The following is a 57,671-nucleotide window of genomic DNA, read 5'->3' as shown; positions in this document are numbered from 1 at the left end:
GACCCCAACCCAATAGGACTTACTCATCTAGGGCCCACCTTTCTGGGACGCGCTAGATGCCGCGAACAACCGTTGTGCACCCTGACGGCCCGTGTAGCGCCCGTGGACCTGCCTATAGGTTCTCGACTTCTTGAGTAGCTCTTCCCATTCGTCGAACTGAGCAGAAGCGACGTGCGTTGCCTTGGAACAGCTAGCCTCCGACTGGACGACCGCTATCTGGGCCGTTGGCGAGGTGGTGGCCTCCACGTTGGATCGATGGGCGCCGCTGTCGACGCGCTGGTGACTGCCCAGACGGTGCTTGAGCAGAATGTGCTGCCCATGACGGCTATGTACCCGATCATGCGAGCGGCGATGGAGAACGCCGCGCTGGCGATCTACCTGCTGGCGCCCTCCGAGCGCGATCAACGTCCGCGTCACACCTACCTTGTCGCGGACGACGACGCACAGCTGCGATGCACGTTCTCGAAGCCCATGGGGAACATCGACGCGAAGGTGGCTCGCACCCGCGCCAGGAAGGAACAGCTCGAGCGCCAGGCCTAGCCGCTGGGCGTCACGAAGCAAATGTGGACGACCGCGATACCGAAGAAAGTCGCGCCCAGTCCTGGCAGGGGGCCCTCGGCGACACTACGTCCAGCTCGCCAGGTCGATGATTTCGGAAGCAATCGACTGGATGCTGCGATTGTCGGTGCTAACCCGATGGACCCAGCCCGGCGACTCGCTTTCGAGCTTGCGGGCCATTGATCTGCTGCGTTCGATGTGAATGGCCAATTCGCTCCCCCTCTCTCGCTGGCCCAATCGAGCGCACGCAGTCTCATCAGTGGAGGTGAGAAGAACGCCGACGGCCCGACGTGTTCCGCCCATCGCCTCGCGTAATTCGCACGAGTAGAGAACGCTGACCGTCTGCGAATAGACAAGATGTGTGTAGCCGTGCTGCTCGTAGTTGGCCCAAATCAGCCCGAGATTCGACTCAGCAATTCCGAGCGCATCGGGGGCGGGGTACGCCATTCCGAGATAGTCGCCGTCGACGAGAGCATGTCGCACCCCGCCGCGCGCCAGTTGGGCGTGGATCTCGTGACCTACGCTGCTCTTGCCGACCCCAGATCGACCACCGAGGAGTATGACTTCCGTCTGTTCACCCATCCACTCACCTTAGGTCTCGGGCCGATGTCGACCGCAGGACGGACGGAGACCGGAACATGCTGGGCGGAGTCCGCGAGTTCTATCTACGTCTCGGCATCCTCTGTTCACGTTGCTGTCGTGACTACCCTGTCATTGCGATGCGCGCCGTAGTACTCGGATTGCAGACACATCAACTCACGCATCGAGACATCCCGGGAGACCCCGTATACCGTTCCGGGAAAGTCGAGGTCGCGTTGGATCGCCCAGATTTCGTCGTGCCGATCCGGCGAGAAAACCTGCGCCGGGTCACCAACGGCGATCCAGCCGATCGGAACCACCTGGCCTGCCGCGACACACGTGTTGACCTGAACGACACCATTGATGCGCACTTCGGCTCCCACGCCAATCGTGCTTCCCGGGAACAGAGCCGCGCCGGTCGCTATGAACGCCTCGTCGTCTACCTGCGACCCGTTCACATGCGCATGCGGCCCTACCATGACGCTGTTGCCGATCCTCACCTCGTGACCCGAGCGGCCGCGCACCAGTGCGTTCTCCATGACGATCGAGTTCTCGCCGATATGTACGCGCCCGTCCTCGGCCGTGATCACGGCGCCGTGCAGGATACGGGCGCCGCTGGCGATCTCGACGTCACCGATCACGACGGCCGTGACAGCGACGTACGCGTCCGGATGAATCGTGGGACGAATGCCACGGTGTTCGACAAGCATTTGGTTCCTTACTCGAAGATGACCTCCGAATCTACCGAAGTGGGGCCCTGGATGAGTGAGCCCTGCTGGCGGCTCTTCGTGCGAGAGCACCGCTCCCCCGCGCACGACGTGACGCGGCGACCGGCTCACACCTACCCGGTGCCGGTCCTCTGCCGCCGCGCCGCCGCGCGGTTGGTCTGCTCCAGTCGCAGCCTGTAGGCGAGGGGTGCCCACACGATCACCGCCACCGCCGCGCCGAGCACGAGCCCGCCGACGGTGTCGCTCAGCCAGTGTGCCCCGAGGTAGGTGCGCGAGATGAGCATCGCTAGGGTGTAGACGACGCCCGCGATCCACACCCATGCCCGCACGAGCATGATGCCGAGAACCACCGCCATGGTCGCCGCGTTGGCGACGTGGCCGGAGGGGAACGACCCGAGATCGGAGGTGACCAGGATGTCCGTGGGGCGGGGACGGCCATAGATGTTCTTCAGCAGCTGGACGATGCCGGCGCTCACGATGGTCGCCGACGCGAAATACAGCGCGGCCCACGGCCTCCTGAGCACGAGAAAGGTTGCGGTGATCAGCACCGGGATGACGAGGGCGCCGAGGAGCCCGCCGCCCACGTTGTTCATCACGAGGGCCGGCACAGTCCAGAACGGACTGCGGTGCTCGAGGATCTCGCCCATCCAGGCGAGGTCGAACGAGAACGGCAGGTTCTTGTCGCGGTAGGCGATGATCGCCCCGAGCCCGGCGACGAGCAGCACCGCGGCGGCACCGCTGTAGAGCGGCCAGCGCCGCGAGATGCGGGCCGCCCCCTGCTTGCGCGCGGCCTCGGTCGCGAGTTCCTCGCGTTCGGAGTCGGGTTCCTGGCTCATCCCCATACGCTACCCGCGCCGTGCGGTGCGCGACCTCAGCCGAGGCTAACCGCCGTCCAGGAGACGGGCGGGAGGGTGATCGAGATCGTTCCGTCGGCGAACACGAGTGTGTTGTTCGCGGAAAGCCCCACCCGGTTCTGGTCGGCGAGGGTGTTCGCCGCGTTGATGTCGTCGTCCGCGAGCGTCTGCGCTGTCGCAGTGGACACCGAACCGAGGGCCCGTACGTCGATCGTCACCGTCGCAGGCTCGGTCTGGCTCCTGTTGACCAGGAAGATGCTGCCGGCCGCGCCATCGGAGGTGGCTGCCGCATCCACCACGTTCACGGTCCCGTAGTCCTTCGTCTCGTAGGTGTCCGAGACGAGCTTCACCGACAGGGCAGTGCCGGATGCCAGCCGCGACGTGACGGAGAACGGGTAGAACGTGGTCTGCCTCCACGCGTCGCCGCCCGGCTCCGTCATGATCGGGGCGATCACGTTCACGAGCTGGGCGAGGGACGCGGAGGTCACCCGATCCGCGTGGTTGAGCAGGGAGATGAGCAGGTTGCCGAGCACGACCGCATCCGCCACGGAGTACACATCCTCGAGCAGGCGCGGCGCCTCCGGCCAGTTGTCCACCCCGTCGATCTTGTCGACATTCTGGTACCGGTCGAGGTACCAGACATTCCATTCGTCGAACGAGATGTTGATCGTCTTATCGGATCCCCGCACCGCTTTGACGTGGTCGGCCGTCGCGACGACCGATTCGATGAAGTGGTCCATGTCGACGGCGGAGGCGAGGAAGCTGCCCATGTCGCCGCCCTTCTCCTCGTAGTACGCGTGGCAGGAGATGTAGTCCACGTCGTCATAGGTGTGTTCGAGCACCGTGCGCTCCCACGACCCGAAGGTGGGCATGTGGGCGCTCGAGCTGCCGCAGACGACGAGTTCCAGGGACGGGTCGAGCTGCCGCATCGCCTTCGCGGTCTGCGAGGCGAGCTTGCCGTAGTCGTCGGCGCTGCGGTGGCCGAGCTGCCACGGCCCGTCCATTTCGTTGCCGAGGCACCACATCTTCACCCCGTACGGTTCGGTGCGGCCGTTGGCGATCCGCGCGTCCGAGAGCGCGGTGCCGGAGCGGATGTTGCAGTACTCGAGAACGTCGAGCGCCTCCTGCACGCCTCGAGTACCCAGATTGACGGCGTACATCAGGTCGCTGCCCGCTTTCTCGAGCCACACCGAGAACTCGTCGATACCGACCTGGTTGGTCTCCACCGAGTGCCACGCGAGATCCAGGCGACGGGGGCGCTCCGCCCGGGGCCCGACGGAATCCTCCCAGCGGAATCCCGAGACGAAGTTGCCGCCGGGATAGCGGATGGTGGACACCCCGAGTTCCCTCACGAGCTCGAGCACGTCTTCGCGGAACCCGTTCTCATCGGCGGACGCGTGGCCCGGCTCGTAGATCCCGTCGTAGACGCATCGGCCGAGGTGTTCGACGAAGGAGCCGAAGAGTCGGCGGTTGACGGAACCCACCGTGAAAGAGGGGTCGAGGGTCAGGTGTGCTCGGGGCATGGCGATCTTTCGAGAGGAGTCGAGAGGGTGGATTGTCGAGAGGATGGCTACTACTTGAGGCTGCCGATGGCCAGGCCGCCCTGCCAGTACTTCTGCAGCGAGAGGAACGCGATTACGAGCGGAACGATCGAGAGCAGCGAGCCGATGATGATGAGGCTCCAGAGAGACTGGCCGCCTCCGCCGTTGTTCGATGACGCGATGCCCTCCCAGAGGCCGATGCCGACCGTGATGGGGAAGAGGTTGGTGTTGGAGAGCATCGCGAGCGGCAGGAAGTAGTTGTTCCAGGTGCCGACGATCGAGAGCAGAAGCACAGTGACCACCGCCGGCCGCATGAGGGGCAGGGCCACCTGGAAAAAGGTGCGGAACTCACCGGCGCCATCCACCCTGGCCGCGTCGAGCAACTCGTCAGGCACGGCATCCGCCGCGTAGACCCGCATGAGATAGACGCCGAATGGGTTGAGTAGCGATGGCAGGATCACGGCCCAGATCGTGTCGGTGAGGCCGAGACCCGACAGAAGCACGAATGTCGGGATCACCAGTGCCGTGAGTGGAACCATCACCGAACCGAGCAGGATCGCGAACGACAGGTTCCTGCCGCGGAAACGGTACTTGGCGAACCCGTAGCCCGCAAGGATGGCGAGCACCGTGGCGCCGAGGCCGCCGCTCACCGCGTAGAGCAGGGAGTTGCCCATCCATCGAAGGTAGATGCCGTCGCTGTAGGTGAAGAGGCCTCCGAGGTTGCCGAAGAACGCGAAGGTCTTGTCGAACCAGAGCGCCCCGGCTGATCCGGCGAAGAGCCCGTGGGCGTCCTTGGTGCTCGCCACGATGAGGAACCAGAGCGGCACGAGGAAGTAGACAACGAGCAGTCCGAGGAAGAGGTGGGCGACGACGTTGCGCCGCTTGCGGGCCTGGGGGATTCGAACGGTCGTCATGAGAGGAAGCTCCCGCGCTTGCGTGTGAGGAAGAGGAAGAGGTAGACGCCGATGAAGACGACGATTCCGAGCGCGAACGAGATGGCCGACGCGTAGTTGAACTGCGCGTAGGAGAAGGCCAGGTTGAACGCGTAGATGTTCGGGGTGAAGTCGGGCGTGATGGTGCCGTTGGCGATCGGCGCGAGCACCTGCGGCTCGGTGAAGAACTGAAGGGTGCCGATGAGGGCGAAGACGAGGATGAGCACGAGAGCGGACGAGACCATGGGGATCTTGATGCGGAACGCCACCTGGCGCGCGTTGGCACCGTCGATCTTCGCGGCCTCGTAAAGGGTGGGGTCGATGCCCTGGAGTGCGGCGTAGATGATGATCATGTAGTAGCCGGCCCACTGCCAGGTGACGACATTCATGAGGCCGCCGAAGACGTTGTCCGGGCTCAGCAGGAAGGGTGCCTGCTGCCCGAAGAAGCCGAAGAGCTGCTGCAGCGGGCCGAAGCTCGGGCTGTAGAGGAAGCCCCACATGAGTGCGCCGATCACGGCCGGGATCGCATACGGCAGGAAGATCATGAGCCGGGAGAACCGGGCGAACCGGCTCGTGAGGCTGTCGAGCACGAGGGCCGCCCCGAGTGAGACCGCCATCTGCACCGGGATGAGCACGAGCGAGAACCGGATGACGAACCAGATGCCCTTGAGGAACGACGGATCGGTGAACGCCCGTAGATAGTTGCCGGCACCGCTGAACGTGGTTCCCGTCGCGAGGCCCTTCGTGAAGAGGCTCAGGTAGAACGCATAGGCCAGCGGCGCGACGAGGAAGATGAGGAAGATCAGGCCGAACGGGGCGATGAAGAGCCACCCGGCGATTGCGTGCTTGCGTTGGCGCGAGGAGCCGGGGCGACGGGTCGTCCGACCTTCTCGCGGTGAGATGCGGCGAGGCTTCTCTGCCAGCGTCGCTCCTGCGTTTGCCATGGGGATGGGTCCTCAATGTCGGGGAGTGTTGCTAAGGGTGCCCGGCCCCGTGTCGCCAGGGGGCCGGGCCGCGCCGACGAATCGACGCGTTCTGACCTACTTGACGTTGAAGCCCTGCTGCTTCGCGTACTTGACCATCGTGGCCTGCAGGTCGCTGGCCGCCTGCGACCCGGTGGTCGCGCCGGCGTTGATCTTCACGGTCTCCGCCTGCAGCTGCGCGTAGTAGTAGACCGAGAACGGGCTGTAGTTGAAGCCCTTGTACTCGTTCTCCGCGGGGATGTAGATGTCCTTGTTCGCCGTCTGGCCGTTGAAGAACGCCACCTGGTTGTTGATGAAGGCGTCCGACTTGAGCACGCCCTGGTTGAGCGGGAAGATGGTCTGCGTCTTCCAGCCATCGGTGAGCGACGCATCATCGGCGTAGAGCCCGAGGGCCACGACGGCGGCGAGCTTCTTGTCGCTCGCCTGGGTCGTCACCGCGAAGGCCGAGCCGCCCCAGTTGACCGAGACCGGGTTGGCCGCGTCCCACTGCGGAAGCTTCGCCACCGCGAACTGTCCCTTCTCGTTACCCTTGCCGACACCGGCGCCGGTAAGGTAGCCGGGCGCCCACGCCGCAGAGATGTAGGTGGCGTACTTTCCACCGATGACGCCGGAGATGTAGTCGGTCGTGAACTGGTCCGCCTTGCCAACGAGCCCCTTCTTCGCGAGGCCGGCCCAGTAGTCGAGCACGTCCTTGGCCGGCTGGGAGTCGAGGTTGATGGCGACGTCCTTCGGATTCGACAGGTCGTACTTGAAGGGCACGACACCCTTCTGCGCCATGAGGGCGGTGAGGGCGGCCGGCACGTTGCTGCCGAGGTCGCCGAACACCGGGCCGCCGGCATCCTTCACCTTCTGCGCGTCCGCCGCGTACTCGGCCCAGGTGGTGGGCGGAGTCGTGATGCCGTACTTGTCGAAGATGTCCTTGCGGTAGATCATGGCCATGGGACCGCCGTCCACCGGGGCGGCGTAGACCGCGCTGCCCTGGGACACGTCCTTCCAGGCGCCTTCGCTGAAGTTGGACTTGACCTTGTCTGCCCCGTACTTGCTGAGGTCGACGAGCGCCTTCTGGATCTCGAATCCGGTGAGCTGGTCCGCCTCAAGCATGACGACGTCCGGAGCTCCCTTGCCAGCCGACACCGCCGTCTGCAGCTTCGCGTACTCCGGGCCGCCCTGGCCGGCGATGGTCCAGCAGACCTGCACGTCGGTGTGGGCGTTGTTGAAGTTGTCCACGACCTTCGCCATGTTCGGGTACCAGGCCCAGACCGACACTACCGGAGCGCTCTTGTGGACGATCTTGTTTGTGCAGTTGGTGGGCTTGGAGTTGGCGGGGCCGCCCGCTCCGCTCGAGCACGCGGCGAGCGCGGCGGCGAGCGCGATTGCTGCTGCCGCCACGAGGATCTTCTTCTTCACTGTGGTTCCCTTCGATTCTGCATGGACTTCGTTGTCTGAAGGTGGTGCTGGTCAACCGGGCACGCGTGGCCGCGTGACGGTTGGAGGTGCTGCGGAGTGCGGGTGATCCGTGCCCGGTGGCGGGTTCTTCGCCATCCGGTCTTCTCATGGGTGTGGAGGCGGATCCATTTACAACGTTGTAGGTAAACGTTGTAGGAACATGATGCAGTCACCGGCTTCGCGTGTCAAGCATTCTGGCGAATGTTCCCGAAACTCAGGGCGCGACGAGCGTCGTGGACTCGCGCTGCACCACCGTGAAGCCCGCCAGATGCTCGCGAGGAGGGATCTCCGCCCCGGGGTTCGAGATCCGCTCCACGAGGTAGTCCACCGCCACCCGGGCGATCTCGTCTCGGCCCGGATTGATCGTGGAGAGGGTGGGGAGGGTGTACCGCGTCTCGTCGATGTCGTCGAAGCCGATGACCGCGACGTCGTCCGGGATGCGCAGCCCGGCCTCCTGCAGAATGCGCATGGCGCCGAGCGCGATCGAGTCATTGAATGCGACAACCCCGTCGAACGGGATCCCGGAGTCCAGCAGGAGCTTCATCGCCTGCGCGCCGCCCGACCTGAACCAGCCCCCCACTTCGCCGATGAGTGCGTCGTCAAGAGGGATGCCCGCCTCCGCCAGCGCCTCCGCATAGCCCGCGAGCCGAAGGCCGGCCGAGCCGATCACCTCGCCGCGGTGCGCGCCGAGAGCAACGATCCGACGCCGCCCGAGCGAGAGGAGATGTTCGGTCGCCGCTCGTGCCCCCTCGGTGTTGCGCATGGTCACGTGGTCGGTCGGGCCATGGAAGATGCGCTCGCCGAGAAGAACCATCGGGGTGCGGATGCCGTCGAGCAGATGCGCGTCGTCCTCGCCAAGGGCGAGCACGCTGTACAGGATCCCGTCGACCATCTGCATCCTCGGGCCACGAAGAAGCGCGAGCTCGGTCTCCCGGTCGTCTCCCGACTGTTCGATGATCACCGAGAGATTCTTTGTCGCGGCGGCGCGCATGACCGAGTCGGCGAGCTCGGCGAAGTAGGCGTTGCGCACGTCGGGGATGATGAGGCTGATCACCCCGGTGCGGCCAGACCTGAGGCCGCGCGCCGAGAGGTTGGGTCGATAGCCGAGGGAATCGATGGCCTCGAGAACTCGCTGGCGGGTCTCCGCGCGGATGTACGGGTAGTCGTTGATCACATTCGACACCGTCTTGATGGACACGCCGGCAACCCGCGCGACATCGTGCATCGTGATGGACATGCCTGCGGCTCCTGGTCCTCAGCGTTTCCGGGTGACTGAGATCGTTCCCTGCTGCGACTTTACAACGTTGTGAAGCCGATCGGCTCAGCGCGCGAGGGCGGGCACCGTACGCGGTCGCACGATGAACCAGAGCGCGACGATCGACACGAGCGACGTGAAGGCCATCACCGTGCCCATCGGCACCGCATTGTGGATGCCGAACAGGCCGACGATCGGCGAGATCAGGCCGGCGAGCCCGAAGTTCACCGCCCCGAGAACCGACGCGGCCGTTGCCGCCTCGTCCGCATGGTTGACGAGCCCGAGTACCTGCAGCAACGGGAACGAGAAACCGCACGCCATGATGAAGAACCACAGGGGGATCAGGATGCCGAACAGGCCGAGGTGCAGCGAGTCCAGCAGCACGATCGCGAGCGACGCCACGAACATCACGGCGGTCGAAGCGGCGAGGATCCACTGCGGACCGACCCGGCGCGCGATCCGCGAACTGGCCTGCACGCCAAAGACGACGCCGAACGAGTTGACGGCGAAGAGCAGCCCGTACTGCTGGGCATCGAGACCGTAGACGTCCTGGAACAGGAAGGATGACGACGAGAGGTAGGAAAACAGGCCGGAGAACGTCATGCCGCCGATCACCGCGACCCCGATGAAGACTCGGTCATTGAAGATCGACCGGTAACGCTGAAGCGCCGTGCCGTGTCCGGCATCCCTGCGCCGCGCCGGGGGGAGGGTCTCGACGATGAAGAAGACCGCTGCGAGCACGACGAAGACACCGTACGCGACCAGGAAGACGAAGATGCCGCGCCAGTCGACGAATCGCAGCAACTGCGACCCGATCACGGGCGCGACGATCGGCGCGAGGCCACTCACGAGCGCGAGCCGCGACAGCATCCGCACGAGCGGCAGGCCGCCGAAGAGGTCGCGCACCATGGCCATCGCCACCACGCCGCCGGCCGCAGCTCCCATGCCCTGCATGATGCGGAATCCGCCGAGCCAGAAGATGTCCGGGGCGAGGGCCGCGCCGAGGCTCGCCGAAACGTGCACGATGCTCGCGATGATGAGCGGCCAACGACGCCCGACCTTGTCGCTCCACGGTCCGACGAGCAGCTGCCCGACCCCGAAGCCGATCGTCGTCGCGGTGAGGGTGAGCTGGATCGCGGCCGGGCTCACTCCGAGGTCACCCCGCAGCGCCGGAAACGCCGGCAGATACAGGTCGATGGTGAACGGTCCGAGGGCGGTCAGGGCGCCGAGCACGACGATGTAGACAAGCCTTTGGCGGCGAGACAGCGAGTCTCCCGGATGAACGACGATCGTCACGGGCAACATTCCTTGGAAAGGGGGAGAGGGCAGATGGCAGGATGAGCGCCGCAATTCCGGAAGAGTCCGTGGGCGCCGATGGAGGGAATCCTCGCAACGATGAGAGCCCCGGTTAAACCGTAACGACGAGAGGTCAGATCTATTCCGTTATGGGCGAAGGAGCCGCGCGAAAGTTCGCGGGATCGGCCAGGAGGGCCTCGAAGGCCAGTTCGGCCGCACCGATGATGAGCAGGTCCGCTCCGAGCTCGGCGCGGGTCACCCGCACCGATTCCCTCGACGCCTTGAGCGGTTGCCTGGCCAGCAGCCCGTCGAGGTGCGCCGGGTCGACGGCATAGATCGACGCGAGGAACCCGCCGAGGATGATGAGCCGGGGGTTGAGGGTGTTGATGGCGTTGCGCAGCGCGACGGCGAGAAAGCCCAGCTGACGATGCACCTCCGCGAGCACCGCCGGATCGGTGGACGCGACGAGCGCGGCCTCGAGTTCGTTCCCGTCGGCGTTTGTGAGGCCCACGAGCGCGAGAAGGCGTTCGCGCCGCACCTCGGTCTCCAGGCAGCCCTCGGCCCCGCAGTGGCACGGGATGCCGTTGCTGTTGACGAGGGTGTGACCGAGTTCGCCCGCATAGCCGGCCGCACCGCCGAGCGGCTTGCCTCCCGAGACGATGCCTCCGCCGATTCCGCTCGCCCCGCCGTTGAGGTAGATGAGGTCGGTCACCCCGCGCCCGGCACCGAAGGTGCTCTCCGCGAGCGTGCCGAGGTGGGCGTCGTTGGCCGCCACCACCGTGAGGCCGGTCGCCTCCTCGAGCAATTCGGCGAACGGTTCGTCCTCCCAGCCGAGGTGGGGCGCCAGCCGAACGAGGCCGTCCTGGGTGCGCACGAGCCCGGGCACCGCCACGCCGATTCCGGTCGTCGTGTACTGCGAGTCGAACTCTGCCCGCATCCCGGCGATGACGGCCGCACTGATGTCGACCGCCTCGCGCACCGACGGCGTGTGGTCGACGGGGTAGCGCACCCGTTTCATGACCGTGCCGCCGAGCCCGACGACGCCCACCGTCACGGCATCGATCTCGGGGTTGACCGCGATCCCGATGGTGTGGGGGCTCGGCCGTACGACGGGACTCGGGCGGCCGACCTGGTTGCTGGCGTCCGGCTCGACCTCCATCACGAGGTCGAGGTTCACGAGTTCGGCGACCAGCGCGGCGATGGTGGAACGGTTGAGCCCCGTCTGGCGGGTGAGCAGGGAACGCGAGAGGCCACGGTGGCGGTGGACGAGCCCCAGGATCACCGACAGGTTGTGTCGACGGACGTGGTCGTTGCTGTTACCGCGCCCGGCCTGCGACGCCTCGGCCATGGTCATGCCGCCGACCACTCTGCACTGCCCGGTGTCACGCTCGGAGTTCTGCCTTTCCCAATTCTGCGGTTACGGGCTTCCCGTTGGCCGCGCCGGCCGACCAGCTCTTGGTCGACGCGGACTCGACGGTCGAGACCCCACCCACGCGCTGCACCGTGAAGGTCGCGCTCTCGCCGGTCGGAGTCGTCACGGTCACCCGCCGCACGCTCTCCGCCCGGGGCAGCGAGCTCGGGTAGACCCTCACCGTGAGCCCGTCGAGATAATCGTAGTCCGGCCGGTCGTCCCGGGAGCCGATCGGGATCACCGCGCCGTCCCGCACGTAGAGCGGCAGGCTGTCGAACCCGTGCGTCTCCGTGCGCCAGCCCGGGCCGGCGACCGTCTCGCCGGTGAAGTAGTTCGTCCACGTGCCGGCTGGCAGGTAGAACTCGACGGTGCCGTCGGCGGTGAACACCGGAGCGACCAGCAGGTCGGCGCCGAGCATGTACTGCCGGTCGAGGTAGCCGGTGGCCGGGTCGTCGGCGAACTCGAGCTGCATGGGCCGAAGCACAGGCGTGCCGGTGGCGGTAGCCTCGAGTCCCGCGGCGTAGAGGTACGGCATGAGCGCGAGCTTGAGCCTGGTGAAGAGTCGCGTCACCTCCACGGCCTCGTCGTCGAAGGCCCACGGCACCCGGTAGGACTGGCTGCCGTGGAATCGGCTGTGGCTCGAGAGCAGGCCGAAGGCCGTCCAGCGCTTGAAGACGCCCGCATCCGGTGTCCCCTCGAATCCGCCGATGTCGTGGCTCCAGAAGCCGAAGCCGCTGAAGGCGAGCGACAGCCCGCCGCGCAGCGTCTCCGCCATCGACTCGTATGTGGAGGTGGAGTCGCCTCCCCAGTGCACGGGCATGCTCTGGCCACCGACCGTCGCCGAGCGCGCGAAGAGCACGGCGTCGCCCTCGCCGCGGTGCTCCTGCAGCACCTCGAACACGGCCTTGTTGTAGAGCTGCGTGTAGTAGTTGTGCATGCGCTCCGGGCTCGACCTGTCGAAATAGTCGACCTCCAGCGGGATGCGCTCGCCGAAGTCCGTCTTGAACGCGTCGACGCCCTGGTCGAGCAGCACCCGCAGCTTGCCCTGATACCAGGCCACGGCATCCGGATTCGTGAAGTCGACCAGGCCCATTCCCGCCTGCCAGAGGTCCCACTGCCAGACATCACCGTTGGGCTTCTTCACGAGGTAGCCGGCCGCCTTCGCCTCGGCGAAGAGCGGGGCGCGTTGCGCGATGTACGGATTGATCCACACGCACACGTGCAGGTTCTTCTCGTGCAGCCTGGCGAGCATCCCCTCCGGGTCGGGAAAGGTGCGCGAGTCCCACTCGAAGTCGCTCCAGTTGAATTCGCGCATCCAGAAGCAGTCGAAGTGAAAGACGCTCAGCGGCAGGTCGCGTTCGGCCATGCCATCGATGAAGCTGTTCACCGTCTCTTCGTCGTAGCTCGTGGTGAAGCTCGTCGAGAGCCAGAGCCCGTACGACCAGGCCGGAACGGATGCCGGGCGCCCGGTGAGCGCCGTGTAGCGTTCCAGGATCTGCTTGGGGGTGGGCCCGTAGATGATGTAGTACTCGAGGCTCTCGCCCGAGACGGAGAACTGCACGCGCTCGACCGCCTCCGAGCCGACCTCGAACGAGACGTGTCCCGGGTGGTTGACGAGCACGCCGTAGCCGCGGTTCGTGAGGTAGAACGGCACGTTCTTGTATGCCTGCTCGCTCGAGGTTCCGCCATCCGCGTTCCAGACATCCACCACCTGGCCGTTCTTCACGAGCGGGCCGAACCGCTCGCCGAGGCCGTAGACGAGTTCGCCGATGCCGAGGGAGAGACGCTCGTGCAGGTAGCTCGGTGCGATGCCCACCACCTCGGCCCCACGCGCGTTGCCGGCCGGCACCCCGTAGACCTGGGCGTTCTTGTCCACCCTGAGGTAGCCGAGCGAGTTGTTGCCGCTGCTCGTGAGTTCGCGCCCGCCGGCGGTGAAGCTCAGGCTCCAGGGCGCACCGTCCGCGATCGTCGCGGTGAGGTCGCCGCTCGTCAGCGTGCTCGACGAGCCCTGCACCTCCACGACGCCGTGGCCGTCCTCTGCCCCGACGAGGTCGAACGCGAGTTCGTCCTTCACTCCCTGGTGGTGTTCCACCCGCACCCCGACGATGTTGGGCAGTGGCGAGGAGAGGGTCACCGTGAGGGTCGGCCGGTTGAGCACGTCGCCTCGACGTTCGATCTCCTTGGTCGGCGCCGTGATCACCAGTCCGTGCCGGCTCGGCCAGACGTCGTACGCCTCCTTCGCATAGAGCGCCTCGACGCCGGATCGCAACTGCCAAAAACCATCGGTGAACTTCATGGGAGCTTTCTCTGGTGGGGTGGTCTACTTGACGGCGCCGGCAGTGATGCCGCGGGTCAGAGTGCGTTGGAAGATGAGGAAGAAGATGAGCGTGGGGATGAGTCCGAGGAGCGCGGACGCGCTCGTCGTCGTGACATCCATCAGCCGGTCGCCCTGGAGAACGGCGATTGCCACCGGCACGGTCTGGTTGGAATTGCTGACCAGGAACGTCAGCGGGATGAGGAACTCGTTCCAGGTCCAGATGAAGAAGAAGATCACGATCACGGCGAGCGTCGGCCGCGAGATCGGCACGATCACGCGCCAGAGGATCTGCCATCGGCTCGCGCCATCGAGGGAGGCCGCTTCGAGGATCTCCCTCGGGAAGGTCCCGTACACCGACGAGAGCAGATAGGTGCCGAACGCACTCTGGATCACCGTGAAGATGATGATGACCGACCACACGTTGTCGTACAGGCCGACCTGCTTGAACATGTAGTACAGCGGGTAGAGCAGCGCCTCCTGGGGCAGCATGTTTGCGAGCAGGAACAGGACGATGATCCAGGTGCGGCCGCGCACCCGTCCGATGCCGATCGCGAAGGCGTTGAACACCGAGATGAGCACGGCGAGCACCGCGACCGTGCCGCTGATGAAGAAGCTGTTCCAGAGCTTCTCCGGAAAGTTGACGCGCTTCCAGAAATTCGCGATGCCATCGAAGTAGAGATTGTGGGGCAACGAGAGGGGGCCGGAGGTCGCATAGTCGGCCGGCGACTTGAACGAGTTGATCAGGATAATAAGGAACGGCGCGGCGATGAGAGCGCCGAAGAGGATCGCCGCGGCGAGGATCATCCAGTCGGAGAAGGACCGCCGAGTTGCACGCTTGCGGAGCTTGAACGGATGTTCCGCGCCCGCGGTCGGGTTCCGTCTGGACAAGTCAGGGGCCATGGTCGCCATCAGCGCTCACTCTCCGCGCGTTCTGCCCGGTTCTGGGCCTTGATGAAGACAATCGTCACGATCACGACGACCACTGTGAGCGCGGTCGCTATCGTCGCGCCATAGCCCACCTGCTGGTTCTGGAAGAACTCGCTGTACGAGTAATAGCTGGGCACGATCGTGCTCGTGCCCGGGCCCCCGCGGGTCAGTGTGTAGATGGGCCCGAAGACCTTGAGTGCCGCGATCGTGCAGGTGAGTGTCACGACGAATATCTCGGGACGGATGATGCTCACCGTGATCCAGCGGAAGCGCTGGAACCAATTCGCCCCGTCGAGTTCCGCCGCCTCGTAGAGCTCAGGGTCCACCCGCTGGAGGGCGGCCATGAAGATCACGACGGGGTACCCGAGCTGCACCCACACCATCACGAACATGATGCTGAGCAGCGCCGTGTCCGGGCTCCCGAGCCAGTTGTGCTGCAGGGAGCCGAGGCCGACCGCCTTGAGCACGGTGTTGAGAGCGCCATTCTCGGGGCGCAGGATCCAGCCGATGACGATGGCCGCAACGGCCACCGGAAGAATCTGCGGCAGATAGTAGGTAGCGCGGAGAAAGCTCGCGAGCCGGCCGCCGAACTTCTTGCCGACGAGATCGAACAGCATGGCGGCGAGAAGCAGGCCGAGCAGGGTGGGAACGATCACCATCGCGACGATCATCGCGATGCTGTTGCCGAAGGATGTCCAGAACTTGGTGTCCTGGACGAGCTCGACCCAATTGTCCAACCCGATCCAGATGGGAGGACGGATGCCCCGCCACTCGGTGAAGCTGAGGTACACGTTCCACAGCAGCGGCACCAGAATCACGACGATGAAGAGCACGAAGCCCGGGATGAGATAGAGCCAGAATGCGCCTCGACCACCCTTGCCGCTGTTGGGCAGCAGGGCATTCTCGTCGCGTGCTCTCGTCGCTCGGACTCGAGCGACGGCGGGAACTGTCACCATGACCTGGCCTTTCGTGTGGTGCTGGATGCCCGATGGGCCGGCGTGCCGCCGGTCGGCCGATTCTCTCGAATCGACCGACCGGCGGACGCGGGCGTGATCGTCGGGGTGGGGACTACTTGGTGATGTCGTCGACGCCCGACTGGTACTCGGTTCCGAGCTCAGTGAGCACGTCCTTCGACGACTTCGTGCCGTTGACGAGCTCCTGGAGCCCGGCGTTCAGCTGGTCGTAGAAGGTCGGGGTCGGCCAGTCGGGGTAGAAGGCCAGACCGTCCTGCGCGGTGAGCTTGTTGAAGTTGTCGATGAGTTCTTTGCTCTTCGGGTCGGTGATCGACGCCGCCTCGGCCGCCACGGGGATGCCGCCGCTATTGCCGATGAGTGCCTGGATCTCGGGGCTCATGGTGATGTCGATGAACTTGTACGCGAGATCCTTGTTCTTGGAGTTCTCCGGAACCACCCAGATGTTGCCCGAGGAGCCCGGGGAGAGCTTGGCGCCGGGGAAGAGGAAGGTACCCCAGTCGAAGGTCTTGACGTCGGTCACCATGCGGCCGTACCACCAGCTGCCGGAGTAGAAGATCGGGTTGGTGCCGTTGATGAAGGCCGTGCCGGCGTCTTCGGCCTTGAGGCCGGTCGAGTCCTTGCTGATGTATCCCTTGTCGACCCAGCTCTTGATGGTGTCGGCGGCGAAGGTGAAGTCCTTGTCCTGCCAATCGACCTTGCCCGTGTACAGCTGGTAGTTGTCGACCCACTGGCGGGTCGCCTTGCTCAACGCGAGCTGGTAGAAGAGCTGGCCGAGCGGGTACTCCGCCGCGGACTCGGCGAGCGGTGTGATGCCGTTGTCCTTGAAGGTCTTGAGCGCCGCCTCGAATTCGGCAAAGGTGGTCGGCACCGCGATGTTGTACTTCGCGAAGGCGTCCTTGTTGTAGTACACGTCAACGAATTCGCCGTAGTTGGGGATGCCGTAGTAGTGCCCGGTTCCCATCACGCCCTTGGTGCTGTAGCGGGCGGTGGTCTGGAGCGACGAGGCGAGCTTCTTGTCCCACCCGTATGCCTTGACGGCCGGGTCGAGGTTGGTGAGGAGGCCCTGGCTCGAAAGCAGTCCGGCCGTGGCGTTGCCCTTGTTGTACTCGAGGATGTCGGGGGCCGCGTTCGAGTTGAGCACCTGGCTCGCGGTCGAGCGGATCTGTTCGAAGCTCTTCGCCTCGAACTTCACCTTGGCGCCGGTCTCCTTCTCGAACTTCTTGATGGCGGCGTTCCAGGCGATTCCCATGGCGCTCGTGTCGCTCTCATAGTCCCAGAGGGTGAGCGTCTTTCCCTTGCCGTCGGGATCCTTGGTGACTGAAGTCGAACTCGACGTCGAACCGCTCGCACAGCCCGCGAGCAGCAGCGCCGTGGTTGCCAGAATGGCCCCAGCCGCAATAAGCCTCTTGCGCATCTTGTACCTCCTTGTAAAGGAGCGCCGCCCTGTTGCAGGCGTGGCAGCCACTCCGATGCCGTTTGTTGTAGAACACAACATACGCAGACAATGCGGCTTTCCACAACCCACAATTTCGCGATTGTCCACGACAAGCTCCGCACCAACCGCTAAAAAAGCCAGAGAACTCGGGAATGTCAACGCCATTCGTTCCGGGATTGAGCAATGTTCTCATTCGCAACAATCCGGCGACCTGAGCCCGTATTCGGCTCAGTTGCGGGGCAGGGAGGCCGGATCGGCGATGAGCTCGGAGAAGACGAGTTCGCCGCAGCCGATCAGGAGCTGATCGGAAGCGGACGCGGCGCCCTCGATGCGCACGTCTTCGCGCGCCGACCGGATGGCGTCGCGCAGGAGAGCGTCACCCTCCCGACCGCCGGCATCGTAGAGGTCGCCCAGGAATCCGCCGAGCACGACGAGCGTGGGGTTGAAGAGGTTGACCGCGGTTCGCACCGCGATGGCGAGGAGATCCAGCTGCTCGGAGATGAGCGCACGCACGCCGGGGTCGCGACTCGACACGAGTCGCGTCCCGAGCAGGCCTGCTTCGGCCGGGGCGAGTCCGACCGCCTCGAGGAGTCTTGCCTGCGTCACCTCGGCCTCGAGGCAGCCAGTCGCCCCGCACGGGCACTGGGTGCCGTCGCTGCGCACGAAGCTGTGGCCGAACTCTCCCGCGTATCCCGCGGCTCCGCTGAGCAGCCGGCCGCCCGTGATGGCGCCCCCACCGATGCCGCTCGCACCGCCGATGAAGTAGACGAAGTCGTCGACGCCCTTTCCTGCGCCGAAGACGCTCTCGGCGCGCATGGCCAGATTGGCGGCGTTCGCGGCCCAGGCGGGAAATGTGGTCGCCTGGGAAAGCATCCTGCTGAGCGGTTCCTCGGCCCAGCCCATGTGGGTGGCCTCCCGCACAGTGCCGTCCGAAACCCGCACCTGGCCCGGAACGGCGACCCCGATGCCGACGACCCGCAGTGCCGTCTCACGCCCAGACAGAAGCCCGGCGATGGCCGCCGAGGCCAGCCTGACCACGTCGGCAGGCGTCGGCGCGCTCGCGGCCTCCAGCCGCACCTTGGCCAGGACCCTCCCGCTCATGCCCACGAGCCCGACATGAATCGCATCGACCTCGGGGTTGATCGCGATCGCGACGACGCCGGACTGGGCGTGCACGATGGGGCTCGGACGCCCCGGCACGTTCCCCGTCGTAGGCATCGCCTCGTAGACGAGCCCGAGGTCGGTGAGCTCGGCGACCAGGTCGCCGACCGTCGAGCGGTTGAGCCCGGTCAGCCTCGTGAGTTCGGCCCTCGACAGCGGCCCCTCGCGGTGCACGAGGCCGAGAATGTTCGAGAGGTTGGAGCGCCTCAGCTGGTCGGTCGCGCCTCCCTGCACGGGCGTGCGCGAGACGAAGTCGCGACTGCTGGACATGCATTGACCTTAGTCTGCGTGCCGGTCACCACGAATCGGGGCTGGCCCCGGCCGGCACGGGCGCCGGACGCTCCACCGTGCTCTCCAGCGTCACCAGGCGATGCTCGTGTGCGGAGCGAATCACGGCATCCATGATCTCGAGTACGTGGAAGGCGAGCTCGCCGGACGCGCGGTGCGGGCGGCCGGTCTCGATCGCGCGTGCCATGTCGGCGAGGCCATAGCCCCGACCGGCATCCGCATAGCCGGCGCTCGGCGGCACCTCCCGCCACTCGGGGTCGGTGGACGTGAAGATGCTCACCGGGCCCGAGAAATCGTTGGGGTCTGGCACCGAGATGGTGCCGTCGGTTCCGTACACCTCGATGTTCGGGATGCGGGACGCCCACACGTCGAAACTCACGGTGAGGGTCGATGCGACGCCGGACGCGTGTTCGAGCACGGCGGTGACATGCGTGTCGATGGCGACCGGAATCGTCTGGCCGGCCAGCGGCCCGGTCGCGATGGACCGTTCCCGCTCCGAACGGCTGACGACACCGGAGACGCGCACGACCGGCCCGAGCAGTGTGACGAGGGCCGTGATGTAGTACGGCCCCATGTCGAAGAGCGGGCCGCCGCCCGGCTGGTAGTAGAAGGCGGGCGACGGATGCCACGCCTCGTGTCCGGGGGAGACCCAGAATGCCGTGGCTCCCACCGGAGTGCCGATCAGCCCGGCGTCGAGCACGTCACGTGCGGTCTGGATACCGGTGCCGAGCACGGTGTCCGGCGCCGATCCCACCCGAAGGCCGCACGCGCCGGCGGTTTCGAGCAGGCCGACGGCCTCCGCGGGGTGCAGGGCGAGCGGCTTCTCGCCGTAGACGTGCTTGCCGGCGGCGAGCGCGCGGGTCGCGATGTCCACATGCGCCGCCGGGATGGTGAGATTGAGCACGGCGTCGATGCGCGGGTCGTCGAGCAGCGCGTCCACCGAGAGGGACTCGACGCCCTGCTCAGCGGCGATCTGGGCCGCGCGGTCCTCGTCAAGGTCCGCCACCGCCACGAGCTCGAGGCCGGGGAGCCCGGGAAACGCAGCGAAGTACTGCTCGCTGATCTTGCCTACGCCGATGATGCCGATCTTCAACGGGCTGCCCACAGGAGTCCCCTTTCGATGATTGTTCGTACGCTGGGGTTCTGCACGACTTCGAGGCGGTGGCCGGGCGCCGAGACGAAGATCCGCCCCTTGCCCCACTGCCGGATCCAGATGGCTGGCGCGGTGACCGGGCGATTCCACGCGTCGAACGGGCGCGCCTCCTGCGTCGTCGTCGCGAGCACGTCGTTGTATTCGTCGGACAACACCCAGTACTGCTCGGTCACGAGTTCGAAGTCGTCGACACCCGCGGTGATCGGATGGGTCGTGCCGAGCTCGGTGATGTGCACCGTGTACGGGATGTAGTTGTCAGACTGACCGCCGGTGCGCTCCTCCGGCGGCTTGCTCGCGTGATGGGCGAACTGTCCGCCGATCATGTGGAGATAGTCGGCATTGTTGCGATAGGAGTCGGCAATTCCACCGTGCCACCCGCCCATGCCCGTGCCGTTCAGCACCGCTCGCTGCAGCCCGGCGAACTCCTCGTCCTCGATCGTGCTCATGGTGTTGACCTGCACGATGAGGTCGATCCCGCCCATGACCCGCTCGTCGGCGTAGACGGCCGTTGACTCCTCCACTCGCACGTCGAAGCCGTGATCCTCGAGGAACGGGATGAAGGCGTCCGTCGTCTCGACGGGCTGGTGGCCGTCCCACCCTCCCCGCACGACGAGGGCGTGGCGCTCACGAGCGCCTGGGGGATGAAGTGCGGTCACGGTGAGCTTTCCGGTCGGGGGTGGAACTGGTAAGCGCTTGCCCCGAACAACGCCAGCGACACTCGCGGCTTTCGGGCATGTGGACGAGCCTAGTCCGACCGCTCCCCCGGGCACGGCGCGGTGCAGCCGCAGCACGAGTCGGCTGTGGCCACGATTGTGATGGAAACTTGCGCCGCCACGGTCGAGAGCCGCTAATATGTTTCTAGAGACAACAAATCACCAACGACGCTGAAGGACATCTTCATGACCACCACCCCCACCCGTGCCGACAAGTTCTCCTTCGGCCTGTGGACCGTCGGCTACAACGGCTCCGATCCGTTCGGCGGCCCGACCCGCCCGCCGCTCGACGTCGTGGAGGCCGTCACCCGCCTCGCCGAGCTCGGGGCATACGGCCTCACCTTCCACGACGACGACCTGTTCCCGTTCGGTTCGAGCGAGGCCGACCGCCAGAAGCAGATCGACCGCCTCAAGCAGGCCCTGGCAGACACCGGCCTCGTGATCCCCATGGTCACCACCAACCTCTTCAGCGCCCCCGTGTTCAAGGACGGCGGCTTCACCTCCAACGACCGTGGCGTGCGCCGGTTCGCGCTGCGCAAGGCGCTCCGCCAGCTCGACCTCGGCGCCGAGCTCGGTGCGCAGACCTTCGTCATGTGGGGCGGCCGCGAGGGTGCGGAGTACGACACCGCCAAAGACATCCGGGGTGCGCTCGAGCGCTACCGGGAGGGCGTCAACCTGTTCGCCCAGTACGTCACGGACAAGGGTTACGACATCCGCTTCGCGATCGAGCCGAAGCCCAACGAGCCCCGCGGCGACATCCTGCTGCCCACGGTCGGCCATGCGATGGCGTTCATCGAGACCCTCGAGCGCCCCGAGCTGTTCGGCGTGAACCCCGAGGTCGGACACGAGCAGATGGCCGGGCTCAACTTCACCGCCGGTATCGCGCAGGCGCTCTACCAGGACAAGCTCTTCCACATCGACCTCAACGGCCAGCGCGGCATCAAGTACGACCAGGACCTCGTGTTCGGCCACGGCGACCTGCAGAACGCGTTCTCGCTCGTCGACCTGCTCGAGAACGGCGGCCCGAACGGCGGCCCGGCCTACGACGGCCCCCGTCACTTCGACTACAAGCCGTCGCGAACGGAAGACATCACCGGCGTCTGGGACTCCGCCGCGGCGAACATGCGCACCTACCTGCTGCTGAAGGAGCGCGCGGCGGCCTTCCGGGCCGACCCGGAGGTGCAGGAGGCCCTCGCGGCATCCCGTGTCGCGCAGGTCAACGAGCCGACCCTGAATGCCGGCGAGAGCTACGACGACCTGCTCGCCGACCGCAGTGCATACGAGGACTTCGACACCGACTCCTACTTCGGCGGCAAGGGCTTCGGCTTCGTGCGACTCAACCAACTCGCCCTCGAGCACCTGCTCGGCGCCCGCTAGTCCATCCCACCCGCGCCCGTGCGCCCCTCCCCGTGGCGGTGTTCACAACTCATGCTGTTTTCGCCGGCGCGTAGTCTTGGCCCCGCTGCCGTGCGGGAGCGGATGCCGCACATCCGAAACAGCATGAGTTGTGCGCACCGAGCGCGCGCGACGACTCCCGCCTAACCGACCCAGAGAGCAGATCGACATGACACTCGTCGCCGGAGTCGACTCGTCGACCCAGAGCTGCAAGATAGTGATTCGCGACCTCGAGAGCGGCACGGTGGTTCGCACCGGGCGCGCGGCGCACCCCGAGGGCACCGAGGTGGACCCCGAGCGCTGGTGGCAGGCGCTCCTCGCCGCGGTCGACGACGCCGGCGGCCTCGCCGATGTCGCCGCGCTGGCGGTGGGCGGGCAGCAGCACGGAATGGTCGTGCTGGATGCCGAGGGCCGCGTCATCCGCCCCGCCCTGCTCTGGAACGACACGCGCTCCGCCCCCGCCGCGGCCGCCCTGATCGCCGAGGTCGGCGCGCACCAGTTCGCCAAGCGCACCGGTTCGGTTCCCGTGGCCTCGTTCACGCTCACCAAGCTCCGCTGGCTTGCCGACACGGAGCCGCAGAACGCGGCGCGCGTCGCCGCCGTTGCGCTCCCCCACGACTGGCTGACCTGGCGCCTTCGCGGCTTCGGCCCGCAGAACCCCGTGCTCGCCGAGCTCGTCACCGACCGGTCGGATGCGAGCGGCACGAGCTACTTCAATCCCGTCACGAACGGCTACGACCGTGAACTGCTCGCGATCGCCCTCCGCCGCGACCCCACCACCCACAGCGCCGAAAACGCAGGAGTTCTTCTCCCGACGGTGCTCGATCCGGCGGAATCGCGCACCGTTATCGTCGGATCTCCTGCGTTTTCGGAGGGGCTCGTGGTGGGGGCCGGCGCCGGCGACAACGCGGCTGCCGCGCTCGGGCTCGACGCCCGGGAGGGCGACGCGGTCGTCTCCATCGGCACGAGCGGCACGGTCTTCGCCGTCACCGACACCCCGGCACACGACGAGTCGGGCACGGTCGCCGGGTTCGCGGATGCCGCGGGCGGCTTTCTCCCGCTCGTCGCGACCCTCAATGCGGCCCGCATCCTCGACTCGACCGCGGCGCTGCTCGGCGTCGACCACGCCGAGTTCGCACGGCTCGCGCTCGAGGCGGCTCCCGGCGCCGACGGACTCGTGCTCGTGCCATACTTCGAGGGCGAGCGCACCCCCAACCTCCCCACCGCGACCGCGACCCTCGGCGGCATGACGCTAGCGTCGACCACCCGCCCCAACCTCGCCCGGGCAGCGATCGAGGGCCTGCTCTGCGGCCTCGCCGACGGTCTCGAAGCGATCCGCGCCCAGGGCGTGGATGCCCGTCGGGTGCTCCTCATTGGCGGCGCCGCGCAGAATCCGGCGGTCGGCGCGATCGCCGCGCAGGTGTTCGCGGTGCCGGTTGTCGTGCCGCAGCCCGCCGAATATGTCGCGGCCGGGGCGGCGGCCCAGGCGGCCTGGGCGCTCACCGGAGCACGGCCGAACTGGCCTGTCGCGATGGCATCCGAGCCGGCCGGCGATCACCGCCCGGTGATCCGCGAGCAGTACGCGGCCCTCGCGAAGGCGCGCTACTAGACGAACGGGCTCCCGCGCCGCTCGAGGGGCACGACCTCGTGGTGCTCCTGGCCGCCCTCGTGCAACGGCCGGCACGAGCAGCCAGCCCGTGATGCGGTTTCCGCCGAATCCGGAGAAAGTTACGTCGTAGCTGTCGACGAGGGTGAACCCGTTGTCGACCCGGTCGAACGTCGCCTCGAGCGAGAAATCCCGGGTTTCGGCGATGGTCTCCGCGCGCAGGGCGTCCAGGTCATCGGGCGCCGAAAGGGCTGGATTGTGGGGCTGCAGTTCGGTGATGAGGTCGAAAAGCGCCATGGCGAAAACTCCAGGCGGGCAACGGCGGCTCACGACTACGGCCGGACGATGCACCTCCTCGGCGATCGGGAGCTAGCGCCGTTCGAGTCGTGCGGTCGATTCTCGCACAACTAGCTTCGGCACGGTGTGCGGAGTGTCGCCGGAACTCTCGTCACGGAGTATCTCCATCAGGGTGGTCATGATGTCGCGGCCGAGTTCTCCGAAATCCTGCCGCACCGTCGTGAGGGGTGGAGTGAAATGCTCAGCCTCTGGAATGTCATCGAAGCCCACGATGCTCACGTCTTCTGGCACGCGCACACCGTGCTGGGCGAGCGCGTGCATGAGGCCGAGTGCCATTTGATCGTTGCTCGAGAATATAGCGGTAAACGTTCGATCGTCCGCAATGAGCCTGCCGAACTCGTACCCGCTGCGGGGCGACCAGTCGCCGATGTGCGGCTCGCTGGGAACGATGCCGTTCTCGGCGAGGGCAGCCCGCCATCCTCTCACCCGCTCAATGGCATCCATTGAGTCCTCCGGCCCCGCGAGATGAAGGATCTCTCGATGGCCGAGCGAGATGAGATGCATGGTGGCTGCGTGAGCGCCGGCGTACTGGTCGATCGACACGCTGTGAAAGCCCGAGCGGCCGCTGCTTTCGACGGCGAGCAGCGGAACACCGAGATCTATCCTCTGCATGGCCTCGAGCGCCCCCCGGTGCGCGGCAACGAGCACGATCGCCTCGACGTTCTGGCCGAGAAGGAGTTCGACCGATCCCCTCATCGACCCCGCATCAGACTCGAGCATGCTCGAGATGGACACGTTGTACCTGGCGTTCCTGGCCGCCTCGTTAAAGCCGAGCACGATGCTCGATGGTCCGTAGTCCGGTCCACCAGTCGTAATCAACCCGATGGTGCGCGAGCGCTTGGTGACGAGGGCTCGCGCCGCTGTGCTCGGCCGGTAGCGAAGCTGCTTGATCGCCTCCTCGACGCGTTGCCTCGTGGCCGGCCGCACATTGGGAAGGTCGTTGACGACGCGCGAGACGGTCTGGTGGGACACTCCCGCCAGACGGGCGACATCGAAGATGTTCGCCACGCGCGCCTTCGAATCCTCGGTATTCACCAGGCCTGCCGGTTCTCCTGCCATGTTTTGTCCCGCGGAATCGTGATTTCAATTATGCCCGTCGCGCCGCCCTGGACTCAGCGCTTCCACGCGGTGAGCAGGCGCTGCAACGCGATGAAGACGAGCAATAGCGATCCGATGACGATCCTCGTCCACCAGGAACTCAGGGTTCCGTCGAAGCTGATGATGGTCTGGATCAGTCCGAGCAACAGCACCCCGAGCACCGAGCCGAGCACGAACCCCGACCCTCCGGTGAGGATAGTGCCGCCGATGACCACGGCCGCGATGGCGTCGAGCTCTGTCCCGACGGCAGTCAAACTGTACCCCGAGAGCGTGTAGAAGGTGAACAGGATTCCCGCGATCGCGGAACAGAAGCCGCTGACCACGTACACCGTTATTCGCGTTCTCGTCACCGGCAGGCCCATGAGCAACGCCGATTCTCCACCGTTTCCAATCGCATAGACCGTACGACCGGTGCGCGAGTAGTGCAAGACGTAGAAAGCCACGATGACAACCAGAATGGCGACGATGACGCTGGGCGAAATGAATAGATCCGGGCCCACAGGGATGCGGGAGTTGGCCATCGTGGTGAAGAACGGCTCGGTGATGGATATCGAATTCGTGCTGATCACATAGCAGAGTCCCCTGGCCAGGAACATCGCCGCGAGAGTGGCGATGAACGGCTGGATATGGAAGTAGTGAATGACCAGTCCGACCAGAAGCCCGAGCGTCGACCCCACCGCAAGCACGATCAGGATGATCACGACCGGGGGCCAGCCAGACCGTGCCAGCGAGGCCGCGATCATCGTGGAGAGCGCGACGACGGACCCCACTGACAGGTCGATTCCTCCGGTGAGGATCACGAAGGTCATCCCGACGGCGAGCACGATGAGGAACGCGTTGTCGACGAAGAGATTCAGCACGACCTGACCGGAAAAGAAGCCACGGTATTGGGCCGAACCGGCAGCGAACATCACGACAAGCAATACAAGGGTGACGATCACCGAGGCGTAGCGAGTCGACGGGACAAACCGCGACCAAGCCGATCGGACGGCGACCTCGGGCGCTGAAGGGGCAATCTGTTGGACGCTCATGCGGCAACCTCGGCTTTCGGAGTGGTCACCGGGCGTCGACGGCGACGCGATCTGAAGAGGGCGAGAAAGGCCGGCGATTGGAGCAGACATACGGTGATGACGACAATCGCCTTGAAGACGAGCGTGACGTTGGGTGCAATGCCCATGGAATAGACCGTCGTCGTGAGCGTCTGAATCACAAAGGCGCCGACGAGCGAACCAACGAGCGAGTAGCGCCCGCCGGCCAGGGAGGTCCCCCCAAGAACGACCGCGAGAATCGCGTCCAGTTCTATCCACAATCCAGCACTGTTGGCGTCGGCTGCGGTCACGTTGGAACTGATCATCAACCCAGCGATGCCGGCGCAGAGTCCGCTGAACATGTAGACCGTCCAGGTGAGCGTGCGCGATCCGACTCCAGCCAGCCTGCTGGCCTCCGGGTTGATGCCCACCGACTCGATGAGCATGCCGAGTGCGGTCTTTCGCGTCAGAACGGCTGCGACGACGAACATCACCGCAACGATCAGGATGGACGCGGGGAGTGTCAACCAGAACCCGCCCCCGATCACCTTGTACGGTGCGCTCGTGATGGTGAGGATCTGGCCCTCGGTGATCAGTTGCGCGATACCGCGTCCGGCCGTGAGCAGGATGAGCGTCGCGATGATCGGCTGGATACCGAAGACGGCGACGAGAAGGCCGTTCCACGCTCCCAGCACCACCGCGAACCCGACCGCGACGAGGCACGCGACGAGCACGGTCCCGACATCGTTCGGCGTGTGCGAATCCTTGATGACCGAGACCGCGAGGGCTCCGGAGATGGCGACCACGGCCCCCACCGAAAGATCGATTCCTCTCGTGGCGATGACCAGTGTCATCCCGAGGGCGACGAGAACGGTCGGCGCGCCGTTTCGAAGGATGTCGATGAGGCTGCCGAAGAGGTGACCGTCCTCGATGCGAATCGAGAAGAATCCGTGTTCGACGATCACGTTGGCGACGAGGAGGGCGACGAGCGTCGCGATCGGCCAGACGAGCCGGCTCTTCAGGGCAGTCTTCATGATTCGGATCCGCTCGCGATGAGCGCCATGACCTGGGCAACCGTCACGTCTTCGTTCGGGAGATCGGCCACCTTGCGGCGATCGCGCATCACGGCGATCCGATGACTCAATCGGATCACCTCTTCCAGCTCAGCCGAAATGAAGATCACCGACATGCCCTCCTCTGCGAGGCTCGAAACGAGTTTTTGGATCTCCGCCTTGGCCCCGACATCGATTCCCCTGGTGGGCTCGTCGAGCACGAGAAGACGCGGTGCGACGGCGAGCCATCGAGCAAGCAGCACCTTCTGCTGGTTGCCCCCGCTCAGATTGCGCACGAGAGCCTCGGGGTTCGCCGGACGGATGTTGAGAGCAGCAATGTAACTTGCCGCCAGTTCGTCCTGGCGTCGCCTGGGGATACGGCGGAACCATCCGCGGTCGGCCTGCAGAGCGAGAACGATATTGTCGCGAACCGTCAGGTCGTCGATGATTCCCTCCCGCTTGCGGTCTTCTGACGAGTAGGCGATCCGTTCGCGCAGCGCGGCCCTCGGCGTTCGCAACTTTCGCACGCGGCCCGATAGCCGTAGCTCTCCCGAGTCTGGCCGGTCGACCCCGGTCAGCAGTCGAGCAAGCTCCGTCCGGCCTGAGCCGAGCAGTCCGGCAAGACCGAGTACCTCGCCCTCGTAGACCTTGAGGTCCACCGGGGCGATAGATCCCTTGCGAGCGATGCCAACCGCATCGATGTATGGCACCGTGTCTGCTTCCTCGGCGATTGCCCCCCGCGGCCGGCTCTCGAGCGCATCGAGAACCGCGAGCTCTTTTCCGATCATCTTGTTGACGAGCTCGATGCGCAGAATCTCCTCGGTGAGGTACTCACCGACGAGCGCGCCGTTGCGCAACACGGTCAGGCGATCGGCGATTTCGTAGACCTGGTCGAGAAAGTGCGAGACGAACAGGATCGCGACCCCGTCATCCTTGAGCCGACGAATGACGCGGAACAGCTCGGCGACCTCGTCGGCGTCGAGACTCGAGGTGGGCTCGTCGAGAATGAGAACTTTCGCCTGCACGTCGATTGCTCGAGCGATGGCGACGAGCTGTTGAATCGCAAGCGAGTGGGAACCCAGTTGCGACGCTGGATCGATGTCGAGGTTGAGCCCAGCGAGCAGTTCCTTCGCACGCGCTCGGGTCGCCGGCCAATCGATCCCTCCGAACCGACGCGGCTCCCGTCCGAGCATGATGTTCTCGGCGACCGAGAGATTCGTGAGGAGGTTGACCTCCTGGTAGACGGTGCTTATGCCTGCGGCCTGCGCCTGGGCCGGCCCGTTCACGGACAACGGCTCACCGGCGAGAGTGATGATTCCGCTATCCACCGCGTAGACGCCAGTGAGGGCTTTGATCAGAGTGGACTTCCCAGCGCCGTTCTCTCCCATGAGGGAGTGGACCTCGCCCGGGAACATCCGAAAGCTCACTCCGTCTAGTGCAATCACACCGGGAAACGAGATGGTGATGTTCGTGGCGTCGATGATGGGAACGGAGGCTGCCATTCTGGCTGTTCGCTTTCTCTTCTTTGAGCTGCTTGCGCAAAACGGAGGTGCTGGTTGAGTAGCGGGGTAAGACGCCACTCAACCAGCTCCGGTGTTGATCAGTACTTGCGAGTGGGAAGTGCTTCTTTTGCCTGGGCCTGCGTGAACGTGGTTTCCGTCGTGAGGATCCGCGCATCCACGGTCTTTTTCGCCACGACGTCCTTGACGATCTGCACCAGCTGGTCACCCAACAACGGCGAGCATTCAACGATGTAGTTGATCTTGCCATCGACGAGCGCCTGCATACCGTCATGGGTCGCATCCAGAGTCAGGACCTGGATGTCTTTGCCGGGCACCTTTCCTGCGGCTTCGATCGCTTCGATCGCACCGAGCCCCATGTCGTCGTTGTGAGCGTAGACAAGGTCGATGCTGGGGTTGGACTTGAGGAACGCCTCCATGACCTGCTTGCCGCCGGCACGAGTGAAGTCGCCGGTTTGCGAGGCCACGATCTTGAACTTCGAGTCGCTGCCGATGACGTCGCGCAATCCCTTCGCTCGGTCGTTGGCCGGCGCCGAACCGGTCGTGCCCGAAATCTCCGCGATGTTGACGGTGGTCTTGTCGGGGAATGCGCTCTTCACCCAGGTGCCAGCTTCCTTGCCCTCGTTGACGAAGTCGGATCCGAGAAACGAGACATACAGTGACTTGTCTTTGGAGTCGACAGCGCGGTCGGTGAGCACGACCGGGATGTGCGCTGTCTTAGCCTCTTGCAGCACCGTGTCCCAGCCCGATTCCACGACCGGCGAGAAGGCAATGACATCCACCTTCTGCTGGATGAATGAGCGGATCGCCTTGATCTGGTTCTCTTGCTTGCCCTGGGCGTCAGAGAACTTCAGGTCGATCTTCGCCGCTTTGAAAGACGACTGGATCGAGATCGTGTTGGCGGTACGCCATCCGCTCTCGGCTCCCACTTGCGAGAACCCGACAACGATCTTGCCGGCTCCGCCCGCAGATACCCCTCCTGCGCTCGCGCATCCGCTCAGTGCGATGAGAATCGCTCCGATTGCAGCCACTCCGATGAATTTCTTCATGTAACCAAACCTCCTCGTTCAGTAGTCCGTGGCTCGCTGTCAGTGCCTCTACGACGAGTTCCTCGGTCGATCAGTTCATTCTGACCTGTGGGAATGTTAGCGTTCACAATTCGGCGCATCAAGTCCTGAATATCACGTTTGCGTAACGGCATGCTCTGATAGCCCAGTGTTACCAACGAGTTAGGTGAAATCACACTCGAAAATACCAAACTCTTCCTCGCACCGAAGGCCGTAAATGTGAAGGCTCTCAATTGTTCACGCCACCGCGGTGAAAGGCCTTGGGGAGCGCACAACAGCCCCGCGCTCCCGTGAGGGGAGTGCGGGGCTGTTATACAGTGCGGGGCTGTTATGCAGCGCGGATCAACGACCGCCCGAGCGCCTCTTGTTGTACACGTCGAAGGCCACTGCCGCGAGCAGCACGATGCCCTTGATGAACTGCTGCCAGTCGGTGCCAACACCGATGATCGACATGCCGTTGTTCAGGATGCCGATGATCAGGCCACCGATGATGGCTCCGGTGACGGTGCCGATGCCGCCCGTGACCGCCGCGCCGCCGATGAAGGCCGCCGCGATCGCGTCGAGTTCGAACCCGGTGCCGTTGGTGGGGTTGGCGAGGTTGAGCTGGCCCGCGAAGACGAGCCCGGCGAGCGCGCCGAGCACACCCATGTTCACGAACAGCAGGAATGTCACCCGCTTGGTCTTCACGCCCGAGAGCACGGCCGCGTTGAGGTTTCCACCGAGCGCGTAGATGTGTCGTCCGTAGACGCTACGCGCCATGACCGCCGAGTAGACGACCACGAGCACGCCGAGCACCACGAGCACGACGGGCGTGCCACGGTAGCTCGCGAGCAGGAACGTGATCGCGAGCACGAGCACGCCGGTGAAGGCGAGTTTCACGACGAACCACAGGAACGGCTCGTCCTCGAGGTTGAGCTTGCGCCGGATCAGGCGCTGACGCACCGCCTGGCCCACCAGAAACGCCGTGGCCAGCAGGCCGAGCACTACGGTCAGGGCTTCCAGTTGCGATCCGATGAATCCGAGCTCTGGCAGGAAGCCGCCGCCAAGCGCCCTCATCGGGTCGGGAAAAGGCGTGATCTGCGTACTGCCGAGCACCACTTGCGTGAGGCCGCGGAAGATGAGCATGCCGGCGAGGGTCACAATGAACGCCGGGATGCCGAAGTAGGCCACCCAGAAGCCCTGCCACGCGCCGACGACGGCGCCGAGCAGCAGGCACAGGATGATCGCCAGCCACCACGGCAGCCCCATCCGCACGCTCAGCACGCCGGCGACGGCACCGATGAATCCCACGACCGAGCCGACCGAGAGGTCGATGTGGCCGGCGATGATCACCATCACCATGCCGATCGCGAGAATCAGCACGTAGCTGTTCTGCACGATCACGTTGGAGACGTTCTGCGGGTTGAGCAGCACTCCCTGGGTGAGCACCTGGAACAGGATGACTATCGCGATCAACGCGATGAAGATACCGATCTGCCGAAGCTGACTGGTGAGGTACTTGAGGGCCGAGCTAAGCGCACTCATCGATCGTCACTTATTCCTTTTCCTGGGTCATGTACTGCATGAGGAGTTCTGGTGTTGCCTGGGCGCGGGGAACGTCGGCGGTGATGGTTCCCTCGGAGAGCGTGTAAATGCGGTCGCAGATTCCGAGAAGTTCGGGCAGTTCCGAGGAGATCACGATGATCCCCTTTCCATCGCCCGCGAGTTTGTTGATGATCGTGTAGATCTCGTATTTCGCGCCGACGTCGATGCCGCGCGTCGGCTCGTCGAGGATGAGCACGTCCGGGTCCGCGAACATCCACTTGCTCAGCACGACCTTCTGCTGGTTGCCGCCCGAAAGCTTTCCGGTGATGGCGGCGACCGTCGGCGACTTGATGTTCATGCTCTTGCGGTAGCCCTCGGCCACGACGAATTCCTGGTTGGCGTCGACCCAGCCCCACTTGGCGAGCTTGCCGAGCGCGGAGCCGGAGACGTTGCGCTTGATGTCGTCGATGAGGTTGAGGCCGTAGCGCTTGCGGTCCTCGGTCGCGTAGGCGATGCCGTTCTTCACGGCCTCGGACACGCTGTGCGTGCGGATCTCCTTGCCGTCTTTGAAGACCTTGCCGGTGATGTTGGAGCCGTAGGTGCGCCCGAAGACGCTCATGGCGAGCTCGGTGCGTCCGGCGCCCATGAGGCCGGCGATGCCCACAATCTCCCCGCGGCGCACCTTGAGGTTGGCACCGTGGATCACGACTCGCGAGTGGTCGGTGGGGTGATGCACGGTCCAGTTCTCGATGCGCAGCACCTCCTCGCCGATGTGGGGAGTGTGGTCCGGGTAGCGGTTGTCGAGATCGCGGCCGACCATGCCCTTAATGATGCGCTCTTCGGAGATCGTATTCGCGGCGACCTCGAGAGTCTCCACCGTCTTGCCGTCTCGAATGATCGTGACCGAATCCGCGATCCGCTTAATCTCATTGAGCTTGTGGGAGATGATGATCGACGTGATGCCCTGCTCCTTGAGGTGCAGGATGAGGTCGAGCAGGTGTGCGGAGTCTTCGTCGTTGAGCGCCGCGGTCGGTTCGTCGAGGATCAGCAGCTTGACCCGCTTGGAGAGCGCCTTGGCGATCTCCACGAGCTGCTGCTTGCCAACACCGATCTCGGTGATCTTGGTGATCGGGTTGTCGCGGAGGCCCACCCGCGCGAGAAGCGCGGCGGCCTCGAGGTTCGTGGCGTTCCAGTCGATCCAGCCGTTCTTCTGCCGCTCGTTGCCGAGGAAGATGTTCTCGGCGATCGAGAGGAAGGGGCTCAGTGCGAGTTCCTGGTGGATGATGACGATTCCGAGGCTCTCGGAGTCGTTGATGTTCTTGAACTCGACGAGTTCGTTCTCGAAGTGGATTTCCCCCTCGTACGAACCGGCCGGGTAGACCCCGGAGAGCACCTTCATGAGGGTGGACTTGCCCGCGCCGTTCTCGCCGCAAATCGCGTGGATCTCGCCGCGCTTCACCTCGAGCGACACGTCTTGCAGGGCCTTGACCCCGGGGAACGTCTTGGTGATGTTTCGCATTTCGAGAATGTTGGTAGTCACCGGGTGCCTGCTTTCCTCATTGAACGTCAACCGTGGGCCGGCGACGCGTTTCCGCGCCGCCGGCACCGGGGTTTTTGCTGCCTAGCGAGACCCTACTTCAGGTCTGCGTCGGTGTAGTAGCCGCCCGTGACGAGAACCTCTTTGAAGTTCGCCTTGGTCACCACGACGGACTGGAGCAGGAAGGTCGGAACGACCTTCTTGCCGTTGTCGTACGACTTGGTGTCGTTCACGGTCACCTTCTTGCCGGTGAGGAGGTTGTCGACGATCGTGACGGCCTCCTTGCCGAGCTTGCGGGTGTCCTTGTAGATGGTCGAGTACTGCTGGCCGGCGATGATCGACTTGACCGATCCGACCTCGGCGTCCTGGCCCGTGATGACCGGCAGCGCGTTGGTCGCGTAGCCGGCGGCGGTCAGTGCCGAGATGATTCCGATCGACAGGCCGTCGTACGGGGAGAGCACACCGTTGACCTTGGCGCCGGCGGAGTAGCTCTTGGCGAGCAGGTCCTGCATGCGCTTCTGGGCGGTTGCCGGGTCCCAGCGCAGTGTCGCGACGGTCTTGAAGTCGGTCTGGCCGCTCTGCACCACGATCGTCTTGTCATCGAGGTACTTCTTGAGGGTGTCCATCGCGCCGTTGTAGAAGAACGTGGCGTTGTTGTCGTCCGGGCTTCCGGCGAACAGCTCGACGTTGAACGGGCCCTTCTTGCCGGTCTCCTTGCCGCTGTCATCGAGGATGCCGAGTCCGGTCAGAAGCGAGGTCGCCTGCTGCACGCCCACCTTGTAGTTGTCGAAGGTCGTGTAGTAGTCGACGTTCTTGTTGCCGTTGATCAGCCGGTCGTATGCGACGATCTTGATGCCGGCGGCAGCCGCGTTGTCGAGCTGGGTGCTGAGTGCAGTGCCGTCGATCGAGGCGACCACGAGAACCTTGGCGCCCTTGGTGATCATGGTCGAGATCTGCTGTACCTGGGTGGGGATGTCGTTATTGGCGTACTCGAGGTCGGTCTTGTAACCGAGGGCCTCGAGGTCCTTCTTGATGGCGCCGCCATCCTTGATCCAGCGCTCGGAGGTCTGCGTCGGCATCGCGATGCCGACCAGTGCTCCCTTGTTGCTGGTGCCTCCGGAGGCCGCCGGCGTGGTGCTCCGAGTGCTGGAGCACGCGGCGAGCGACACGACGAGCGCGCCTGCGGCGATGACCGCGAGAACGGTTTTCTTGTTCACGGTGATTCCTTTCCGATCTTTTTCAGTGGGACGTCGTTGTCAACAGAAGTGATTGACGGGTTCGGACTCGCGCCTGCTGGGCGAGTCCCTTGGCCGGGCGCGAGGGATTACTCGGGCGCGACAAGTCGTGGGGGTTGTCGAGCTGCCGGGCGATGGTCGGCCGGAGCGGAGGCGAGACCAGCGCGTGCTGCGGCGGTTTGCCCGCCGGCACGCTGGCTCAATGAGAGCGATCTCATCTTCTGACCTCTTCGTCACAGTACTGCTCTGGTGGTGCTCCCGGTCACAATGTGACCGTTCACATAGGGGATGCCTTATCGTAGCGCCAGCGCGTCGCCTTCTGTCAAGTCGGCAGTGCTATCGGTTAGGTAACGGACCGTTCGGCGCCCACGGACGACGCGGATGCCCGCACGATCAGGCGCGGTTCGGTGCGCACCGGCTCGCCGAACTCCTCACCGCGCAACACCTCGAGCAGCGCTTCCATGATCCGTCGCCCGAGCTCGCCGAAGTCCTGGCGCACCGTGGTGAGCGGCGGGATGAAGTGGGCCGCTTCCGGGATGTCGTCGAAGCCGACGATGCTGATCCGTTCGGGCACGCGCAGCCCGCGATCGCTCAGGGCGTGCAGCACCCCCAGGGCCATCTGGTCGTTCGCGGCGAAGATGGCCGTGAACTCTCCGCCATCGAGGAGGCGCCCCGCCGCCGCGTAGCCGCTCTCCGGCGACCAGTCGCCGGCGACCGGCTCACGCGTCTCGAGTCCTCGACCGGCGAGCACGCTGCGCCAGCCGCGCTCCCGCTCCGCGGCGTCGAGCGACGCCGACGGCCCGGCCAGGTGCACGATCCGGCGATGTCCGAGGTCGGCGAGGTAGCTCGTCGCCAGCTCGGCTCCGCGGAACTGGTCGATGGACACGCTGTGCCCTCCCATCCGCCCGCTGCTCTCGGCGGTGATCAGCGGCACCTGCAGTTCGAGGTGCTGCACGACCTCGATCGACGCGACATCGGAGGCGATGAGCACGAGCGCCTCCACGTTCTGCGCGAGCAGCACGTCGATCGCCTCGAGGATCGCTCCGCGATCGGAGGTCGACATGCTCGCGATCGTCACCTGGTACCCGGCCTCGCGCGCCGCCTCGTTGAAGGCGAGCGCGGTGCTCGACGGTCCGTAGAGCGGGTTGCCTGTGCTGATCAGGCCGATCGTGCGCGTCTTACGAGTGACGAGCGCGCGCGCGACCATGCTCGGCCGGTAGCGCAGTTCGGCGATCGCCGCCTCCACGCGGGCCTTGGTGCTCGGGCGCACGGTGTTCTCGTTGTTGAGCACCCGCGACACCGTCTGGTGCGAGACCCCGGCGAGACGAGCGACATCGGTGATGTTCGCCATCCGAATCCTCCCTGCTCGTCACTCCGGCAGTCTTCAGAGCCCCCTGGCGAGGCGGTAGTATGCCTGGTTCCAGCGCAGCTCTCGGGAGAACTCTCGCAGGTTTGTGCCCTTGTCGATCACCACGAGTTCGCTCTTCGCGATCTCGGCAAAGTCCTCGAAGACTTCGAGGCCCACCGCTGTCGACATTACGGTGTGATGCGCGGCCCCCGCGGTGAGCCACGCGGCCGCGCTCGTGGCGAAGTCGGGCTCGGGCTTCCACACCGCGCGCGCCACCGGCAGCTTCGGCAGCGGCTCGGGCAGCGGCACGACCTCGACGACGTTGGCGACGAGTCGGAAGCGATCCCGCATGTCGCTGAGGGCCACGACGATACCCGGGCCGGCATCCGTGTCGAAGACCAGCCGAACCGGGTCCTCCCGACCGCCGATGCCGAGCGGGTGGATCTCGAGCCGAGGCCGCGAGGTGGTGAGCGACGGGCACACCTCGAGCATGTGCGCGCCGAGGATGAGCTCGTGTCCCGGGGTCAGGTCGTAGGTGTAGTCCTCCATGAGGGATGCGCCGCCGGCCAGGCCGGACCCCATCACCTTGGCGGCGCGCACCAGCACGGCCGTCTTCCAGTCGCCCTCCGCGCCGAAGCCGTAGCCGTCGGCCATCAGCCGCTGCACAGCGAGGCCCGGCAACTGGCGGAGCCCGCCCAGGTCCTCGAAGCTCGTGGTGAACGCGCCGAAGCCTCCCGCCTCGAGAAAGGAGCGCAGGCCCAGCTCGATGCGCGCGCCGTAGCGCAGCGACTCGTGGCGGTCGGCTCCGACGCGCAACTCGGCCGCCACGTCGTAGAGCTCCTCGTATTCCGCGACGAGGGCATCGACATCCGCCTCGGCCGCGGCATCCACCGCCTCGACCAGGTCGTTCACGCCCCAGGTGTTCACCTGCACGCCGAACTGCAGCTCGGCCTCGGTCTTGTCGCCCTCGGTGACCGCGACGAACCGCATGTTGTCGCCGAAGCGCGCGAGCCTGAGCTCATGGGTGGCGGCCCAGCCGGCGGCGGCCCTGGACCACGTGCCCACCTTCGCGGTGACCGCCGGGTTCGAGACGTGACCGACCACGGTCTTGCGGGCGACGCCGAGCCGGGTCTGGATGTAGCCGAATTCCCGGTCACCGTGCGCGGCCTGGTTGAGGTTCATGAAGTCGAAGTCGATCTCCGACCACGGCAGCGCGACGTTCGCCTGCGTGTGCAGGTGCAGCAGGGGTTTGCGCAAGAGATCGAGGCCGGTGATCCACATCTTGGCCGGACTGAAGGTGTGCATCCAGGCGATCACGCCGATGACGTTGTCCTGCGCGTTCACGTCGAGCGCCAGGCGGCGGATCGAATCCGAGTCCTTCAGCACCGGCTTCCAGACGACCGTCACGGGAACGTCACTCGCCGCGTTGAGGGCCCGAGCGATCTCCTGCGACTGCTCGGCCACCTGCTTGAGAGTCTCCTCGCCGTAGAGGTTCTGGCTGCCGGTGAGGAACCAGACCTCGTAGGAGGCGAGGTCGGGGATTATCGAGCGGCTCATGCGTCAAGTCCTTCTGGGTCGAGGTCTGAGGTGGTTTCGGCGGTCTGGCCGTCGAGCGAGCCGGCCGGAGCCTGCCCGTAGACGTTCTGGTAGCGGTCGAACAGGGCGTCGATCTTGTCCTGCGGGATGGGGATGACGTCGCCGAGCTGGCGGGCGATGTGCACCGTGCGCGCCACATCCTCCGCCATGACGGCGGCCTTCACGGCGTCGCGAGGGCTCTTTCCAATGGTGAACACCCCGTGGTTCTGCATCAGCACCGCGCGGGAGCGGTGCCCGGAGAGAGTCGCGACGATACCCTCACCGATGGATTCGTCGCCGATGATGGCGAACGGACCGACCGGGATCTCCCCGCCGAACTCGTCGGCCTGGCCGGTGATCACGCAGGGGACGGCCTCGCCGCGCGCCGCCCACGCCGTGGCGTAGGTGGAGTGCGTGTGCACGACCCCGTTGACGTGCGGCATGTTGCGGTAAACGTACGCGTGCGCCGCGGTGTCACTCGACGGCGAATGCTCACCCTCGATGACCGTGCCGTCGAGGTCGCAGAGGATCATGCTCCCAGGGGTGAGGTCGTCATACTCGACGCCGCTCGGCTTGATCACGAAGAGGTCGGCGCCCGGCACCCGGCCGGAGATGTTCCCGCCCGTCCAGATCACGAGCTGGTAGCGCACGAGCAGCTCATGCAGCGCGCAGACATCCGCGCGCGTGTCGAGGATCGCGCGCTCAAGTTCCGCAGACCTCACTGGGCCGCCGCCTCTCGCTTCATGGCCTTCAGCCGGTGCATGACCTCGTTCGCCCCGCGACCGAAGTAGTCGTGCAGGGTCGCGTATTCCGCGTAGAGCCGGTCGTAGGCATCCGCCGCCTCGGTGTTCGGCACGTACACGGCGCGATCGACCTTGCCCATCGCGCGGCCCGCCGTGAGCACGTCGGGGTAGGCGCCGGCGGCGACCGCGGCATGGATGGCCGACCCGAGCGCCGGCCCCTGCTCGCTCGCGATGATGGAGATCGGCATCCGCAGCACGTCGCTGTAGACCTGCATGAGGAAGGGGTTGCGCTTGAGCCCCCCGGCCACAATGAACTCGGTGACCGGCACGCCGCTCGCGTTGAAGGTCTCCACGATCGTGCGGGTGCCGAACGCGGTCGCCTCGAACAGGGCTCGGTAGATCTCCTCGGGCCGGGTGGTGAGCGTCGTGCCGAGCACGACCCCGCTCAGCTCGTGGTCGACGAGCACCGATCGGTTTCCGCTCTGCCAGTCGAGCGCGACGAGACCGTGGCCGCCGACCGGCTGGTCCTTGACGAGGTCGGTGAGGTGCTCGTGGATGCTGATGCCCCGCTGCGCGGCCGCCTCAAAGTAGCTGCCGGGCACCTGGTTGTTCACATACCAGGCGAAGATGTCGCCGACGCCGGACTGGCCGGCCTCGTAGCCGTAGAGTCCGGAGACGATTCCTCCGTCGACGACGCCGCACATGCCGGGCACCTCGGTGAGGACGTCGGAGTTCATCACATGGCAGGTGGAGGTGCCCATGATTGCGAGCATCTGGCCGGGCTCGACGGCCTGCGCCGCCGGCGCGGTGACGTGGGCGTCCACGTTTCCCACGGACACGGCGATCCCGGCCGGCAGTCCGGTCCAGGCGGCTGCCTGCGCCGAGAGAGTGCCGGCCGCGTCGCCGAGCTGGCCGATCTCGTGGGCGACCTTGTCATCCGCGAAGTCGGCGAAGGCAGGGTTGAGCGCGGCGAGGAACTCCCGGCTCGGGTACACGCCATCCTGCAGGATGCCCTTGTAGCCGGCCGTGCACGCGTTGCGCACGTAGCTGCCGGTGAGCTGCCAGACGATCCAGTCTGCGGCCTCCACCCAGTGGTCCATTCGCTCGTAGAGTTCCGGGTCCTCTTCGAGCAACTGCAGACCCTTGGCGAACTCCCACTCGCTCGAGACGAGGCCGCCATAGCGCGGCAGCCAGCTCTCGTTCCTCTCGGCGGCGACTCGGTTGATGCGGTCGGCCTGCCCCTGTGCCGCGTGGTGCTTCCAGAGCTTGACGTAGGCGTGCGGCCGGTCGGCATACTCGGCGAGTTCGTTGAGCGGCGTGCCATCGGCGATCACCGGCAGCGGGGTGCTCGCGGTGAAGTCGGTGCCGATGCCGACGACGGCGGCCGGGTCGATGCCAGCGGCCGCGACGGCGGCGGGCACAGCGGTTTTCAACACCTCGACGTAGTCGGACGGCACCTGTAGCGCCCACTCGGGCGGCAGCACCCTGCCCGTCGACGCGAGCACGGTGTCCATCACCGCGTGCTGATAGTCGTGGGTGGCCGATGCCAGCTCGGCACCGTCGGACACCCTCACGACGACCGCCCGGCCCGACAGCGTGCCGTAGTCGATTCCGATCACGAACCGGTCTTCCGGCCTGATGGTCCCTGGCTCTCTGGCCATTGCGACTCCTTCGTCAGTCTCGCAAATGTGATCGCTCACATTTCTGTTTGCCATGCTACATCGTCCTCCGCCCCAATGAGAAGGCGGCGGCCCGATCCGGCGGTGCCCTCGGTTCCCCCGTTGCCGCTGGCTCCCCGTTGCCGCCGGCTCCCCCGCTTCCCTCCCGCACGCGCAAACAGCCTGAGTTATGCGCGCGGCGGGTAGCGTTACCTGGCGCGCCGGGCGGCGCAACCTGAGGGAGCCCGGCGCGCCGGGCGGTGAAGCGCGCGGGCCGTGCGGGCTGCGCCGGGCACGTGGTCCGCCGCCGGCGCTCCCGGCCTTTGCCCATCCCCGCCCCATCCCCGCCCTCCCCAGCGCATAACTCAGGCCAAAATGGCCGAGCAGCCCGACCACCCCCGGAATCCCGGGGCCGACTCCCGGCGCACGCGCAAACAGCCTGAGTTATGCGCGCGGCGGGCAGCGTTACCTGGCGCGCCGGGCGGCGCAAAAAGAGTTCGGCCCCCGCGGAACCCGTGGGGGCCGAACCGTGATCATCGAACCGTGACTACTTGGTCAGCGCCTCGAGTGACGGGGTGTTCTTGTACGACTCAGCGGCGTTGTCCTTCGTGACGAGCTCCGGCGGGAGCAGGTAGGTGGGAACTACCTTGACGCCATTGTTGTAGTCCGTCGAGTTGGTCGAAGGCGTCTTGCCGGCGGCAAGGTCCTTGATCATCGCGATGGTCTGGGCAACGAGCTTCGTCGTGTCCTTGTTGATCGTGGAGTACTGGACTCCAGTCATGATCAGCGGGATCGAGGCGGCCTCGGAGTCCTGACCGGTGATGACAGGCTGAACCGGCTTGTCCTTGCCCGCCGCGTGAATCGACGTGATGATGGCGCGAGCCAGCGTGTCGTTCGGGGAGAGAACGCCGTTCAGAACGGTGCCCGTGTAGTTCGCCGCGAGGAGGGTGTCCATGCGGGTCTGGGCGTTCTGGGCGAGCCATCCGGCGGTCGCCGTCTGCTTGATGTCGGTCTGGCCGGAGACGACCTTGAGGGTTCCATCGTCGATCTTCGGCTGCAGTACCTTCATCGCACCCTTGAAGAACACGGGAGCGTTGGCGTCATCCGACGAGCCGGAGAACAGCTCGATGTTGTACGTCTTCGCGTCCGGGAAGCGAGCCTTCATGCCATCCAGAAGTGCCTGGCCCTGGAGCTCACCGACCTTCTCGTTGTCGTACGCCACGTAGTAGTCGACATCCTTCGTATTCAGGATGAGGCGGTCGTACGCGATGATGGCGGCGCCGGCGCTGTGAGCGGCGCTGACCTGCGAACCGAGCTGCGAGCCGTCCTTGGCACCGATGACGATGGCCTTGGCACCCTTGGTCGTCATCGACGTGATCTGGTTCTGCTGCTCGGACACCGTGTTGGTGGCGGGCGCGTACTGCACGTCCGCCTTGAACCCGGCCTTGGCGATGCCCTCCTCGAAGAGCTTTCCGGCGAGAACCCAGTTCTCCGAAGTCTTGTCCGGAAGGGCGACGCCGATGGTGGACCCGGCCTTGAATCCGGCAGCAGCGCCGGAGGAGCTGGTGGTCGTGCCACGGCTCGAGCAGCCCGAGAGGGCCATCAGGGCGACCCCGGCGATTGCCACGGTCGTGATTGCGAACTTACGCATGTGTTGCCTCTTTCTGTTGTCTGTTGGTGCAGTGGAAAGACTGGGGGCAACGGGCGCCCCCAGGGGCTACGCGAGTGATCAGTTCGGCGTAGTGGACTTGGGGCGGGCGGTTTCTTCTGCACGATCGGTGGGAAGAACGCGCGGTGTTTCGAGATCCTCGCTGACCCGGCGGGCACGAGTGAACCGGCCGATGATCGACGGTCGTCCCTGCTTCTTGCTGTAGACGTCGATGCCGACGGCGAGGAGCAGCACGAGGCCCTTGATGATCTGAACGCGGTCGATCCCGACCCCGAGCAGCTGAAGACCGTTGTTGAGCACGGCGATCACGAAACCACCGACGATCGAGCCGACGATGGTGCCGATGCCGCCGGAGACTGCTGCACCACCGATGAAGACTGCCGCGATGGCGTCGAGCTCCCAGCCGACTCCGTCGCCGGGGCCGGAGGCGACGGACCGGCCGACCGCGATCATTCCGGCCAGCGAGGCGAGGATCGACATGTTCATCATCACCAGGAAGTTGATGCGCCTGATGTTGACGCCCGAGAGCTCCGCGGCGTGCCAGTTGCCACCGACCGCGTAGATGTGCCGACCGAAGGTGGTGTTGCGGGTGATGAACGAGTACAGCAGCACGAGCACGCCGAGGATGATGCCGGAGACCGGGTAGCTCGTTCCCGGGCGGCCCGTCGCGAACAGGTAGGTCGCGTAGAGAACCACGGCCTCGAGAATGACGACCTTGACGACGCTCACCCACAGGGGTGCGCTCTCCGATCCCATCTTGCCCTGGGTTCGACGAGCCCGGATCTCCTGCCACACCACGGCAACCGCGATGAGCAGGCCGAGGAGGAGCGTGCCGTTGCTATACCCGAACTGCGGCCCGAAGTCTGGAATAAACCCGTTGCCGATGATGGCGAAGGAGTCGGGGACGGGGATGCTCTGCGAGTTGCCGACGAACTGGTTGCCGCCGCGGAAGATGAGCATGCCCGCGAGGGTCACGATGAATGCCGGCACGCCGATGTAGGCCACCCAGAAGCCCTGCCACATTCCGATCAGCGTTCCCACGACCAGGCCGAAGAGGATCGCCAGCAGGGGCGGGAAGTGCCAGCTCTGCATCGAAATGGCCACGATGATGCCGGTGAAGGCGGCGATAGATCCGACCGACAGGTCGATGTGGCCGGCGATGATCACCATCACCATGCCGATCGCGAGGATGAGCACGTACGCGTTTTGGTTGACCAGGTTGATGAGGTTGATCGGGTCGAGCGTGAGCCCACCGGTGAGAACCTGGAACAGGATGATGATCACGATGAGGGCGCCGAGGATGCCGACCTGGCGAGTACTGGACCCGCTGCCGAACATCTTGGTCAGGTCACGGATGCCGCCCGACTTCTTCGGGGCTTCTGTCGTAGCGCTCATGGCTGGGTAACTTTCTTCTTCGAGGAGGTCATGCTTCTCATGAGGGTTTCTGGGTCGGCTTCGGACGCCGGGATGTTATTGGTGATGGCGCCTTCGAAGATCGTGTAGATGCGGTCGGAGACGCCGAGAAGCTCCGGCAACTCCGAGGAGATCATGATCACTCCCTTGCCCTGTGCAGCAAGGTCACGGATGATCCCGTAGATCTCCGTCTTGGCACCGACGTCGATGCCGCGGGTCGGCTCGTCGAGGATGAGCAGGTCGGGATCGGTGAACATCCACTTCGCCAGCACAACCTTCTGCTGGTTGCCTCCCGAGAGCTTGTTGACGCCCTCCTGCACGGTCGGCGTCTTGATCCTGAGGCTCTTGCGATACTCCTCGGCGATGTTGTGCTCTTTCACCTTGTCGATCACCTGACCACGCGAGATCTTGGAGAGCTTGGCCGAGACCACCGACTCCTTGATGTCGTCGAGAAGGTTGAGCCCCAGTGCCTTGCGGTCCTCGCTCACGTAGGCGATACCGTTGTCGATCGCCTCCGAGACATTGCGCAGCTGGATCTCCTTGCCGTTCATGAACATCTGGCCGGAAATGAAGTTGCCGTACGAACGACCGAAGATGCTCATCGCGAGCTCCGTGCGACCGGCGCCCATGAGACCGGCGAATCCGACGACCTCACCATGGCGCACGGTGAAGCTCGAGTTCTTGACCACCATGCGCTCGGCGGTGAGGGGGTGCTGCACCGTCCAGTTCCTCACCTCGAAGAAGACCTCGCCGATCTTCGAGTTGCGGTCGGGGAAGCGGTTCTCCAGAGTGCGCCCCACCATGCCGCGGATGATGCGGTCCTCGTTGACCCCATCGGCCTTGATGTTGAGCGTCTCGATCGACTTGCCATCGCGAATGATCGTGATCTCGTCGGAGATCTGCTCGATCTCGTTGAGCTTGTGGGAGATCATGATCGAGGCGATTCCGCGCCCCTTGAGGCCGAGGATCAGGTCGAGGAGGTGCTGCGAGTCCGCCTCGTTGAGGGCGGCGGTCGGCTCGTCGAGGATGAGGAGCTTCACCGACTTGTTGAGGGCCTTGGCGATCTCCACGAGCTGCTGCTTGCCGACACCGAGGTTCTTGATCTGGGTGTCAGGATCGTCGGCGAGGCCGACGCGCGCGAGCAGTTCGATCGCGGTCCTCTTCGCCTCGACCCAGTTGATGGTGCCGAAGCGGCCGCGCGGCTCGTTACCGAGGAAGATGTTCTCGGTGATCGAAAGCTCGGGGATGAGTGCGAGCTCCTGGTGGATGATCACGATGCCGGCCGCTTCACTTGACTTGATGTCTTTGAAGCGACACTCGACGCCCTGGAAAATGATGTCGCCGTCGTAGGTGCCATACGGATAGACACCGGACAGAACCTTCATGAGGGTGGACTTGCCGGCCCCATTCTCCCCGCAGATCGAGTGGATCTCGCCGGCCTGAACCGTGAGGGACACCCGGTCGAGCGCCTTGACACCCGGGAATTCCTTGGTGATCGAACGCATCTCGAGAATGATCGGCTCAGTAGTCAATGCCGGGCCTCCGCGCCATTGAGCGGCGGGATGTGTACGTTCACACGTGCGGCGAGCGCATCTGGTTTCACGTAGGACTCCCTCGTCGTCAGGGCTGAATTTGCCCGCTAACAGACTAAACCCCGAGAACGGTCTTGTCGTCAAGTTGTGAACACAACAAGTCAGTAACGACTCAGTTTTGGCGCAATCCGGGCTGTTGGAGCACGAGCGAGGCCGCACCGAGCGCCTCTGCCCGGTCGCCGAGCGCGGACATCACGATCGTCGTCGCCCCTCCGACGCTCGGCACGGCGTGACGGCGGAGGCCGCGCTCGATCGGCCTCAGGAGTATCTCGCCCAGGCCGGCGAGCGGGCCTCCGATGACGATCACTTGCGGGTTGATCAGGTTGGCGATGCTCGCGAGCGCCCGGCCGATGGCGACTCCCGCGTCATCCAGCACCCGGAGGGTTGCGGAGTCGCCGGCGAGCGCGTTGCGCACGATATCGGCCGTGGTCACCGTCACGGCGCCCCCGCGGCTGAGCAGCTGCATCATCACGGATGTGGAGGCGACGGTCTCGAGGCAACCGCGATTGCCACAGTGGCAGGCCATCCCGTTGTCGGTGATGGTCTCGTGCCCGATCTCGCCGGTGATGCCGAGACTGCCGTAATATGGCCGCCCGTTGAGGATGAGGCCGGCGCCGATACCGCTCCCGATCTTGACGAAGGCGAGGTTATCGACGGAGTTGTGCGGGCCCCAGGTGACCTCGGCGAGGGCGCCCAGATTGGCGTCGTTGTCGAAAACTACCGGGAAGTGCAGGCGTTTCTGGAGGTCTGGCAGGTGGATTCCCACCCACTCGGGCAGGATGGCGCCCTGCACGACGGTGTTGGTTCGCCGGTTGATGGGGCCGGGGATGCCGACGCCGACGCCCAGCACCGACGAGGGGGCGATGCCGTGCCGCTCGAGCATTCCGGCCAGAAGTTCGGCGGCGCGGTCGATTCCCTCCTCCGCCCTGTGGCCGGGCGGCAGCTCCACGTACTCCTCGTCGACGACGACGTGGCCGAGCGTGACGATCACGATCCTGAGGTGACGACGGCCGAAGTCGATCCCCACCGCGACCGCGCCATTGCTGATGAGGCGCACGAGAAGGGCGCGGCGCCCGGAACTCGTGGTGGGCTCCGTCGCCACGATCCCGGAGTGGGCCATCATCTTGACGATGTTGGAGACGGTCGCGGTGGACAGGCCGGTCTGCCTGGCGAGCTCGGCCTGGGTAGACGGACCGCTGCCGAGGAGGGCGTCGACGATGCGCTTCTGATTGAGTTCGCGCAGAGCCGTCTGGGACCCGGGGTTGCGGGCGACCCTGGAAACCGGATGCGGGGATGCAGGCATTCCTCGAGAGTGCAGCATCGACGGGTTGTCGTCAAGAAGTTAACGCAACTTCGAAATCAAAATGTGACCGCTAACATCATCTCGAGCCTAAATTCGGGGCGGAGCGGTCGATTTTCGAACGATGAGCTCGGGCCGAACCTGCTCGTGGCTCGACTCCACCTCGCCCCTCAATTCGGCCAGGAGCATCGCGACCGAACGGCGACCGATTTCGGCAAAATCCTGGCGCACCGTCGTGAGCGGCGGCCAGTAATGTGCCGCCTCCGGAATGTCATCGAAGCCGATCACGCTCACGTCCCCCGGCACGTCGAGCCCGGCGTCGCGGAAAGCGTGGATCAGGCCGAGGGCCATCTGGTCGTTGGCCGCGAACACCGCGGTAAAGTCCCGATAGCGCAAGAGTTCGCGGCCCACGTGGTGCCCGAAGTCCGCTGTCCAGTCGCCGAGGATCGGAGGGTGGGTCGTGAGGTTGGCGTCGTCGACCTCGCGGAGGAAGCCGGTCATCCTCGCCTCGGCCTCGATCCAGTCCTGGGGGCCCGAGAGGTGCACGATCTCGCGATGCCCGAGGTCGATGAGGTGGCGGGTGGCCATCCGCGCCCCGGCGATCTGGTCCACCGAGAGGCTGCGGTGATCGTCCCGCCGAGTGGAGTCGAGGGTCACGAGCGGCACGCTGATGTCGAGTTGCCGGATGGCGTCGAACACGCGAACCTGCGGAGCGATCACCACGAGCCCCTCGACGGCCTGGCGCATCAGGTGCTCGAGCCTGTCCACGATCGCCGCATGATCGCTCGTGGCGAGACTCGTGGTGCTGATCAGGTAGCCGGCCTCGCGCGCGGCCTCTTCGATTGCGTGCAGGCTCGTGGTCGGACCGTAGTGGGCGGTCTGCGAAGTGAGAACACCGAGCGTACGCGTGCGACTCGTCACGAGCGCCCGAGCCGCCTGGTTCGGGCGATAGCCGACCTGCGCGATCACCTCAAGCACCCGTTGCTTGGTCGTGTCCTTGATGCTTTCCGAGTTGTTGAGCACCCGGGAGACCGTCTGGTACGACACGCCGGCGAGGCGAGCCACGTCCCGGATGTTCGGGGCGCGAACCTTGTCTGGTTCCATGGGGTGATGTCCGGCTTCGTCGACGTGTGATGTGTACGGTCACATTTCACGTACAACGAAAACCATTATGGCCCACGCGGGCCGGGCCCCGAGAGCGGCTCAGCGCCGGTTCATGGCACGCGCGCGAACACGCGCACGGGGAAGGTGCCGAACCCCTCGACCTTCGGGGGCACCGCGGTGACGGTGCCGCCCGAGGCTGGAAGTGCCGCGAGGTTGGTGAGGTGTTCGACGACGTGCACGCCGGAGCCGAGCAGCGTGGTGTGCGCCGGCCGCTCGCCCCCGCTCTCGGTGTCGTCGATGTTGAGCGAGTCGATCCCCACCAGTGTGACCCCGGCATCGGTCAGGTAGCGCGCGCCCTCACCGGTGAGGAATGGCGCGCCGGTGGCGTACTCCGGCAACCCAAAGAGTGCGCTCCAGCCGGTGTGCAGCAGAACCGCCTTGCCGGCGAGGTCGCGGTCGAGGAACACCTCGGCGGGAATGCCTCGCTGTGATACATCCTGCAAATGGAATATTTCAGCGGGCTGGTCGACCAGGGTCGCGAGGTCAAGGTCGGCGAGGTCGGCGCCGCCCTCGAATCGATGGAACGGGCTGTCGAGGTAGGTGCCGGTGTTGCCGATCATTGTGATGATGTCCATGGCGAACTGGGTGCCCGGCGCGTACTTGCCGACCGACTGCTCCCGCGTGAGATGCGGGGAAATGACGGGGGCCGGCAGGCCGGGATAGGTGACGAGCCCGCTGCGGATGGTGTGGCTCAGGTCCACCAGCCGCCCGGGCCGTGTGGCCGGTGGGGACTCGATACCGCGGGTGCCGCGGTGCTGCTCCTCCACAATCGTGAGGTCCGAGACGGTCACCCTCGAGACCAGGGCGAGGCCCAGATGGCGCACGAACAGCCGGGCGACATCCGCCTCGGTGACGTCCGGGGTCGGGAGATCGATCCTGAAGCCCTCGGCGCTGAGACCGCCGCCGTTGGCAAACTCGACTCGCGCGTCGAAGTGGGCGCGGAACTCGGTCATGATCGTCTCCTTGTGGCAAGTCCGACCACGATGGCCGCAACGGCGAGAATACCCGGGATGAGGAGGTGGCTGCCGGCGAGCACGAGCAGGCCGAGCACGAGCACGCAGGAGACGACGGCGAGCCACCAGCCGGCGGACCACCGCTCGAGGAGCCTCACCGCGGCCGCCATGCCGAGGGCGTAGACCGCCACCATGCAGCTGGTGTGGATGAGGATGAACGGCTGCAGCGACAGGCCGCTCACCACGAGCGCGGCGAGATAGACGAAGGCGAGCCCTGCGACGACGGCGAGGCTGCGCCGGGGAATGCCGCCGGATTCCACGCCCCTGGCGAGCCACCCGGGCAGGTCGCCGTCGCGGCCGAGTGACGCGCCGAGTTTGGCGAACGCGCCAAGATAGGTGTTGAGCACCCCGAGCGACACGACGGCGGCGACGATAGCGACGAAGGCGGGGCCGAAGCCGGGCGCGGTCCTCGCGACGAGGTCGAGCAGCGGCACCGGGCCGGTGCCGGCCGCACTCCCGAGCACGGCGACGGTCACCGCCTGAAGGGCGAGGTACGCCGCGCCCACCGCGGCGATCGCGATCGCGGTGGCGAGCGGGATGGTGCGGCGGGGGTTGCGGAACTCCCCGGCGATGTGGGTGACCGCCTCCCAGCCGGCGAACGCCCAGACGAAGAGGCTGATGGCGGCGCCCACACCCGACCAGCCGTGCGGCAGGAACGGAGTGAAGTTCTGCGATCTCGAGGCTGGGGCCGACACCGCCACGACGCCGATCACGATCGCGACGAGTGCGCCGGTGAGCACGAGCTGCACCGCTCCCGAGACTCGCAGCCCGAACAGGTTGGACACGAGTGGGGGAATCAGGATCAGGACGGCCCCCACGACGACGGCCCAGCGCGGGCCACCGAAGATCGCCACGACGTAGGAGGCGCCGAGCACCGCCACGACCGGGGACCCGACACAGACACCGAAAAAGAAGAAGTAGCCCGCCATCCGCGCCGGCGTCCTGCCGAGGGCAAGGCGAACGAAGGTTGCCACGCCCCCGGCATCCGGGTATCTGGCCGCGAGCGCCGCGAAGGTGCCGGCGAGCGGGATCGACAGCAACAGCACGGCGAGCACCGCCACGATGGACGCCGGCCCGGCGGTGCTCGCCGCGAGGGACGGGAGCACGAGGATGCCCGTGCCGAGCACCGCGGCGATGTAGAGCGCCGACCCCTGAAGCAGTCCGACCGTGCCGGGGTGCGGCAGGTCGGTGCGCTTGGTCGCTTCTGCCGTCATGAGTCCATCGTCATGAGTCCATCGTCATGAGTCCTCCGTCATGAGCCCATAGTCTCAGGGGCAGCATCGAAACGGCCAGCGAGAAACAGACACCGTGCCACGACTTTCCGCCCGTGCAGGGCGCCTCCCGACAGGACTGTGCCCGTTCGACAGGGCTGTGCCCGTTCGACAGGACTGTGCCCGCTCGACACGATTGCACCACCTCGAGGGGGAACAGTCGCGACGAACGGGCACGGTCGCTCGGGTTGATCAGCCGACCGGTGCCGTGAGGTCGTAGATCGTCACTCCGTCGACGGTCTTCGCGGTGAAGGTGGCCGCCACCCATAACGCGATCTCGGACGACGCCGACGAGCCCTCGCTCGATCGGCCCACGGATCCGGAACCGACGAAGTAATGGATCTCACCCGCGCTCACGAGGGCCTTGAACTTCGCGAGGGTCGGCGACGGATCACTGCCGTTGAATCCCCCGATTGCCATCACCGGGAAACCGGAGGCCAGCTGGTAGCTCGCCGCGTTGTTGGAGCCCACCGCCGCGGCGACCCAGGTGTACTCGGCCGCGTTCGAATCGAGCGCCGCCACCACCGTCGAACTCGCGCTGGCCCCGCCGAGCAGGCCGCCCATGCCGCCACCCGCTTCACCGAACGAACGAGCCCCGCCTGCCGCCTGGCCGGTCGGCTGTTGACCGAGCTGGCCCGCCGGCGGAGTTCCGGTCGGCAGAGTGCCGGTCGGAGGAGTCCCGCCCGCAGCACTCTGTCCGTCGCCCGGCTGGCCCATGCCGCCGGGGCGTCCGCCGCCGAACCCGCTGCCGCTCACCGTCGGCCCGGCCGTCACGATCGAACCGGTGTGGGCGGTCGACACGGTCTCGAGGCTGTAGGCCGCCGGGGCGATCAGGGTGCTCACCAGGGTGACCACCAGGGTGACTTCGGCCAGTGCACGACCGCGACGCGGCAGAAGCAGAAGCACGGCAGCCGCGAGTCCCATCACGAGCACGAGCCACTTGAGCCAGGGCAACCAGTTCGTGGCTTCGCTGAGGAGGGAGAAGGCCCAGATCACCGTGAGCGCCACCGTTGCGGCGGAGACGATCCTGGCCCAGAGCTCGGCACGCCTCGACCACACGAGCGAGGCGCCGATGGCCACCACCGCTGCGATCGGCGGCGCGAGGGCGACCGTGTAGTAGGCGTGGAAGATGCCGGCCATGAAGCTGAACGCGAGGGCGGTAACGACGAACCAGCCGCCGAAGAGGGCCAGCACCGCGCGCCGGGGATCCACCCGCGGCGTCTTCCAGAGCAGAACGAAGCCCACCACCATCACGACGAGCGCGGCGGGCAGGAGCCAGGTGATCTGGCCGCCGATCTCGCCCTCGAAGAGCCGAAGGATGCCCGTGGACCCCCACATTCCGGCGCCGGTGCCGGTGCCCCCGCCACCAACGCTGCCCGTCTCGTTGCCGGTGAGCCGACCGAAACCGTTGTAGCCGAAGGTGAGCTCGAGAAAGCTGTTGGACTGCGATCCGCCGATGTACGGTCGCATGCTCGCCGGAACGAGTTCGACGATCGCGACCCACCAGCCGGCCGAGACGATGAGCGTGCCGAGGGCCGCGAACAGATGGCCCAGCCTCGCGCGGAGCACGACAGGCGCGGTCCACAGGTACACGCCGGCAAGCACCGGAAGGATGAGGAACGCCTGCAGTTGCTTCGTGAGAAAACCGAAGCCGATCATCGCCCCGGCCCACATCACCCAGCGGATCTTCCCGCTCTCGATCCCGCGGAGTGTGAAGTAGGTGGCGAGGGTCATCAGCAGCACGAGCAGGGCATCCGGGTTGTTGAACCGGAACATCAGGGCGGCGACCGGGGTGATCGCGAGGGCCGCCCCCGCGAGCAGTGCCGTGCGGGAGGAGAAGTGGCGCCGCACCGTCGCGTAGACGAGTCCGACGGTCACCACTCCCATGATCGCCTCGGGCAGCAGGATGCTGAACGAGCTCAGCCCGAACAGCCGCGCCGAGAGCGCCATGAGCCACAGGCTCGCCGGCGGCTTGTCGACGGTGATGGAGTTGGCGGCATCCGACGATCCGTAGAGGAAGGCCTCCCAGTTGACGGATCCGGCCTGCGCGGCCGCGGAGTAGAACGAGTTGGCCCAGCCGCTCGCGGAGAGGTTCCAGAGGTAGAGCACCGCGGTCGCCAGGAGAAGGCCGATGAGCGCCGACCGCTCCCAGACCGCCGTGTCTGCCCGGCCGCGGATAAGCCGTCGAAGGGCCGCCGCGGCGGCCTCCGCGGGGCGCCGGTGCGGGCGCTCGGAGGTGGTCGTGGTGGTGGATGCGGTCATGAGCTCGTCACTTTCTGGTTGAGGCGGGTGGGGGAAAAGGCCGATGGGTCGACTGTGGGAATGGATGGCGCGGTGGGGACGGATGGCGCGGTGGGGACGGATGGCGCGGTGGGTGTGGCCGCCCGCCGCTGCCCGCGGAACACCCATACCCGCAGGAGCACGAACCGGAGCAGCGTGGCGACAAGGTTCGCGAGGGTGAGAATGATGAGCTCGGCCCGGGCGCCGGAGTCCGGGCGCAGCGCGTGCAACAACACGAGAGAGCCGCTCGTCACCAGCCACGACAGCCCGAACACGACCAGCCCCTGGAGCTGGTGCCTCGCCGCGCCGGCCCTGCCCCGCACGCCGAACGTGAACCGCCGGTTGGCCGCCGTGTTGGCGATCGTCGTCAGCAGGAGCGCGAGGAAGTTCGCCGCCTGGGCGGGCATCCCGAACTGCACGATGCAATACAGCAGCGCGAAGGCACCGGTCGAGACCACGCCGACCGCGCCGAATCTCACGACCTGGCCGAAGAAGCTCGGTGGCCGTGGCGAGTCGAACGGCCGGCGACCAAGCTCGGCGTAGATCGTCTCCACCGGCACCCGGCCGGTCATGATCGATCGCCCCACCCGGAACATGCCCCTGAGGTCGTCCCGCGCCGTCGAGACGACGTCGACCGAACTGTGCGGGTCGTCGATCCAATCCACCGGGACTTCGTGGATGCGCAGCCCGGATCGCTCGGCGATGATGAGCAGCTCGGTGTCGAAGAACCAACCGTCGTCCTCGACGAGCGGAATCAGTTGCTGGGCCACCTCGCGTCGCAGAGCCTTGAAACCGCACTGGGCATCGCTGAATCGCACGGCCATCGTGCCCCGCAGCAGCAGGTTGTAGCAGCGCGACACGAACTCCCGCTTGGCCCCGCGCACCACCCGGGAATCGCGGGAGAGCCTCGTGCCGATCGCGACATCCGAGTGACCGGACAGCAGCGGGGCGACGAGCGGGGGCAGGGCAGTCAGGTCGGTGGAGAGATCGACGTCCAGGTAGGCGACCACCTCGGCCGGGGAGTCGAGCCACACACTCTTGAGCGCCCGGCCCCTGCCCTTCTCGGCGAGGTGCACGGCGACCACGTTCGGCAGTTCGGTGACCAGCCGGTCCGCGATCGCCGCGGTGTCGTCGGTGCTCGCGTTGTCGGCGATCGTGATGCGCCAGGCGAAGTCGACCTCGGCGGCCAGGTAGGCGTGCAGGGTTCGAACACCGCGTTCGAGGGAGTCCTGCTCGTTGTAGACGGGAACCGCCACGTCGAGTGCGATGGAGTCAGAGGAGTGGGCCATGACCTCACTCTTGGCGGCCCGCCTCGGTTTTCACTTTGGCGGCCCACAGCCGCGCATATGCAAAGGATATGAGGTTGCTGTGCGCCGGCGGATGCGGGCGTCGCCCCGCGAGAGGGCTCAGGCGGTGGCGCGGTCCAACGCGGCAAGCACGTCGCCCACGAGGTCGTCGACCCCTTCGATGCCCACCGACAGCCGCACGATGTTATCGGCCACCTCGAGGGACGTGCCCTTGACCGATGCGTGGGTCATCTCCGAGGGGTACCCGATCAGCGACTCGACGCCGCCGAGGGATTCCGCGAGTTGGAACAGCTCGGTCGATTCGGCGAACCGGCGCGCGACGGCAGCTCCGCCGGTGAGGGCGAGCGAGATCATCCCGCCGAAGCCGCGCATCTGGCGGGCCGCGAGCTCGTGTCCCGGGTGGTCGGGCAGGCCCGGGTAGTACACGCGCCCGACCGCGGCATGCCCCACGAGCGCCTCCGCGATGGCCTGGGCGTTCGAGGAGTGGCGCTCCACGCGCACCGCCAGGGTCTTGATTCCGCGCACCGTGAGCCAGGCATCCATCGGCCCGGAGACCGGCCCGACCGCGAACTGCAGGAAGCGCACCTTCTCGGCCAGCTCGTCGTCGTTGATCACCACGGCGCCGCCGAGCACGTCGGAGTGGCCGCCGAGGTACTTCGTCGTCGAGTGGGTGACGACGTCCGCCCCGAACGCGAGCGGGTTCTGCAGGTAGGGGGACGCGAACGTGTTGTCGACGACCACGAGGACTCCGGCCGCGTGACCGATCTCCACGAGGGCGGCGATGTCGCTGATCTTCATCAGGGGGTTGCTCGGCGTCTCGAGCCAGAGCACCTTCGTCGCCGGCATCATCGCCGCGCGCACGGCGTCGAGGTCGGTCATCTCGACGGAGTCGAGGTGCACACCCCATGGCACGAACACGCGATTGACGAGACGGTGCGTGCCGCCGTAGACGTCGTTGCCCATCACGACGTGGTCGCCTGGGCGCAGGATCGCGCGCAGCAGCGTGTCTTCCCCGGCGAGACCGGAGGCGAAGCTGAAACCGTGGGCGCCGCCCTCGAGGTTCGCGATCAGCGTCTCGAGCGAGGTGCGCGTGGGGTTGCCACCGCGCGCGTATTCGTAGCCGTTTCGGAAGCCGCCGATGCCGTCCTGCACGAAGGTGGAGGTCTGATAGATCGGCGGGATCACCGAGCCCGTGGTCGGGTCGAACTCCTGGCCGACGTGGATGGCGCGGGTGGAGAAATCGAGCGGTTCTGGCACTGGGTTCTTTTCTGGGGGAGGAACGAGTTGGTCAGTCGGAGAGGAAGGTGAGCAGGTCGTGCCGGGTGACCACCGCCACCGGCTTTCCGTCCTCGGTGACGAGCAGGGCATCCGCCTTGCCGAACGCCGAACGGGCCGCGCTCACCGATTCGTGCACACCGATCAAACCGAGCGGGGCACCGATAAATTTCCCGACCGGGTCGGTCATCTGCGCGTCGCCGCTGAACACCTGCTCGAGCAGCGATCGTTCTTCGATCGCGCCCACCACCTCGCCGATCACGACGGGGGGTTCGGCGGACAGCACCGGCAGTTGCGAAACGCCGTACTGGGTCATGATCTGGATGGCGTCGCGAACCGTGTCTGACGGGTGCACGTGCACGAGAGCCGGCAGCGATCCGGTCTTGTGACTCACGACGTCCGCGACCGTCTTCTCGTCCGAGACCTGGGTGAAGCCGTACGACTGCATCCACTTCTCGCTGAACACCTTGTTGAGGTAGCCGCGTCCTCCGTCGGGAAGCAGGATCACCATGATCGCCTCGGCGGGAAGGTCGCGTGCCGCCTTGAGCGCCGACGCCACCGCCATGCCGCTCGATCCGCCGACCAGAAGTCCCTCCTCGCGCGCCAGCCGCCGAGTCATGTCGAAGGACTCGGCGTCGGAGGAGGCGATGATCCGGTCCACGACCGAGCCGTCGTATGCCTCGGGCCAGAAGTCCTCACCGACGCCCTCGACGAGGTAGGGACGCCCGGTGCCGCCGGAATAGACGGACCCCTCCGGGTCGGCTCCGATGATTGTGACGGCGCCGCCCGAGACCTCCTTGAGGTACTTCCCGACCCCGCTGATGGTGCCGCCGGTTCCCACGCCGGCGACGAAGTGGGTGACTCGGCCGTCGGTGTCCCGCCAGATCTCCGGACCGGTCGTCTCGTAATGGCTGAGTGGACCGTTGAGGTTCGAGTACTGGTTGGGCTTGAACGCCCCGGGGATCTCCCGCGCGAGACGATCGGACACCGAGTAGTACGACTCCGGGCTGTCCGGCGCCACGGCGGTCGGCGTGACGACGACCTCGGCGCCGTAGGCGAGCAGCACGTTGCGCTTCTCCTCGCCCACCTTGTCCGGCAGCACGAAGACGCAGCGATAGCCGCGCTGCTGGGCCACGAGCGCGAGACCGATGCCCGTGTTGCCGGAGGTCGGCTCCACAATGGTGCCGCCCGGCTTCAGCTTGCCCTCCCGTTCGGCCGCGTCGATGATGCGTGTGGCGATGCGGTCTTTGGACGAGCCACCGGGGTTGAGGTATTCCACCTTCACCAGCACCGTCGCCGCGATCCCCGCCGTGACGACGTTGAGCTTGACGAGGGGGGTGTTTCCGACGAGGTCGATGACGCTGTTTGCGTACTTCATGGTTCGGCCAATCTACCAGCGGCGTTCGGCCGGTTACTCGTCGGGGCGTGCGGCTTCCGCGCGGGCGCCGAAAGCGACACAATCGCTCAACAGCACGTGGGGAGCGCAGATGACCGACGACGATGGCCGCATCCGCCCGACGGCGCATGAGCGCCTCGATCGCGTTCGCGTCGCCGGCTGCTCGGCCTGACCGTGCTGAGGATGGCCCTCTCGTCGGCGGCGCTCCTCGCCGTCTACTACCTGTTGCCGATCGGAGCGCTCCACGGCCTCACGACGATTCTCTTCTTCATCGCCGGCTGCGTGGTCGTCTTCGTCGTGCTCGGGTGGGAGACCAGAACGATCGTGGTCGCCGACTATCCGCGGCTGCGGGCGGTCGAGGCCGTGGGAGTCGCCTTCCTGCTGCTCATCATCGTGTTCTCCTCGGTGTACTTCGCCATGTCCGACGCCGACCCCGGGGCCTTCACCGAGCCCCTGACGAGGTCGGACGGCCTGTACTTCGCCATCACCGTGCTCTCCACCGTCGACTTCGGCGACATCGCCCCGACCACGGACGCCGCCCGGCTCGTGGCCTCGGTGCAGATGCTGCTCGACCTCGCGCTCCTCGGAGTGGTGGTTCGGCTCATCGTCGGTGCGGTGCGGGAGGGGGTCCGCCGGCAGCGCGACGCGGGCTAGCTAGGCTCCCGCCGACGACACCTGTTCGCGGTAGAGGCTCGCATAGACGCCGCCCGCTGCGGCCAGTTCCGCGTGGGTGCCGCGCTCCACGATGCGTCCGCCATCGACGACAAAGATGACGTCGGCCGAGACGATCGTCGAGAGGCGGTGGGCGATCGCGATCGTGGTGCGGCCGGCCGAGGCGGTGTCTAGGGCATCCTGCACAACGCGCTCGGAGATCGAGTCCAGCGAACTCGTCGCCTCATCGAGGATCAGCACGCGCGGATCCTTCAGCAGCACACGGGCGATCGCGATGCGCTGCTTCTCTCCCCCACTCAGTCGATAGCCGCGCTCCCCCACGACGGTGTCATAGCCGTCCGGGAACGACACGATCGTGTCGTGGATGTTTGCGGCGCCCGCCGCGCGCACCAGCTCCTCGTCGCTCGCGCCGGGCTTGGCGTACCGCAGGTTCTCGGCGATCGTCGCGTGGAAGAGGTAGGTCTCCTGGCTCACGATGCCGATGTTGGCGACGAGGGACTCCTGCTCGAGCTCCCGCACGTCGTCCCCGGCGAAGAGGATGCGTCCCCTCGTCACGTCGTGGAAGCGCGGAATCAGGTAGGAGACAGTGGTCTTGCCGGCGCCGGACGGCCCGACGAAGGCGGCAAACTGACCGGGTTCGATGTCGAACGAGACGCCCTTGAGCGTCGGCGCGGCATCGGGTCCGGAATCCGGGTAGGCGAACTGCACGTCGTCGAACTCGATCCGCCCCAGCTTCGCCGTGTTCGCCGGGTGGGCGTTGGGGGCGTCCGCGATCGCCGGCCGGAGGTCGAGGTACTCGAAGATGCGCGCGAACAGGGCCTGCGAGGTCTGCAGGTCGAGGGCCACGCGCATCAGGCCGAGGAGGGGCCACATGAGCCGCGCCTGCACCGTCGTGAAGGCGACGATCGTGCCGGCCGTCACCGGCACGTCGCCGAGGATCAGCCACGCCGCGCAAATGTAGATCACCGCCGGGATGATCGCGAGGAAGATCTGCACCGTGGCGAAGAACCACTGGCCGCTCATCTGCTCCCGTACCTGGAGGCCGATCTGGTTGTCATTCTCCGTGGAGTACCGCCCGACCTCGGTGCCCTGCTGGTTGAAACTCTTGGCCAGCAGGATGCCGGAGACCGACAGCGTCTCCTGGGTGATCGCGGTCATGTCACTGAGCGACTCCTGCGTCTTGGTCGCGATCTTGGCGCGGACGCGGCCCACCCGACGCTGGGCGAAGACCAGGATCGGCATGAGGATCACGGCCACGATGGTGAGCTGCCACGAGAGCACGAGCATCGACACGAACGCGGCGATCACGGTGACGGTGTTGCCGAGCACGCTCGAGACGGTATTGGTGAGAACGCTGGCGACGCCGCCCACGTCGTTCTGCAAGCGTGACTGGATGATGCCGGTCTTGGTTCGGGTGAAGAACGCGAGTTCCATCTTCTGGAGGTGGCCGAACAGTCGCACCCGCAGCGCGCCCATGACCCGGTTGCCGACGGTGGCCGTGAGGAACGTCTGCCATACCCCCAGCGCCGCGGATGCGACGTAGATGAGCACCATGAGACCGACGATTTCGATCAGCACCGGGAAGTCGGGGCGTCCGCTTGCGGGGAAGAGTCCGAAATCGAACGCACGCTTGGTGAGAAGCGGCGGCAGCACGGTGAGGGCTGCGCCAATCACGACGAGCACTGCCGTGATCGCGAGGGAGCGGCGGTGCGGCGCGAAGAGTTGCACGATGCGCGCGAGCAGGTCGGGGATGCGCGGCGCCTCCGCGTTGGCCTCGCGCTGGGCATCCGCGTCTCCACCGCTGATGCGCGTGCGCTGCTTTCCCATGCGGCCGACTTGGCTGCCACCGTGCATTCCACTCATCCCCTCACTGTACGCAGGGGAGGCGACAGGCCGGCCGCGATTCGCGGCGGGCGGAATCCGCCCGACTCCGTGGGATGCCGCGCGGCGGCGGGAGACACGCGCGGCGGCGGGAGATGCGGCACCAGGCGGCGGGTTAACAGGCTCACGGCGGGAGTGGTGACT

At 66.0% G+C, this 57,671-nt stretch carries 45 protein-coding genes and 1 pseudogene; 4 read left to right on the top strand and 42 right to left on the bottom strand.

Features of this window, described 5'->3' with window-relative positions:
* Nucleotides 1–255: 255 nt before the first annotated feature.
* Nucleotides 256–540 carry a hypothetical protein gene (locus VIM54_RS09355; protein ID WP_331900789.1) on the top strand — a complete coding sequence of 95 codons (285 nt, stop codon included), beginning with the start codon at nucleotides 256–258 and terminating at the stop codon, nucleotides 538–540.
* Between the two features lie 84 nt (nucleotides 541–624).
* Here the strand turns inward: VIM54_RS09355 and VIM54_RS09350 are convergent, their stop codons facing one another.
* The 17 genes from VIM54_RS09350 to VIM54_RS09270 form a co-directional block, all read right to left on the bottom strand.
* Nucleotides 625–1,140: a hypothetical protein gene (locus VIM54_RS09350; protein WP_331900787.1), complete on the bottom strand. Its 516-nt coding sequence runs from the start codon at nucleotides 1,138–1,140 to the stop codon at nucleotides 625–627.
* Nucleotides 1,141–1,244: 104 nt separating this feature from the next.
* On the bottom strand, nucleotides 1,245–1,847 hold the full coding sequence (locus VIM54_RS09345; RefSeq protein ID WP_331900785.1) for a gamma carbonic anhydrase family protein: 603 nt from the start codon (nucleotides 1,845–1,847) through the stop codon (nucleotides 1,245–1,247).
* A 131-nt stretch (nucleotides 1,848–1,978) separates the two neighbouring features.
* Nucleotides 1,979–2,701: a phosphatase PAP2 family protein gene (locus tag VIM54_RS09340; protein WP_331900783.1), complete on the bottom strand. Its 723-nt coding sequence runs from the start codon at nucleotides 2,699–2,701 to the stop codon at nucleotides 1,979–1,981.
* Between the two features lie 35 nt (nucleotides 2,702–2,736).
* On the bottom strand, nucleotides 2,737–4,242 hold the full coding sequence (locus VIM54_RS09335) for an alpha-N-arabinofuranosidase (protein WP_331900782.1): 1,506 nt from the start codon (nucleotides 4,240–4,242) through the stop codon (nucleotides 2,737–2,739).
* A 50-nt stretch (nucleotides 4,243–4,292) separates the two neighbouring features.
* The gene (locus tag VIM54_RS09330) at nucleotides 4,293–5,174 is read right to left on the bottom strand and encodes a carbohydrate ABC transporter permease (protein WP_331900780.1); all 882 of its coding nucleotides are present in this window, start codon (nucleotides 5,172–5,174) and stop codon (nucleotides 4,293–4,295) included.
* Nucleotides 5,171–6,136, bottom strand: a complete 966-nt coding sequence (locus VIM54_RS09325; protein WP_331900779.1) for a sugar ABC transporter permease — start codon at nucleotides 6,134–6,136, stop codon at nucleotides 5,171–5,173. The genes VIM54_RS09330 and VIM54_RS09325 overlap by 4 nt, the downstream gene beginning before the upstream one ends.
* Before the next feature lie 96 nt (nucleotides 6,137–6,232).
* Nucleotides 6,233–7,582 (bottom strand): extracellular solute-binding protein, encoded by a 1,350-nt coding sequence (locus VIM54_RS09320; RefSeq protein WP_331900778.1) that lies wholly within the window; start codon nucleotides 7,580–7,582, stop codon nucleotides 6,233–6,235.
* 253 nt (nucleotides 7,583–7,835) lie between these two features.
* Nucleotides 7,836–8,858, bottom strand: a complete 1,023-nt coding sequence (locus VIM54_RS09315) for a LacI family DNA-binding transcriptional regulator (RefSeq protein WP_331900776.1) — start codon at nucleotides 8,856–8,858, stop codon at nucleotides 7,836–7,838.
* A gap of 84 nt (nucleotides 8,859–8,942) precedes the next feature.
* The gene (locus tag VIM54_RS09310) at nucleotides 8,943–10,181 is read right to left on the bottom strand and encodes a multidrug effflux MFS transporter (RefSeq protein ID WP_331900774.1); all 1,239 of its coding nucleotides are present in this window, start codon (nucleotides 10,179–10,181) and stop codon (nucleotides 8,943–8,945) included.
* 130 nt (nucleotides 10,182–10,311) lie between these two features.
* Nucleotides 10,312–11,526, bottom strand: coding sequence for an ROK family protein (locus VIM54_RS09305; protein ID WP_331900773.1), 1,215 nt, complete (start codon nucleotides 11,524–11,526; stop codon nucleotides 10,312–10,314).
* A gap of 28 nt (nucleotides 11,527–11,554) precedes the next feature.
* Entirely contained in the window at nucleotides 11,555–13,879 is a 2,325-nt protein-coding gene (gene yicI, locus VIM54_RS09300; RefSeq protein WP_331900771.1) for an alpha-xylosidase, read from the bottom strand.
* Nucleotides 13,880–13,903: 24 nt separating this feature from the next.
* Entirely contained in the window at nucleotides 13,904–14,800 is an 897-nt protein-coding gene (locus tag VIM54_RS09295; RefSeq protein ID WP_414673202.1) for a carbohydrate ABC transporter permease, read from the bottom strand.
* Nucleotides 14,801–14,808: 8 nt separating this feature from the next.
* Nucleotides 14,809–15,783: a sugar ABC transporter permease gene (locus tag VIM54_RS09290; RefSeq protein ID WP_331900768.1), complete on the bottom strand. Its 975-nt coding sequence runs from the start codon at nucleotides 15,781–15,783 to the stop codon at nucleotides 14,809–14,811.
* 112 nt (nucleotides 15,784–15,895) lie between these two features.
* Entirely contained in the window at nucleotides 15,896–17,215 is a 1,320-nt protein-coding gene (locus VIM54_RS09285; RefSeq protein WP_331900766.1) for an ABC transporter substrate-binding protein, read from the bottom strand.
* A 249-nt stretch (nucleotides 17,216–17,464) separates the two neighbouring features.
* The gene (locus tag VIM54_RS09280; RefSeq protein WP_331900764.1) at nucleotides 17,465–18,667 is read right to left on the bottom strand and encodes an ROK family transcriptional regulator; all 1,203 of its coding nucleotides are present in this window, start codon (nucleotides 18,665–18,667) and stop codon (nucleotides 17,465–17,467) included.
* A 25-nt stretch (nucleotides 18,668–18,692) separates the two neighbouring features.
* Nucleotides 18,693–19,790: a Gfo/Idh/MocA family oxidoreductase gene (locus VIM54_RS09275; RefSeq protein WP_331900763.1), complete on the bottom strand. Its 1,098-nt coding sequence runs from the start codon at nucleotides 19,788–19,790 to the stop codon at nucleotides 18,693–18,695.
* On the bottom strand, nucleotides 19,775–20,494 hold the full coding sequence (locus VIM54_RS09270; RefSeq protein WP_331900762.1) for a ThuA domain-containing protein: 720 nt from the start codon (nucleotides 20,492–20,494) through the stop codon (nucleotides 19,775–19,777). Before VIM54_RS09270 ends, VIM54_RS09275 begins: the two co-directional genes overlap by 16 nt.
* A 243-nt stretch (nucleotides 20,495–20,737) precedes the next feature.
* On the opposite strand from VIM54_RS09270, the gene xylA reads away from it, so the two are divergent.
* The gene (xylA, locus tag VIM54_RS09265; RefSeq protein ID WP_331900760.1) at nucleotides 20,738–21,928 is read left to right on the top strand and encodes a xylose isomerase; all 1,191 of its coding nucleotides are present in this window, start codon (nucleotides 20,738–20,740) and stop codon (nucleotides 21,926–21,928) included.
* A gap of 187 nt (nucleotides 21,929–22,115) precedes the next feature.
* The gene (gene xylB, locus VIM54_RS09260; RefSeq protein ID WP_331900759.1) at nucleotides 22,116–23,555 is read left to right on the top strand and encodes a xylulokinase; all 1,440 of its coding nucleotides are present in this window, start codon (nucleotides 22,116–22,118) and stop codon (nucleotides 23,553–23,555) included.
* 69 nt (nucleotides 23,556–23,624) lie between these two features.
* Here the strand turns inward: xylB and VIM54_RS15940 are convergent.
* From VIM54_RS15940 to VIM54_RS09145, 24 genes and pseudogenes are all read right to left on the bottom strand, one after another.
* Nucleotides 23,625–23,849 (bottom strand): annotated as a pseudogene (locus VIM54_RS15940) (acetylxylan esterase); the annotation flags it as partial.
* 72 nt (nucleotides 23,850–23,921) lie between these two features.
* The gene (locus tag VIM54_RS09255; protein ID WP_331900757.1) at nucleotides 23,922–24,917 is read right to left on the bottom strand and encodes a LacI family DNA-binding transcriptional regulator; all 996 of its coding nucleotides are present in this window, start codon (nucleotides 24,915–24,917) and stop codon (nucleotides 23,922–23,924) included.
* A 104-nt stretch (nucleotides 24,918–25,021) separates the two neighbouring features.
* On the bottom strand, nucleotides 25,022–26,038 hold the full coding sequence (yjfF, locus tag VIM54_RS09250; RefSeq protein WP_331900755.1) for a galactofuranose ABC transporter, permease protein YjfF: 1,017 nt from the start codon (nucleotides 26,036–26,038) through the stop codon (nucleotides 25,022–25,024).
* Nucleotides 26,035–27,069, bottom strand: a complete 1,035-nt coding sequence (locus VIM54_RS09245; RefSeq protein ID WP_331900753.1) for an ABC transporter permease — start codon at nucleotides 27,067–27,069, stop codon at nucleotides 26,035–26,037. The genes yjfF and VIM54_RS09245 overlap by 4 nt, the downstream gene beginning before the upstream one ends.
* Nucleotides 27,066–28,589 carry a sugar ABC transporter ATP-binding protein gene (locus VIM54_RS09240; RefSeq protein WP_331900751.1) on the bottom strand — a complete coding sequence of 508 codons (1,524 nt, stop codon included), beginning with the start codon at nucleotides 28,587–28,589 and terminating at the stop codon, nucleotides 27,066–27,068. Before VIM54_RS09240 ends, VIM54_RS09245 begins: the two co-directional genes overlap by 4 nt.
* Before the next feature lie 98 nt (nucleotides 28,590–28,687).
* Nucleotides 28,688–29,656 carry an ABC transporter substrate-binding protein gene (locus tag VIM54_RS09235; RefSeq protein ID WP_331900749.1) on the bottom strand — a complete coding sequence of 323 codons (969 nt, stop codon included), beginning with the start codon at nucleotides 29,654–29,656 and terminating at the stop codon, nucleotides 28,688–28,690.
* 360 nt (nucleotides 29,657–30,016) lie between these two features.
* Complete coding sequence (mmsB, locus tag VIM54_RS09230) at nucleotides 30,017–31,198, bottom strand: multiple monosaccharide ABC transporter permease (RefSeq protein ID WP_331900747.1); 1,182 nt, start codon at nucleotides 31,196–31,198, stop codon at nucleotides 30,017–30,019.
* A gap of 10 nt (nucleotides 31,199–31,208) precedes the next feature.
* Nucleotides 31,209–32,738, bottom strand: a complete 1,530-nt coding sequence (gene mmsA, locus VIM54_RS09225) for a multiple monosaccharide ABC transporter ATP-binding protein (protein WP_331900746.1) — start codon at nucleotides 32,736–32,738, stop codon at nucleotides 31,209–31,211.
* 92 nt (nucleotides 32,739–32,830) lie between these two features.
* Nucleotides 32,831–33,952, bottom strand: coding sequence for a multiple monosaccharide ABC transporter substrate-binding protein (gene chvE / locus VIM54_RS09220; protein ID WP_331900745.1), 1,122 nt, complete (start codon nucleotides 33,950–33,952; stop codon nucleotides 32,831–32,833).
* Between the two features lie 361 nt (nucleotides 33,953–34,313).
* Nucleotides 34,314–35,321, bottom strand: a complete 1,008-nt coding sequence (locus VIM54_RS09215; RefSeq protein ID WP_331900743.1) for a LacI family DNA-binding transcriptional regulator — start codon at nucleotides 35,319–35,321, stop codon at nucleotides 34,314–34,316.
* A gap of 33 nt (nucleotides 35,322–35,354) precedes the next feature.
* The gene (araA, locus tag VIM54_RS09210; RefSeq protein WP_331900741.1) at nucleotides 35,355–36,875 is read right to left on the bottom strand and encodes an L-arabinose isomerase; all 1,521 of its coding nucleotides are present in this window, start codon (nucleotides 36,873–36,875) and stop codon (nucleotides 35,355–35,357) included.
* Nucleotides 36,872–37,615, bottom strand: coding sequence for an L-ribulose-5-phosphate 4-epimerase (locus tag VIM54_RS09205; RefSeq protein ID WP_331900739.1), 744 nt, complete (start codon nucleotides 37,613–37,615; stop codon nucleotides 36,872–36,874). The genes araA and VIM54_RS09205 overlap by 4 nt, the downstream gene beginning before the upstream one ends.
* Nucleotides 37,612–39,297 carry a ribulokinase gene (gene araB, locus VIM54_RS09200; protein WP_331900737.1) on the bottom strand — a complete coding sequence of 562 codons (1,686 nt, stop codon included), beginning with the start codon at nucleotides 39,295–39,297 and terminating at the stop codon, nucleotides 37,612–37,614. The genes VIM54_RS09205 and araB overlap by 4 nt, the downstream gene beginning before the upstream one ends.
* A 544-nt stretch (nucleotides 39,298–39,841) precedes the next feature.
* A complete protein-coding gene (locus VIM54_RS09195; protein WP_331900736.1) occupies nucleotides 39,842–40,945 on the bottom strand; it encodes a sugar-binding protein in 1,104 nt (367 codons plus the stop codon).
* A gap of 78 nt (nucleotides 40,946–41,023) precedes the next feature.
* Complete coding sequence (gene mmsB, locus VIM54_RS09190; RefSeq protein WP_331900734.1) at nucleotides 41,024–42,358, bottom strand: multiple monosaccharide ABC transporter permease; 1,335 nt, start codon at nucleotides 42,356–42,358, stop codon at nucleotides 41,024–41,026.
* The gene (gene mmsA / locus VIM54_RS09185; protein ID WP_331900793.1) at nucleotides 42,355–43,881 is read right to left on the bottom strand and encodes a multiple monosaccharide ABC transporter ATP-binding protein; all 1,527 of its coding nucleotides are present in this window, start codon (nucleotides 43,879–43,881) and stop codon (nucleotides 42,355–42,357) included. The genes mmsB (VIM54_RS09190) and mmsA (VIM54_RS09185) overlap by 4 nt, the downstream gene beginning before the upstream one ends.
* Nucleotides 43,882–44,080: 199 nt before the next feature.
* The gene (locus tag VIM54_RS09180) at nucleotides 44,081–45,271 is read right to left on the bottom strand and encodes an ROK family transcriptional regulator (RefSeq protein ID WP_331900733.1); all 1,191 of its coding nucleotides are present in this window, start codon (nucleotides 45,269–45,271) and stop codon (nucleotides 44,081–44,083) included.
* Nucleotides 45,272–45,358: 87 nt separating this feature from the next.
* Nucleotides 45,359–46,372, bottom strand: coding sequence for a LacI family DNA-binding transcriptional regulator (locus tag VIM54_RS09175; RefSeq protein ID WP_331900731.1), 1,014 nt, complete (start codon nucleotides 46,370–46,372; stop codon nucleotides 45,359–45,361).
* A gap of 110 nt (nucleotides 46,373–46,482) precedes the next feature.
* Nucleotides 46,483–47,385, bottom strand: coding sequence for a cyclase family protein (locus VIM54_RS09170; RefSeq protein ID WP_331900729.1), 903 nt, complete (start codon nucleotides 47,383–47,385; stop codon nucleotides 46,483–46,485).
* Nucleotides 47,382–48,659, bottom strand: a complete 1,278-nt coding sequence (locus VIM54_RS09165; protein ID WP_331900728.1) for an APC family permease — start codon at nucleotides 48,657–48,659, stop codon at nucleotides 47,382–47,384. The genes VIM54_RS09170 and VIM54_RS09165 overlap by 4 nt, the downstream gene beginning before the upstream one ends.
* Before the next feature lie 249 nt (nucleotides 48,660–48,908).
* On the bottom strand, nucleotides 48,909–50,978 hold the full coding sequence (locus VIM54_RS09160) for a glycosyltransferase family 39 protein (RefSeq protein WP_331900726.1): 2,070 nt from the start codon (nucleotides 50,976–50,978) through the stop codon (nucleotides 48,909–48,911).
* Nucleotides 50,975–52,285 (bottom strand): bifunctional glycosyltransferase family 2/GtrA family protein, encoded by a 1,311-nt coding sequence (locus VIM54_RS09155; RefSeq protein ID WP_331900724.1) that lies wholly within the window; start codon nucleotides 52,283–52,285, stop codon nucleotides 50,975–50,977. Before VIM54_RS09155 ends, VIM54_RS09160 begins: the two co-directional genes overlap by 4 nt.
* A 117-nt stretch (nucleotides 52,286–52,402) precedes the next feature.
* Nucleotides 52,403–53,560 (bottom strand): cystathionine gamma-synthase, encoded by a 1,158-nt coding sequence (locus VIM54_RS09150; protein ID WP_331900722.1) that lies wholly within the window; start codon nucleotides 53,558–53,560, stop codon nucleotides 52,403–52,405.
* 31 nt (nucleotides 53,561–53,591) lie between these two features.
* Complete coding sequence (locus tag VIM54_RS09145) at nucleotides 53,592–54,956, bottom strand: cystathionine beta-synthase (protein ID WP_331900721.1); 1,365 nt, start codon at nucleotides 54,954–54,956, stop codon at nucleotides 53,592–53,594.
* A gap of 201 nt (nucleotides 54,957–55,157) precedes the next feature.
* Here VIM54_RS09145 and VIM54_RS09140 point away from each other — a divergent pair, with 201 nt between their 5' ends.
* Nucleotides 55,158–55,628, top strand: a complete 471-nt coding sequence (locus VIM54_RS09140; protein WP_331900720.1) for a potassium channel family protein — start codon at nucleotides 55,158–55,160, stop codon at nucleotides 55,626–55,628.
* Here the strand turns inward: VIM54_RS09140 and VIM54_RS09135 are convergent, their stop codons facing one another.
* Nucleotides 55,629–57,509: an ABC transporter ATP-binding protein gene (locus VIM54_RS09135; RefSeq protein ID WP_414673201.1), complete on the bottom strand. Its 1,881-nt coding sequence runs from the start codon at nucleotides 57,507–57,509 to the stop codon at nucleotides 55,629–55,631. It abuts the gene before it with no gap.
* Nucleotides 57,510–57,671: the final 162 nt, after the last annotated feature.

Origin of the sequence: Lacisediminihabitans sp. (assembly GCF_036569425.1) — a bacterium.
Lineage (GTDB): Bacteria > Actinomycetota > Actinomycetes > Actinomycetales > Microbacteriaceae > Lacisediminihabitans.
This window is presented reverse-complemented; position numbering and strand designations above follow the sequence as displayed.

Excerpts from the sequence above, each read along its gene's own strand:
- VIM54_RS09335 (WP_331900782.1), bottom strand. The coding sequence starts at position 4,242 with ATGCCCCGAGCACACCTGACCCTCGACCCCTCTTTCACGGTGGGTTCC.
- VIM54_RS09345 (WP_331900785.1), bottom strand. The coding sequence starts at position 1,847 with ATGCTTGTCGAACACCGTGGCATTCGTCCCACGATTCATCCGGACGCG.
- VIM54_RS09295 (WP_414673202.1), bottom strand. The coding sequence starts at position 14,800 with ATGGCCCCTGACTTGTCCAGACGGAACCCGACCGCGGGCGCGGAACAT.
- VIM54_RS09310 (WP_331900774.1), bottom strand. The coding sequence starts at position 10,181 with ATGTTGCCCGTGACGATCGTCGTTCATCCGGGAGACTCGCTGTCTCGC.
- VIM54_RS09315 (WP_331900776.1), bottom strand. The coding sequence starts at position 8,858 with ATGTCCATCACGATGCACGATGTCGCGCGGGTTGCCGGCGTGTCCATC.
- VIM54_RS09155 (WP_331900724.1), bottom strand. The coding sequence starts at position 52,285 with ATGGCCCACTCCTCTGACTCCATCGCACTCGACGTGGCGGTTCCCGTC.
- VIM54_RS09285 (WP_331900766.1), bottom strand. The coding sequence starts at position 17,215 with ATGCGCAAGAGGCTTATTGCGGCTGGGGCCATTCTGGCAACCACGGCG.
- VIM54_RS09165 (WP_331900728.1), bottom strand. The coding sequence starts at position 48,659 with ATGACGGCAGAAGCGACCAAGCGCACCGACCTGCCGCACCCCGGCACG.
- VIM54_RS09180 (WP_331900733.1), bottom strand. The coding sequence starts at position 45,271 with ATGCCTGCATCCCCGCATCCGGTTTCCAGGGTCGCCCGCAACCCCGGG.
- VIM54_RS09195 (WP_331900736.1), bottom strand. The coding sequence starts at position 40,945 with ATGCGTAAGTTCGCAATCACGACCGTGGCAATCGCCGGGGTCGCCCTG.
- VIM54_RS09325 (WP_331900779.1), bottom strand. The coding sequence starts at position 6,136 with ATGGCAAACGCAGGAGCGACGCTGGCAGAGAAGCCTCGCCGCATCTCA.
- VIM54_RS09330 (WP_331900780.1), bottom strand. The coding sequence starts at position 5,174 with ATGACGACCGTTCGAATCCCCCAGGCCCGCAAGCGGCGCAACGTCGTC.
- VIM54_RS09355 (WP_331900789.1), top strand. The coding sequence starts at position 256 with ATGGGCGCCGCTGTCGACGCGCTGGTGACTGCCCAGACGGTGCTTGAG.
- VIM54_RS09170 (WP_331900729.1), bottom strand. The coding sequence starts at position 47,385 with ATGACCGAGTTCCGCGCCCACTTCGACGCGCGAGTCGAGTTTGCCAAC.
- xylB (WP_331900759.1), top strand. The coding sequence starts at position 22,116 with ATGACACTCGTCGCCGGAGTCGACTCGTCGACCCAGAGCTGCAAGATA.
- xylA (WP_331900760.1), top strand. The coding sequence starts at position 20,738 with ATGACCACCACCCCCACCCGTGCCGACAAGTTCTCCTTCGGCCTGTGG.
- VIM54_RS09340 (WP_331900783.1), bottom strand. The coding sequence starts at position 2,701 with ATGAGCCAGGAACCCGACTCCGAACGCGAGGAACTCGCGACCGAGGCC.
- VIM54_RS09175 (WP_331900731.1), bottom strand. The coding sequence starts at position 46,372 with ATGGAACCAGACAAGGTTCGCGCCCCGAACATCCGGGACGTGGCTCGC.
- VIM54_RS09290 (WP_331900768.1), bottom strand. The coding sequence starts at position 15,783 with ATGGTGACAGTTCCCGCCGTCGCTCGAGTCCGAGCGACGAGAGCACGC.
- VIM54_RS09240 (WP_331900751.1), bottom strand. The coding sequence starts at position 28,589 with ATGGCAGCCTCCGTTCCCATCATCGACGCCACGAACATCACCATCTCG.
- VIM54_RS09280 (WP_331900764.1), bottom strand. The coding sequence starts at position 18,667 with ATGTCCAGCAGTCGCGACTTCGTCTCGCGCACGCCCGTGCAGGGAGGC.
- VIM54_RS09135 (WP_414673201.1), bottom strand. The coding sequence starts at position 57,509 with ATGAGTGGAATGCACGGTGGCAGCCAAGTCGGCCGCATGGGAAAGCAG.
- araB (WP_331900737.1), bottom strand. The coding sequence starts at position 39,297 with ATGGCCAGAGAGCCAGGGACCATCAGGCCGGAAGACCGGTTCGTGATC.
- VIM54_RS09145 (WP_331900721.1), bottom strand. The coding sequence starts at position 54,956 with ATGAAGTACGCAAACAGCGTCATCGACCTCGTCGGAAACACCCCCCTC.
- mmsA (WP_331900793.1), bottom strand. The coding sequence starts at position 43,881 with ATGCGTTCGATCACCAAGGAATTCCCGGGTGTCAAGGCGCTCGACCGG.
- VIM54_RS09350 (WP_331900787.1), bottom strand. The coding sequence starts at position 1,140 with ATGGGTGAACAGACGGAAGTCATACTCCTCGGTGGTCGATCTGGGGTC.
- mmsB (WP_331900734.1), bottom strand. The coding sequence starts at position 42,358 with ATGAGCGCTACGACAGAAGCCCCGAAGAAGTCGGGCGGCATCCGTGAC.
- VIM54_RS09245 (WP_331900753.1), bottom strand. The coding sequence starts at position 27,069 with ATGAAGACTGCCCTGAAGAGCCGGCTCGTCTGGCCGATCGCGACGCTC.
- VIM54_RS09160 (WP_331900726.1), bottom strand. The coding sequence starts at position 50,978 with ATGACCGCATCCACCACCACGACCACCTCCGAGCGCCCGCACCGGCGC.
- VIM54_RS09305 (WP_331900773.1), bottom strand. The coding sequence starts at position 11,526 with ATGACCATGGCCGAGGCGTCGCAGGCCGGGCGCGGTAACAGCAACGAC.
- araA (WP_331900741.1), bottom strand. The coding sequence starts at position 36,875 with ATGAGCCGCTCGATAATCCCCGACCTCGCCTCCTACGAGGTCTGGTTC.
- VIM54_RS09215 (WP_331900743.1), bottom strand. The coding sequence starts at position 35,321 with ATGGCGAACATCACCGATGTCGCTCGTCTCGCCGGGGTCTCGCACCAG.
- yjfF (WP_331900755.1), bottom strand. The coding sequence starts at position 26,038 with ATGAGCGTCCAACAGATTGCCCCTTCAGCGCCCGAGGTCGCCGTCCGA.
- VIM54_RS09235 (WP_331900749.1), bottom strand. The coding sequence starts at position 29,656 with ATGAAGAAATTCATCGGAGTGGCTGCAATCGGAGCGATTCTCATCGCA.
- VIM54_RS09140 (WP_331900720.1), top strand. The coding sequence starts at position 55,158 with ATGGCCCTCTCGTCGGCGGCGCTCCTCGCCGTCTACTACCTGTTGCCG.
- yicI (WP_331900771.1), bottom strand. The coding sequence starts at position 13,879 with ATGAAGTTCACCGATGGTTTTTGGCAGTTGCGATCCGGCGTCGAGGCG.
- mmsB (WP_331900747.1), bottom strand. The coding sequence starts at position 31,198 with ATGAGTGCGCTTAGCTCGGCCCTCAAGTACCTCACCAGTCAGCTTCGG.